The following is a 56,699-nucleotide window of genomic DNA, read 5'->3' on the forward strand; positions in this document are numbered from 1 at the left end:
CTGTTGCTGGACGCCGCCGCCCGAGACATCACCGTGGCCGTGGTGCTGGACCGCGTGCCGCGGGCGGCCGAAGACGAAGTGGCCGGCGACCTGCGGACGATGCTCGAGCGCCAGGGCCTCGGCTCGGCGAGGCTGTTCATCGTCCCGGAGGTGCCCCTGGACCGTGAGGGCATGCTGCCGCCGGCCACGGTGGCGCCCCTGCTGGCCTGGCTGCGCGGGATCGCGGCGGACGCCGCCGGCAGATCCGCAATCGCCCGGCGAACCCTCAACGGCGCCATTAAGGGCCTCGCCGCCAGGTTCACCGCCGCTGCAGACGTCGTCGCGGCGCAGCAGGAAGCGGCCCGGCAGCTGGAGCTGGACGCCACGAACGCCTACCGGGACGCCGCCGGCCGCATCCAGGCCGCCACCCGCGACGGTGCCCTGCTGCGGGGAGAGGTCCTCGCCCGGTGGCAGGACTTCGTCGGCACCGGGGAGTTCTTCCGCGTCATGGAACAGAACATTGGCCGGATGCGGGACCGCGTCGGGGCGTTCTTCCGGGGCGAACCGGCCCCGGCGGTCCGCGTCGAAACAGCCATCGAGACCGGCCTGCAGGCGGTGATCCTCGACGAGGCGGCCAACGCCGCCGAGGAGACGGACCGGCGTTGGCGCTCCGACCCGGCCGGCCGCCGCCTGCTGGGCACCGACGACCTGTCCGGCACCTCGCCGGGCTTCGCGGACGCCGTCGCGGCCGAGATCCGAGCCTGGCAGGGAAGCCTGATGGAGCTGATCCGGACCGAGGGACAAGGCAAACGCACCCAGGCACGCTGGCTGTCCTTCGGAATCAACGGCCTCGGTGCGGCGCTGATGATCGTCGTCTTCTCCATGACCGCCGGGCTCACCGGCCTCGAGATCGGCGTCGCCGGCGGGACGGCCGTGATCGGCCAGCGCGTCCTGGAAGCGGTCTTCGGTGAGGATGCAGTGCGCCGGCTGGCCAGGACCGCCCGCACCGACCTGCAGGAACGCTGCCGGCGCCTCCTCGACGACGAGCGGCAGCGATTCCTGGACCGCCTCGAGGTCGCGGCGGCGGACGCCGTTCCGGCCAAAGATCTGCAGGCGCGGGCCGCCGCCCTGTCAGCGCTGGCGGCCTCATGAACCGCCACGCCTCGGCCCGGGAGGCCTCCCGCCTGGACCGCCGGCTGGAAGCATTGGATGACGCGCGGCAACTGGCGGCCGGGGTGCTGCCTGACGAGACCTTGGACGGGGTCCTGCAGGTCTTGGAGCGTGCCAGCTCGCGGCGTTCCCTCTCCGCCGAACACACCGTGGTGGGCTTCTTCGGGGCCACCGGCAGCGGAAAGTCGTCGCTGTTCAATGCGGTGGCCGGCGCGGCCATCGCGACGGCGGCGGCCCGCCGCCCCACGACGTCGGAGCCGCTCGCCGGGATCTGGGGCGCCGAAGGCAGCGGAGAGCTCCTGGACTGGCTGGACGTGCGCCACCGGCATGTCGCCGCGGCCGTGCCCGGCTTCGCGGACGACTCCACCGGACTGATCCTGTTGGACCTGCCGGATATTGACTCCACCCGCGCCGAAAACCGGGCCATCGCAGAGCGCCTGACCGGCCTGGTGGACGTCCTGGTCTGGGTGCTGGACCCGCAGAAATACGCCGACGCGGCGGTGCATGACGACTTCCTCGCCCCGCTCGCCTCCCATGCCGCCGTGACCCTGGTGGTCCTCAACCAGGTAGACCGGCTGCCGGAACACGACGTGAGGCCGGTCCTGGAATCCCTCCAATCCCTGCTCCACCGTGACGGACTGGGTTCCGTGCAGGTCCTCGGAGCTTCGGCCCTCGTGGGGACCGGGGTGGATAAGGTCCGCGCCGCGATCCGCCAGGTGGCCATGCAGCGGCGCGCGCTGTCCCAGCGGCTGGCGGCCGACGTCGACCACGCGGCCCACCGGTTGGCCGAAGAATCCGGGACGGGTGAGGCCGCCGGCGTCCGGCCCGGCAGCCGGGAACGCCTGTCCCGGGAACTGGCCACGGCCGCCAACGTGCCGCTGGTGGTGGACGCGGTGGCCGCCTCTTACCGGCTGGAGGCGACGCGCCGGACCGGCTGGCCGGTGACCCGTTGGCTCGCCCGGCTCCGGCCGGACCCCCTGCGCAGGCTGAACCTGCGCCGGACCGGGGAACCGCCGCAGCTGAACCGGACCTCGCTGCCCCCCGCCGGTGCGCCGGAGCGGGCGCGGACCGACGCTGCGGTCCGGGACTTCGCCGATGCCGCCTCCGACGGCGCGCCGGGACCGTGGCGGGCGGCCATCCGCGCCGCAGCCCGGGAGGGCCGGGAGCAGCTCCCGGACGCGCTTGACCAGGCGATCGCCGGGACCGAACTGTCCGCGGGGCGGGGCTCCTGGTGGTGGCGGGTCTTCAACGTCCTGCAGTGGCTGGGTTTGGCGGCCGCGGTGGCCGGGCTGGGGTGGCTGGGGGTACTGGCGGCGCTGGGCTACTTCCAGCTGCCGGTTCCGGAGGTTCCCCGCGTCGAAGGCTGGCCGGTGCCCACGGTGCTGGTGGCCGGGGGAGTGCTGCTGGGTGTGGTGTTGGCGCTGGCGGCGCGGACCCTGGCAGGAATCGCCGCCAGGGCGCGGGCCCGGGCCGCGCGGCGCCGGCTGGAAGCCGCGGTCGACGCCGTCGCCCGTGACCTCGTGGTGGCGCCCGTCGAGCTCGAAGCCAGCCGGCTCGCCGCGTTCAACGGCGCCCTGAAGGTGGCGGCGGGCTAGACGCGCCCTCCCTGCAGGTCCGCGGCGGCGTCGCGGACCTTGATCAGGGTGCGCAGGTTGCGCGTGGTGGTGGAGGACTTGTACTTCGGCTTCGAGGAGAGCTTGCTGAACGGGCTGTCCAGGGTGCCGCCGGCCGGGGCAAGCCACGCCACCGCCTCGGGGCCCAGTAGGGTCAGCTCCACGCCGTCCAGTGCGGTTCCGGCGTCGTACAGTTCGGCGAGGGCTCCGGCGTCTGAGGACAGCGTGACGTAGCTGTGCGTGCCGGCGTCGTCCGGCGGATACGGGCACGCGGCCACCAGCTCCGCCAGGCGTTCGGCGGGCAGTACCACCACCCAGGCGTCGTAGCCGAAAGCCTCGCGCAGGCACTCCTCGAACTCGGCCTTCACCCCGGCCGCGGGCAGGTCGCTGGTCAGGACCACGTTCCCGCTGGCCAGCAGTGTCTTCACGGAGCCGAAGGGCCGCTGCTTCAGGGCATCCTTCAGTTCGGCCATTTTGATGGTGATGCCGCCGACGTTGACCCCGCGAAGGAAGACCGCATAGCTGTTCATCCGCACAGCCTAGCGCCGGCCGCCGACGCCGGGGAGGATCAGTCGTTCGTTTTGCGCAGCGCCTCGGTCAGCGTGCGGGCGGCGTTGCAGACCACCTCGGCGTGCAGGCGGCCCGGCTGGCGGGTGAGGCGCTCGATGGGACCGGAGATCGAGACCGCGGCGATGACGCGTCCGGACGGGCCGCGGACGGGGGCCGAGACGGAGGCGACCCCGGGCTCACGTTCGCCGAGGCTCTGGGCCCAGCCCCGGCGTCGTACTCCGGCCAGGACGGTGGGCGTAAAGCGCGCGGCCTGCAGGCCTTCGAGCAGGCGGTCGTGGTCCTCCCAGGCCAGGAGCACCTGGGCGGCCGAGCCTGCCTTCATGGACAGCTGGGTCCCGACCGGGATGGTGTCGCGCAGGCCGATGGGGCGTTCGGCGGAGGCGACGCAGACGCGCCAGTCGCCCTGGCGTCGGAAGATCTGGGCGCTCTCGCCCGTGGCGTCGCGCAACTGCATCAGGACCGGGCCGGCGGAGGCAATCAGCCGGTCCTCGCCGGCGGCGGAGGCCAGCTCCACCAAGCGGCTGCCGAGGACGAAGCGGCCCTGGATGTCGCGGCTGACAAGCCGGTGGTGGACCAGGGCAAGCGCCAGCCGGTGCACCGTGGGGCGGGCCAGGCCGGTGGCCGCGACAAGCTGGGCCAGGGTGGTGGGGCCGGCCTCGAGGGCGTCGAGTACGTGTGCCGCTTTATCGATGACGCCAACGCCACTAGAGTTGTCCATGTAATGATATTGCCGTCTCAATATCTGAGATGCAAATCATTGCGCTGGCTTATTCGGTCAGCGTGCTGATTCAGTGGATAGCATCAACGCCGCCGGGCTGATTCCGGCGGCCCTGGCAGCAGCGAACGCAGTGGAGGGAGCAGGCCGTGGGAAAGACATTGGCCGAGAAAGTCTGGGACGCGCACGTGGTGCGCAAGGGGGACGGCGAAGGCGCCAACGCCCAGCCGGACCTCCTCTTCATCGACCTTCACCTCGTGCACGAGGTGACCTCCCCGCAGGCGTTCGAGGGGCTGCGCCTGGCCGGCCGCCAGCTCCGCCGGCCGGACCTGACGATCGCCACCGAGGATCACAACACCCCAACGCTCGCGATCGACAAGCCTATCGCCGACCTGACCAGCCGCACGCAGATCGAGACCCTGCGGAACAACTGCAAGGAATTCGGGGTGCGCCTGCACTCCCTGGGCGACGCCGAACAGGGCATCGTCCACGTCGTGGGCCCGCAGCTTGGACTGACCCAGCCGGGCATGACGGTGGTCTGCGGCGATTCGCACACCTCCACCCACGGCGCCTTCGGTGCGCTCGCGATGGGCATCGGCACCTCCGAGGTGGAGCACGTCATGGCCACCCAGACGCTCTCGCTCAAGCCGTTCAAGACCATGGCCATCAACGTCGAGGGCACGTTGCGCCCTGGCGTGACGGCCAAGGACATCATCCTGGCGGTCATCGCGAAGATCGGCACCGGCGGCGGCCAGGGCTACGTGCTGGAGTACCGCGGCTCGGCGATCCGGGCGCTGTCCATGGAAGCCCGGATGACGATCTGCAACATGTCGATCGAGGCCGGGGCCCGCGCCGGCATGGTGGCCCCGGACCAGACGACGTACGACTACATGCAGGGCCGTCCGCACGCCCCCGAGGGCGCGGACTGGGACGCCGCGATTGAGTACTGGAACACGCTGCGGACGGACGACGACGCCGTCTTCGACGCCCAGGTGGACCTCGACGCCGACACGCTGGAGCCCTTCGTGACGTGGGGGACCAACCCCGGCCAGGGCGTCTCGCTGTCCGACAAGGTGCCCTCGCCCGCGGATTTCGGCGACGAGAACGCCAAGGCCGCCGCGGAACGCGCCCTGCAGTACATGGGACTCGAGGCCGGCACATTGATGAAGGACATCCGGGTGGACACCGTCTTCCTGGGCTCCTGCACCAACTCCCGGATGGAGGACCTGCGCGCCGCGGCGGACATCATCCGCGGGCGCACCAAGGACCCGAACATCCGCATGCTGGTGGTCCCCGGTTCCGCCCGCGTCCGGCTGGAGGCCGAGGCCGAGGGGCTGGACAAGGTCTTCAAGGATTTCGGCGCCGAGTGGCGGTTCGCCGGCTGCTCGATGTGCCTTGGCATGAACCCCGACCAACTGGAAGTGGGGGAGCGCTGCGCGTCCACCTCGAACCGCAACTTCGAGGGACGACAGGGCAAGGGCGGCCGCACCCACCTGGTCTCGCCCGTTGTGGCAGCGGCGACGGCGGTGCGCGGCACCCTGAGCTCGCCGTCGGATCTTGACCCCGAGCCCGTGTCCGCCGGACACCGCTCCAGCGCAGCCTAAGGAGAGACGATGGAAAAGTTCACCACCCACACCGGCATCGGCGTCCCGCTGCGGCAGAGCAACGTCGACACGGACCAGATCATCCCCGCCGTCTACCTCAAGCGGATCACGCGGACGGGCTTCGAGGACGCCCTGTTCTCCGCCTGGCGCAAGGACCCGTCCTTCATCCTTAACCAGGAACCGTTCTCCGCGGGATCGGTGCTGGTGGCCGGGCCGGACTTCGGGACAGGGTCTTCGCGTGAGCACGCCGTGTGGGCGCTCAAGGACTACGGCTTCAAGGCAGTGCTGTCCTCCCGGTTCGCCGACATCTTCCGCGGCAACTCGGGCAAGCAGGGGCTGCTGGCCGCCGAGCTGTCGCAGGACGACATCGAATTGATCTGGAAGGTGCTGGAGAATGCTCCGGGCACCGAGGTCCGAGTGGACCTGGTGTCCAAGACGGTCGAGTGCGGCAATGTCGTTGCTCCGTTCGAGATCGACGACTACACCCGCTGGCGCCTCTTGGAAGGTCTGGACGACATCGGGCTGACCCTTCAGCACGAGGAAGACATCACCGCCTACGAGGCCACGCGGCCGGCATTCAAGCCCACGACGCTGCCCGCCAAGCTGGGCTGATTCTGTCGCAGGCAGAATGCTGCCGCTTCCACCGCCGCCGGGCTCTTGCCCGGCGGCGGTGTGGTTTAAGGCGGCGGTGTGGTTCAAAGGGCTCGCTGGTGACCTGCTAGGACGGCAACCGGACGCGGCGCCCGGGACGGCGTCTGTTGCGCCGGTGGATTTGAGTTCGGGGTCTTGAGCGAAGGAGGTCGCCTAAGAGAGCCTCCGCACACGACCTCCTGGGCCCGCCGCTGCGGGTTCCCGGCATCGGCGGTGCGACAGAGAGATAGACGTGGCCGCTGGGCGTCGTCAGTTCGAGAGCGTGACGACCGTCGGCCGGTCTGGCGCCGGGTTCTGCCCTGTTGCCGGGCTCTGCTCTACCGACTGGCCGTGAGGTCCAGCCGGGGGTTTCTTTGGTGTGGTTGCAGGCTTCGCAAAGTCCGGCGCCGTTGGCTGCGGTTGTTTCTCCGCCCCGGCGCCAGGGAACGATGTGGTCCAGGTGCCGGATGGGTGCGTCGCAATACGGCGTGCGGCAGGTGTCGTCGCGGGTTTCGATGAACCGGCGCAGACCTGCGGGGAAGAGCCGGGCACGGGAGTCCATGCCGGTCAGTTCGCCGGTGCCGGGTGCGGTGTAGAGCCGGCGGATCCAGACGGACATGTCCACGTCCCCACTTGCCACGCCAGACGATTTCACGGACAGCTTTTCCGGTCGAGACTTTCCGCCTACTCCGGTGGTCTTCCCTCCCGACGCCACGAGCTTCCTGGCCCACCCGGCCGGGACGGTCCCGTAGCCGGCGAGCCTTGCCGGTTCGCTGTCGCCGGCGAGGAGGGTCCGGTCGGTCATGACGAGCTGGACCTCGATGCCGGTGATCCCGCCCGGCGTGCCGGTGACGCGTTCGATCAAAGCATCCGCCATCAACTGGCCTCGGGATCTGGTGTCTCCGGTGGCGCGGGCGGTGTCGGCGTGCCGGGTCAGGGCGGCGTAGGCGGCGACTCCTGCGGCGACGGGGAGCAGTGCGGTGAGGTAGCACATGGTGTCCGGCGCCGGTCGGAGACTGACGGTGCGTTCGGTTTCGGCGTGGGCTGCCCGTTGGGTGACGGATCTCGGGTCGTGCCGGTAGGCGGCGGCCTTGGCGGCGGAGATGATGGCCCGGTCGCCGGCGCCGTCGAAGGTGCCGGTGTCGGCGGCGAGTTCCTCATCCACCGCGGCACGGTCAGCAGAGTCGAGGAAGGCGGTCTCACGGACCAGCAGGGTGGCCCGCCATTCGTTCAGGCGCCCGGTGTCGAGGGCGGCTAAGGTGCGCGGCATCTCGGTCACCAGCGCCCGGGCCAGACCCAGCAGGCGGGAGCCTTTGACAGGGGATTCCCGCCGCGCCAACGCGATCTCCGCCCCCACCCCGGCGCCGAGCTGGTCCGCCGGCAAGCCAAGCGCGGCTTGTTCGCGCCGCCGGACCAGGTCCAGCGCCACCGCCAACCGTGCCTGCCGGGCTGCGATCGCCGACTTCCGGTCCTCCAAGGCGCGGAGCTCATCGATGATCGCCGCCGCGCCTCCAACCGGGATCGCCGCTGCGACTGAATCCTCGAAAAGCTTCCGACTGCCTTCCATGAACTAACTCAATCGGAGGGGTCTGACATTTAAGGATTGGGGCCGTGGGCGCGTAAAGAATGGGGTGCTGTGGTGCCGCAGGCCGGCTCCCCGGGAGCCGTCGGGTCCCCGAGAACGGGTTCGTCACCTATCCCGACGCCTCCACCCTCGCCCGGACAGCAAGGGCCGCGCACAGAATGACCGCCAGGCCGCCCGCGACGGTCAGCCAGCCCACCGGTTCGCCCAGGAGCAGCGCGGCCCAGCCGATGCTCAGCACCGGTTGCACCAGCTGGATCTGGCTGACCTTGGCCATCGGGCCCAGCGCCAGTCCGCGATACCAGGCGAAGAAGCCGAGGAACATGCTGACCACGGCCAGATACCCGAACGCCGCCCACTGGCCGGGATCGGCGTCGATCGGCTGCGCGACAACAGACAGAACAGTGAGCCCCGCCATGACCGGGAAGGCAGCAACCAGCGCCCAGGACACCGTCTGCCACGAGCCCATTTCACGGGCCAGCAGGCCGCCCTCCGCATAGCCGACGGCGGCCGATGCCACGGCGCCCAGCAGCAGCAGATCTGCCCACTGCGGCCCCTCGATCCCGCCGGACTGCAGCAGGCCGAACGCGGCGGCCGCCAGGGCCCCGGCCGCGGTGGCCGCCCAGAATCGGGTCCCCTGCCGGGCACGGGTGCGGATCACGACGACGGCGGCCGTCGCGGCCGGCAGCAGTGCGATCATCACCGCGCCGTGGCTGGCGGCTGCGGTGTGGAGGGCAAAGGACGTCAGGAGCGGGAAGCCGAGAACGATTCCCCCGGCAACGACGGCAAGGCGGAGCCACTGCCGCCGCGAGGGGAGCCGCTGGCCTGTGGCCGCCAGGACCAGCATGGCGAGGACCGCGGCCACCACCGCGCGGCCGGCCCCGATGAACAGCGGGGACATCCCGCCCACCGCCAGCCGGGTCATCGGTACGGTCAGCGAAAATGCCACCACGCCCAGGAGCCCCCATCCGTATCCCGTGGACGGCCCGGCCGATAGCGGAGCGGGAATAATGGCAGTAGCGCTACTATTGACTTTCATGTCTGACAATAGCAGTTCACGGATCGCCGATGGCCTCCGGGCCTGGGTGTCGGCCGCCGCGCCTGGGGCCCGGCTGCCGTCCACGCGGGCGCTCGTGGCCGAATACCAGGCCAGTCCCGTCACGGTGCAGTCTGCGCTCCGGTCCCTGGCCGCACAGGGGCTGATCGAGAGCCGGCCCGGCGTGGGTACCTTCGTCCGTCCCCGCGCCCAGGTCCGACCCTCCGACTACGGATGGCAGTCAGCGGCCCTGGGTCCCGCGCCAGGCGCGCTTCGGCCCAATCCCGCCGCCATGCGCGACGTGCCAAACGATGTCACCGCCTTCAACGCCGGCTATCCGGACCGGGAGTTGCTGCCCGGCCGGATGGTGCGTGCTGCCCTGACCCGCGCCGCCCGGAGCGATGCGGCCGTCGCCCGCCCGCCTATGGCCGGGTTGCCGGAACTCCAGGCATGGTTCGCGCAGGAACTCGGCGCATCATCGCTGCCGGACGTGACGCCGCCCGTCGCGGCCGACGTCGTGATCCTCCCGGGATCCCAGAGCGGACTCAGCTCCCTCTTCCGCGCCTTGGTGGGCGCCGGCCAGCCGCTGCTCATGGAGTCGCCCACCTACTGGGGCGCCATCCTGGCCGCCGCCAGCGCCGGCGTCCGGGTCATCCCGGTGCCGAGCGGGCCGGACGGGCCCGATGTCGAGGAGCTCGCCCGCGCCTTCGAGGAAACCGGCGCCCGCGCCTTTTACGCCCAACCGACGTTCGCCAACCCCACCGGCGCGCACTGGACGCGGAACCTCGGCGACCAGGTGCTGGATGTGGTGCGACGCTACGGGGCCTTCCTGATCGAGGACGACTGGGCCCACGACTTCGGCATCACCGCGGACCCTGCGCCGCTCGCCGCCCGCGACGGATCCGGCCACGTGGTCTACCTCCGGTCCCTGACCAAGAGCCTCTCCCCGGCAGTCCGGGTGGCGGCCGTCGTCGCCCGCGGACCCGCCCGGGAACGGATCGTCGCCGACCGTTTGGCGGAGTCCATGTACGTCAGCGGCCTGCTCCAGGCCGCTGCCGTCGACGTCGTCACCCAGCCCGGATGGCAGGCGCACCTGCGCGGCCTCAAGAGCCTGTTGAAATCCCGCCGCGACCTGCTGCTCGACAGCCTCCGCGAGCACGCACCGGCTGCGCATGTGGCACACGTCCCGGCCGGGGGACTGAACCTCTGGGCCCGGCTCCCGGACGGCACCGCAATGGACCGCCTGGTCCGGGACTGCGAGGCCGGCGGCGTGGTGATCGCCGACGGTGCCGGCTGGTTCCCGGCCGAGGCCTCGGGCCCGTTCCTGCGGCTCAACTATGCCGGCCCGAACCCGGCGGCGTTCCCCCGGGCCGCCCGGGTGCTGGGGGAGGCCTTGGGGCGCAACGGCCGATAGTCAGCCAACTGCCCATCGGGCCGGGACGCGGCGCCGCCGAACCGTGCCGTATTTCAGATCGGTAACGCGACCTCCTACACTTAGCGGGAGCCTTTGTAAGTATTTGGGGGCGAGTAGTCGTGAGGAAACTGGTAAATGAGTAGTGTTCTGACAATCCGCGGAGGCGTCCCGCTGACCGGCCGCGTCACCGTCCGTGGGGCCAAGAATCTTGTCCCCAAGGCGATGGTGGCCGCCCTGCTCGGCAACGAGCCGTCCGTGCTGCGCAACGTCCCTGAGATCAAGGACGTTGAGGTTGTCACCAGCCTGCTCCAGTTGCACGGCGTCACCGTGGACAAGGACCCGGTCACCGGGGACCTGACCCTGGATCCGACCAACGCCAAGACGGCCTCGCACACCGCCATCGACGCCCACGCCGGTGACTCGCGCATCCCGATCCTGCTGTGCGGGCCGCTGATCCACGCGATCGGCGAGGCCTTCATCCCGGACTTGGGCGGCTGCAAGATCGGCGACCGCCCGATCGACTACCACCTGAACGTGCTCCGCCAGTTCGGCGCCGTCGTCGAGAAGCGCCCGGGCGGCATCCACATCTCCGCCCCTAACGGCCTCAAGGGTGCCAAGATCGCCCTGCCCTACCCGTCCGTCGGCGCCACCGAGCAGGTCCTGCTCAGCGCCACCCGGGCCGAGGGCATCACCGAACTCTCCGGCGCGGCCACCGAGCCGGAAATCGTGGACCTGATCGCCGTGCTGCAGAAGATGGGCGCCATCATCAGCGTCCAGACGGACCGCACGATCCGGATCGAGGGTGTCCAAGACCTCGGTGGTTATAACCACCGCGCCCTCTCCGACCGCAACGAATCCGCCTCCTGGGCCTCCGCCGCCCTCGTCACCCGCGGCGACATCTTCGTCGAGGGGGCCACCCAGCGGGACATGATGACCTTCCTCAACACCTACCGCAAGGTGGGCGGCGGCATGGACATTGGCGACGACGGCATCCGTTTCTACCACCCGGGCGGCAAGCTCAGCCCGCTGGTCCTCGAGACCGACGTCCACCCCGGCTTCATGACCGACTGGCAGCAGCCGCTGATCGTCGCGCTCACCCAGGCCGAGGGCGTCTCGATCGTGCACGAAACCGTCTACGAGAACCGCTTCGGCTTCACCGAGGCACTCGTGCGCATGGGCGCCAACATCCAGGTGCACCGCGAATGCCTGGGCAGCGTCCCGTGCCGCTTCGGCCAGCGCAACTTCCTGCACTCCGCCGTCATCTCCGGCCCCACGCAGCTCAAGGGCACCGACATCGACGTTCCCGACCTGCGCGGCGGCTTCAGCCACCTGATCGCGGCACTGGCCGCCACCGGCACCTCCCGCGTCACCGGCATCGACATCATCAACCGCGGCTACGAGCGCTTCACCGAAAAGCTCGCCGGCCTGGGCGCCGATTTCGATATCACCTCGGCCGGGTAGCGGACCCGATGAAAGAAACGGCCACAAGCCAGACCACCTTCGTGATCGTCGCCGGAATCGTCCGGCCCATCATGAACCTGCTGATGCGGAAGAAGTGGGAAGGCCTGGAGAAGCTGCCCGCCGGCGGCTTCATCGCAGCGCCCAATCACTGCACAGAGATCGATCCGCTGGTGATCGGGCACATGCTCTACAACCAGAAGCGCATGCCGCACTTCCTGGCCAAGGGCAGCCTGTTCAAGGTTCCGGTGGTGGGCGCGGTGCTCCGCAACACCAAGCAGATTCCGGTGGAACGCTCGACGGCGGGCGCCAACCAGTCCCTCCAGGTGGCCCGGGAAGTGGTCAACGAGGGCGGCGCCATCATCATCTACCCCGAGGGCACGCTCACCCGTGACCCGGAGCTTTGGCCGATGAAGGGGCACACCGGGGCCGCCCGGATGGCCCTCGAGTCCGGCATCCCCGTGGTCCCCATGGCCCACTGGGGCGCCCACGAGGTGTTTCCCCGCTACGCCAAGCGGTTTCACGTCTTCCCGCGCAAGACCTCCCGTGTCCTGGTCGGCGATCCCGTGGACCTCAGCGCGTTCGAGGGCCGGCCGCTGGACCGCGCCACGCTGACCGAGGCCACCGAGGTCATCATGGACGCCATCACGGAACTGCTGGCCACCCTGCGCGGCGGCCAGCCGCCGCTGGTCCGCTGGGACCCCTCGGCGCACAACCAGAGCACCCACGGCCGGTTCGTCGAACGCGGCGGAACCGGCCCCTCCACCACGGCTACCGACGGCGGCGCCCCTGGAACTGCTAACGACGGCGGCACCGCGTGACGGCGGAGCACGCGCGCAGCTGGGAGGGTTCGGCCCGGCGGGTCGCCGTCCTCGGCGCCGGCTCCTGGGGGACCACCTTCGCCAAGGTCGTCGCTGACGCGGCCACGGCCTCCGGCGTGGACCGCACCATCCGGATCTGGGGCCGCCGGGCCGACGTCGTCAACCAGATCAACGCCGAACACCGCAACGAGCAGTACCTCAAGGGCATCCTGCTGCCGGACAGCATCACCGCCTCCACCGACGTCGCCGAGGTCCTGGACGGCGCCGACTTGGTGATCCTCGCCGTTCCGGCGCAGACCCTGCGGCCGCAGCTTCGCGACTGGAAGAACCTGATCGCGCCCGATGCGCTCGTGGTATCCCTGATGAAGGGACTGGAACTGCACACCGATTCCCGGATGAGTGAGGTCATCCGCGAGGAACTCGACCTGCCGGCCGGCCGCGTCGCCGTCGTCTCCGGACCCAACCTGGCGATGGAAATCGCCCGGGAGGAACCCACCGCGTCCGTCGTCGCCTGCACCGAATCCGCCCCGGCCGGGTGGATGGCCCGCAGCTGCACCGCACCCTACTTCCGGCCCTACACCACCTCAGACGTGGTCGGCGTCGAAATCGGCGGCATCGTCAAGAACATCATCGCCCTGGCCGTCGGCATCTGCGAGGGCAAGCAGATGGGCGACAACACCAAGGCCTCCGTCATTACCCGCGGCCTCGCCGAAACCTCCCGCCTGACCCTGGCCCTGGGCGGTGAGGCCCGCACCATGGCCGGGCTCGCCGGGCTGGGCGACCTGGTGGCCACCTGCTCCTCGGCACTGTCCCGCAACCACACCGCCGGCAGGCTGCTCGGCACCGGACTCACCCTGGACCAGGTCACCGCCGAGATGACCCAGACCGCGGAGGGCATCAAGTCCGCCCAGGCCGTCCACGAGCTTGCCGGAAAACTGGGCGTCGAGATGCCCATCACAGCCGCCGTCGTCGCCGTGCTGGCCGGAAAACTCCACGTAGACCAACTGGGGCAGCTGCTGCTGTCCCGGGACCTGAAACCCGAAGGCGATTACTGACAGTGCCGGAAAACACCCCGACCCCTGAAGCCCTGACCTCAGATGCCCAGACCTCGGACGCCCTGACCGGCTCCGCGCGGCCCCGCGTGGCCGTGCTCTTCGGCGGCCGCTCCAGCGAACACGCCGTCAGCTGCGTCACCGCCGCCGGCGTCCTGGGCGCGATCGACAAGGCCAAGTACGAGGTCATCCCGATCGGCATCGCCAAGACGGGCCAGTGGGTCCTGGCCTCCGGGGACACCCGGGACTGGTCCCTCTCCGCGTCCTCCCTCCCGGAGGTGGCGCCCTCGGAGCAGACCGTGACGCTGGCCGAGATCGGCGGCGAGCACCAGCTGATCGTGGCCGCCCCGAACCAGGTTCCGCAGGAACTCGGCTCCGTGGACGTGGTCTTCCCGTTGCTGCACGGCCCGTTCGGCGAGGACGGCACCATCCAGGGGCTGCTGGAGCTCTCGGACACCCGTTACGTGGGCGCCGGGGTCCTGGCCTCGGCCGTCGGCATGGACAAGCACTACATGAAGGTGGTCTTCGAGTCCGCCGGCCTGCGCGTGGGGCCCTACATCACCGTCACGGACCGGCAGTGGCTGACCGACCCGGAGAGCGTCCGCAAGCGCGTCGACGCCCTCGGCTTCCCGGTCTTCGTCAAGCCCGCCCGCGCGGGCTCGTCGATGGGAATCTCCAAGGTCGACTCACTGGACGGCCTGGACGCCGCGATCGAAACCGCCCGCGGGCACGACCCCAAGCTGGTGATCGAGGCCGGCATCGTGGGCCGCGAGATTGAGTGCGCCGTGCTCGAAGGTCGCGGAACGGACGCCCCGCGCACCTCCATGCCGGGCGAGATCTCGGTGGCCGGCGGCGGCCATGACTTCTACGACTTCAACGCCAAGTACGTCGAGGACGACGCGGCCTCGCTGAGTTGCCCGGCGGACCTGCCGGAAGAGGACATCGCCCGGGTCCGCGAGCTCGCCGCCGTGGCCTTCGACGCCGTCGGCGCCGAGGGCCTGAGCCGGGTGGATTTCTTTTACACCCCCGAGGGCGAACTGATCATCAACGAGATCAACACCATGCCCGGCTTCACGCCCAAGAGCATGTACCCGCAGATGTGGAAGGCCTCCGGGCTGGATTACGCGGAACTGATCGACGAGCTCATCTACCTGGCCCTGCACCGCAAGACCGGCCTGCGCTAGCGGCCCCGTAAAGCCTGCCCGCCGCTACTTGCCGGTGGGCAGGTTCTGCAGGTCCTGCTGGCCGACGCAGTTGCGGGTGGACCTCACCTTGCCGGCGGCGTTCGCCAGCTCCGCGAGGACCGTGGCGGAGCTGATCTTGTTGGGGTCCATCAGGATTTCCGTCGCGGGTTCGCGGCCGAACGTGGTCAAAGTCCACACCGGATCGCCCTCCTTGATGACCCAGTCCACGCCGTTGACGGTCACGCAGCGGTCCGTGGTGGGGCCGGGGACGTTCACGCCGCAGCGCAGCACCAGCAGGGACGGGTCCCCCCACGCGGCGGTGCCCTGGCTGTTGGTCTTGCGGAGCTTTGCGTCGCCGATCGAATCCGGCAACGCCACCATCATGGGCGCGCACGCCGGGTTGGCCGCATCCTTGGCGGGGGCGACGTCGACGGCGGGGGAGCAGGCGCTCAAAGCCAGCCCGGCAGCGGCGACGGTGGCCAGGAAGCGGAGGGGGCGACGGGATCCGGACTGGCGGTGCTGCTGCATCCATCCAGCCTATCCCGGCCGGAGCGGGCGCCCGGACCGTCACTGTCGGACCCGGACGGTAGCGTAGGAACGTGCCTGACATCGTGAACACCACCCCGCTGACCGTGGCCGACCTCTCCGAGTCCCAGCTGCTGCAACGGATCTTTCCTCGCCTGAACGCCGGCGACGGCAACGTCCTGCTGCTGGGCCCCGGGGACGACGCCGCGATCGTCGCCGCCCCGGACGGCCGCACCGTGATCAGCATCGACACCCAGGTGGCGGACCAGGACTTCCGGCTGCAGTGGAACAACGGGTACCGGACCACCGGCTACGACGTCGGCTGGAAGGCCGCCGCGCAGAACCTCAGCGACATCAACGCCATGGGTGCCCGGGCCACCTCCCTGGTGGTCAGCCTGACCATGCCCCCGGAAACCACCGTGGGCTGGGTGGAGGACTTCGCGGACGGCATCAGCGCCGGCATCAGCGGACTCGGCGCCGGCGGCTGCGCGGTCGCCGGCGGTGACCTCGGCCGCGGACGCGAACTCTCCGTCTCCGTCGCCATCCTCGGCAGCCTCGACGGCCGCGCCCCCGTGCTGCGCTCCGGCGCCCGGCCCGGGGACACGCTCGCCCTCGCCGGCACCGTCGGGCACGCCGCCGCCGGCCTCGCCCTGCTCGAATCGGAGGTCCCGGTGGATCGCCTGACCCGGGAACAGCGCGCTCTGCTGGACACCCAGTGCCGGCCGCGGCCCCCGCTCGCCGCCGGGCCCTCCGCCCGCGACGCCGGGGCGACCGCGCTGATGGATATTTCCGACGGCCTGGTCCGCGACGGCGGCAGGCTGGCAGACGCCAGCGGCGCCGTCCTCGACCTGGACCCCGCCGCGCTGAAACAACTGGCCGCCCCGCTGCAGGACGCCGCCGCCCTCCTGGGGACGGACCCGCTGGACTGGGTCCTGGGCGGCGGGGAGGACCACGGGCTGCTGGCGGCCTTTCCCGCCGACGTTCAGCTGCCTCCCGGTTTCACTGCGATAGGCTCGGTAAAGGCCCGGGCAACGAATGACGGCCCGGCCGTGACCATAGCGGGCAAGCCCGCTGACACTGTGGGATGGGATCACTTTGCAGACTAAGATTGCCGCCAACGCGCAAGCGATGAAGCGGTGGTTGGGCAAGGCAGAAACGACGCTCGGAAACCACAGCGACCGCCTGAACGCCATCAACATCTTCCCGGTGGCCGACGGCGATACCGGCACCAACCTCTACCTCACCGTCCGGGCCGCCGCCCGCGTGCTGCAGGACGTCGCCACGGACACCTCCGCCCTTCCGCAGCTGCCCGCCGGCGGCCAGCCGTTCGCCGTACCTGCCCCGGATCCGGCCCAGCACGACGTTGGGGCGCTCCTGGCCCGCGCCGGCCAGGCCGCCATCGAGCAGGCCCGCGGCAACTCCGGGACCCTGTTTGCCGTCTTCCTCTGCGCCGTCGCCGAGCCGCTGGCCGGCCATCCCCGGATGAGCTCCCCGCTGCTGGCTGCCGCCCTGAACCGCGCCCAGCTCCGGGCCTGGTCCGCGCTGAGCGACCCCGTCCCCGGAACCATGCTCTCGGTCATGGAGGCCGCCGCCCGCGCCGTGGCCGCCGTCGACGCCGAACACGGCGGGGACGACAGCAACCACACCCTGGGCCTGGCCCTGGACGCCGCCGTCGAGGCCGCGCTGGGCGCCGTCGTCCACACCGAGGATCAACTCGAGGCACTGCACGCCGCCAAGGTGGTGGACGCCGGCGGCGTCGGCATGCTGCTGATCCTCGACTGCCTCCGCTCGGCCGTGCTGGGGGAGGAGCTCCAGGAGGCCCTGGTGGACGGACTGCACGGTTACGACGTGCAGGATCCGCACATTCACGCCGACATGCCGCGGGACGAGGGCGTGGAGGTAATGTGCACCATCTCGCTCTCCCCGCTGGACGCCGCCACCATGCGGCAGCGGCTGGACGAGATCGGCGAGTCGGTGATCATGAGCCAGGTAGGCAAGGACGCCGACGCCGAGGGCGCCTACCGCTGGCGCGTCCACGTGCACGTTCCCGACGCGGCTCCCGCCGTAGCGCTCATCCGTTCCCTCGGCGAGCCCACCGAGACCAGCATCAGCGACCTCGCCGTCCCGCGGGACCCCGCGGAGGCGGCCGTCCCCGGCGCCGCCGGCAGCACGGACCCCGACGGACATGTCCGCTGAGCTGAACCTCGCCCTGGACCGCCGGATCGGGAAGCGGTCCGCCGCCGTCATCGAGAAGCACCTCGGCATCACCACCGTTGGCGGCCTGCTGAACTACTTCCCGCGCCGCTACGTCACCCGCGGCGAGCTGACCCCCATCAGCGAGGTGCCGCTCGATGAGGAAGTCACGCTCATCGCCCGGGTGCTCTCCAACAGCACCCGGCAGATGCGCGCCCGCCGCGGCTCCATAACCGACGTCGTGATCTCCGACGACGCGGGCTCGGGGAGTGCGAACGGTGCCGCACCGCGGGCAGGGACGGCGCAGGCGGGCACGCTCAAGGTCAGCTTCTTCAACGGCTTCCGCGCCCGGGCGGAACTGCAGCCGGGTGTCCGGGCGCTCTTCTCCGGCAAGATCACCCGCTACGGCGGGAGCCTGGGCCTGACCAACCCCGACTTTCAGCTCCTGGACGAGGACCCGGACGTGCCGGGCATGGACCCGGAGAAGCTCGCCGCCATGCCCATCCCGGTGTACCCGGCCACGGCAAAGCTGACCAGCTGGTCCATCCAGAAGGTCATCGCCACGCTGCTGGAGACCGCGGACCTGGCCGAGCTGCCGGACCCTGTGCCCGCCGAGATCTCCGCCCGGGAAAAGTTCCTGCCGGTCGCCGAGGCCTACCGGCTGATCCACGCCCCGGAGGTCCACGCCGACTGGCGCCGCGCCCGGGACCGCTTCCGCTACCAGGAGGCCCTGGTCCTGCAGTCCGCCCTCGCCCGGCGCCGCTCCCAGCTGGCCGCCGAGGAAGCCACCGCCCGCCGCCCCGTGGCAGAGGGGCTGCTGACCGCTTTCGACCGGCAGTTGCCGTTCACCCTGACCGCCGGCCAGGCCGCCGTCGGGAAGACCCTCGCCGCGGAACTGGCCGGGGACTCACCGATGAACCGGCTGCTGCAGGGCGAGGTGGGCTCCGGCAAGACGATCGTGGCCCTGCGCGCCATGCTGCAGGTGGTCGACGCCGGCGGCCAGGCCGCGTTGCTGGCCCCCACCGAGGTTCTAGCCGCCCAGCACTTCGAGTCGATCCGGCGGACCCTGGGCCCGCTCTCACGCGACGGGCTGCTCGGAGGGTTCGGCCCCGACTCGGTGCAGGTGACGCTGCTGACCGGCTCCATGCCCACCGCCGCCCGCCGGCAGGCGATGCTGGACGCCGCTTCCGGCACCGCCGGCATCGTGATCGGCACCCACGCGCTGCTGAGCGAGAACGTCTCCTTCTACGACCTCGGCCTGATCGTGGTGGACGAACAGCACCGCTTCGGCGTCGAACAACGCGACGTGCTCCGCTCCAAGGCCAGCAAACCCCCGCACCTGCTGGTCATGACTGCCACACCCATCCCGCGCACCGTCGCCATGACCGTCTTCGGCGACCTGGAGACCTCCGTGCTGGACGAGCTGCCGGCGGGCCGCGCCCCGATCTCCACCCACGTGGTGGGACTGGCCGAACACCCGGCCTGGGCTCAGCGGATCTGGTCCCGGTCCCGCGAGGAGATCGACGCCGGGCACCAGGTCTACGTCGTGTGCCCCAAGATCGGCGATGACGACGACGGCGACTTCAGCCCCGGCGAGGCCGAACCCAGCGACGCGGACCTGGCCGGCGGCGGCGCCCGGGAACTCGCGTCCGTCACCGGCGTCGTCGAACTGCTGCAGGATGAACCGGCCCTCGCCGGGGTGCCGGTGGTGCCGCTGCATGGGCGGCAGGACCCGGCGCTGAAGTCGGACACCATGGCCGCGTTCACCGCCAACCGGACCAAGCTGCTGGTCTCCACCACCGTGATCGAGGTGGGCGTGGACGTGCACAACGCCACCCTCATGGTGATCCTGGACGCGGACCGCTTCGGCATCTCCCAGCTGCACCAGCTCCGCGGCCGGGTGGGCCGCGGCGGACTGCCCGGGACCTGCCTGCTGGTGACCACCCTGGAGCCGGGACACCCCAGCAGGCGGCGCCTTGAGGCCGTGGCGTCCACCACCGACGGGTTCGAACTCTCCCAGGAGGACCTCAAGCTCCGCCGCGAGGGCGACATCCTGGGCGCCTCCCAGTCCGGCGGCCGGTCCACCCTGAAGCTGCTGCGCGTCCTCGAGCACGAGGACGTCATCGCCCGGGCCCGGCAGGACGCGCAGGCGATCATCGGCGGGGACCCGGGACTGGCCCGCCACGCGGCGCTGGCCGCCGCCATCGACGATTATTTGAACCCCGAGAAGGAGGCGTTCCTTGAACGCGGTTAGCACTCAGGACCACCGCCCGTGAGCCGGATCATCGCCGGCGCGGCCGGCGGAACCACCCTGGCCGGGGTCCCGGGCTCCCTGACCCGGCCCACCACGGACCGGGTCAAGGAGGCACTGTTCTCCCGGCTGGACGCGTTCGAAGTGATCTCGGACGCCCGCGTACTGGACCTCTACGCCGGCTCGGGCTCCCTCGGGGTCGAGAGCGCCAGCCGCGGGGCCGCCGGCGTGGACCTGGTGGAGTTCGCGGCCAAGGCCTCCGAGGTCTGCCAGCGCAACGCGGACCTGATCAACACCGCGCTGCGGCGCAAGGTGGTCTCGGTGCACCGCTCCAAGGTCGAATCGTTCCTGGAACGGGCGGGGGAGGGAACCCGCTGGGACCTGGTGTTCCTGGACCCGCCCTACCCGCTCGAGGAGGACGCCCTGGCCGCCGTGCTGGCCAAGCTCCTGCCGCTCCTGGCCGAGGGCGCCGTCGTCGTGGTCGAACGCTCCGCCCGCACGCCGGAACCGTCCTGGCCCGAGGGGCTGGAACGGTTCGCGGAGAAGAAATATGGCGAGACCAGGCTCTGGTTCGCCGAGCCCGGCGTGCCGGCGGAGGAGACCGCCGGCGACGCCGGGGAGTAGCCCCTACTTCAGGATGGTGCCGGAGACGTCCGGCTCCGAGGGAACGATCTTGTACTTGGCCATCAGCGCACCAAGCTTGGTCAGCGTCGGCTCGTCCACGGCGCCGTCGAACTTCTCCAGGCGCAGGGTCTTGGCGACGTTTTCCGGCATCTTCATGAACGCCGGCAGCAGCGCCCGGACCTTGTCGGGGTTGCTCTGGGCCATGCTGAGCGTCTCCGTCATGGCGGCCTTGAAGTCCTTGACCACCTCGGGGTTCTGCTGGGCGTAGTTGCCGCTGGTGAACGTCACCATGGTGGGGAGCCCGGGCAGCGCGGCCTGGTTGTTGTAGGTGACCAGCTTGTTGCCGTCCGCCAGCAGCTTGGACAGGAACGGCTCCGGGACCCAGACGGCGTCCACGTTGCCCTGCGCCAGCTGAGCGCCCATGTCCTGGAAGGGCAGTTCGAGGAACTGCACCGCGTTCGGATCGCCGCCCTGCTGGGAGACGACCTCCTTGATGGTCAGGTCGCCCTGGGCGTTGATGGTGTTGACGGCGACCTTTTTCCCGGCGAGGTCCTTGGCGGAGGTGATGCCGGAATTGGCCTTCGCGACCACGCCGTTGATGTCCTCGCCGGTGGCCAGGGAGTTGGAGTACCCGGTGACGATCTTCATGTCCAGGCCCTTGTTCTTGGCCAGGAGCACGGACAGCGGGTTGCCGACGGAGAAGTTCATGGTGCCGGTGGAGACGGCGGGAAGCATCGCCGCGCCGCCCTGCCCGCTCTGCAGCTCGACCTTGAGCTTGTGCTTGGCGAAGATGCCCTCGTCGATGCCCATCTGCACGGCAGCGGACGGCGCGATCGAAATCACGCCGACGCTGATGCTGCGGAGACCGTCCGCCCCTGCGGCAGGCGCCGCGGATCCGGTGCCGGACGGGGATCCTCCGCCGCAGGCCGTCAGGAGCACCGCGGCGGCAACGCCGACGGCGGCAAAGGTCAGTCTCTTCATAACAGTCCACTTCCTTGGGGTAAGTTATCCGGCCTTCGGAGCCCGCACGGCCGCTAACCGCCTTTCCGGCGGGCCCCGGATTACATAAATGACAACCCACATAATTGATAAAGTCAATCATTATTTTTCCAACGATCTCTGTGCGCGCCGCCGGAGGACCGCGGCAGGGGCCGCGGGTAATGTTGCTGCTGTCATGCGCCCCGCGCACCCGCCAAGAACTGCGAGGATTTGTGGCCGCACCACTCACGCCGGACCCGGACCAGGGGGAAGGCTCCGCCGCCGTTCCGGACCGCCTGCTGGCCAGCGAGCTGGCCGGCGAGATCGAGTTTCTGGCCGCCCGCGCCCGCTCGGTGGGCATCGGCCACGCCAACGCGCTGCTGGCGCCACTGGAGCTGAAGGTGCGTTCCTACTCCGTGCTGGCCCTGGCCTGCAGCGGCACCGACCCCTCGCAGCGGGAGCTCTCCGGCTTCCTGCGCCTGGACCCCAGCCAGATCGTCTCGCTGGTGGATGCGCTGGAGGCCCGCGGCTTGGTGGAACGCGCCGCCGACCCGCGGGACCGGCGGTCCAAGGTCATCCGGGCCACCGCCGCCGGCCGGGACCTGTACGGCCGGGCCGCGGGGGCGGTGCGGGACGCCGAGAACACGTCCCTGGCCGCACTCAGCGGCGCCGAGCGGGACCAGCTGAGGGAGCTGTTGCGGAAGATCGCCTTCGGCTGAGCAGCCGGGTTCTGCGGTCCCAGGCCCCTTACGCTTCCGCGATCGCGTCCAGCTCGACGCCGGTGAGCACCTTCGCCGGGTGCGGCCCGCGGGCGGTGAGCGCGGCCGTCCACTGCACCGGCCAGGGGCCCTGCGTGCCGGCAAGGATGATGTTGCCGGGGTAGCGGCCGCAGAACAGGCCGGACTCGGCGAACGCGGCGACGTCCGCCATGGCCCGGCGGAGCGCGGCCACCTGGCTGTGGACCAGGGTCAGGCCCGGCTCGTCGCCGACGTTGACCACCAGCACCCCGCGCGGCGTGAGGCGGGCGGCCGCCTCCCGGTAGAACTCCGTGCAGGCGATGTGGGCGGGTGCCTCGGGGCCGGAGAAGATGTCCAGGATGACGACGTCGAAGCGCAGCTCCGGCGGCAGGGTCGCCAGGGCCTCCCGGGCGTCGCCGATGACCGTGTGCAGTTCCGTGCCCTCCGGCATGGGCAGCCGCTCCAGCACGAAGTCCAGCAGTTCGCGTTCGAGTTCCACCGCGTACTGCACCGACCCGGGCCGGGTCGCCTGGATGTACCGGGCCAGGGTGAGGGCGCCGGCGCCCAGGTGCAGCGCCGTGACGGGTTCGCCCCATGGCGCGGCGAGGTCGACGATGTGCCCGATCCGCCGCAGGTACTCGTAGAAGATGTCGTCCGGTTCGGCCAGGTTGACGTGCGACTGTTCGGCGCCGCCGATGCTGAGGATGTAGCCGCCGTCGGTGAACTCGTCCCGTTCGATCGCGGCATGCTGGCCGGTGGTGCGCAGGAACCGCGAGCCTGCCGGGGACGGGGAGCTCACAGCCGGCCCCGGAGGGTCGCCAGGCGCTCCGCGGCCTCGGCGAGCACCGACGTCCGCTTGCAGAACGCGAAGCGGAGCAGGCTGCGGGTCCGTTCGGCGCCCTCGGCGTGGCAGAACACCGGGACCGGGATCGCGGCGACGCCCACCAGCTCCGGAAGCCGCCGGGCCAGGTCCAGGGCGTCCGTGATGCCCAGCGGCGCGGTGTCCACGTTGACGAAGTACGTGCCCTGCGGGGTGAAGACGTCGAAGCCGGCGGCCCGCAGCCCCTCGCTGAGGATGTCCCGCTTCAGCCGCAGGGTGTCCGCGATGCCCGCGTAGAACTCGTCCGGCAGGCCGAGCCCCAGGGCGATCGCACTCTGGAACGGGGTGCCGGAACTGTAGCTGAGGAACTGCTTGACCGTGCGCACGGCCGAGATCAGATGCTCCGGGCCGGAGATCCAGCCGATCTTCCAGCCGGTAAAGGAGAAGGTCTTGCCGGCGGAGGAAATGGTCAGGGTGCGGTCCGCGGCGCCGGGCAGCCCGGCCACGGGAAGGTGGGCGGGGCCGAAGGTGAGGTGTTCGTAGACCTCGTCGGTGACGATCACGGCGTCGTGCCGGCGGGCGAGGGCGACGACGCGCTCCAGCACCTCGCGGGGGAAGACCGCCCCGGTGGGGTTGTGCGGGTTATTCACCAGCACTACCTTGGTCCGGTCGCTGAAGGCCGCCTCCAGGGCGTCCAGGTCCGGCATGAAATCCGGGGCCAGCAGCGGCGCGGTGACATGCGTGGCGCCGGCAAGGCCGATGATCGCGCCGTAGGAGTCGTAGAACGGTTCGAAGGTGAGGACCTCATCGCCCGGGCCCACCAGGGCCAGGAGCGCGGCGGCGATGGCCTCCGTGGCGCCGGTAGTGACGATCACCTCGGTCTGCGGGTCCGGGGTCAGGCCGTAAAAGCGTTCCTGGTGCAGCGAGATGGCCTCGCGCAGCTCGATGATCCCCTTGCCCGGTGCGTACTGGTTGGCTCCGGCGGCGATGGCGGCCTGCGCGGCGTCCTTGATCTCGGCCGGGCCGTCCTCGTCCGGGAAGCCCTGGCCCAGGTTGATGGCGCCGGTGGAGAGCGCCAGGGTGGTCATTTCCTCGAAGATGGTGACGCCCAGGGTCCCGTCGGCGCCGAGCAGGTTCGCTCCGGTGGCCGTCCGCTGCCAGGGTTCCGAATTCGGGCCCCGCGTCACGGCGTGCCCGCCGTCGTGTCCGGTGACTGGTTGGCCGCCGTGCCGGAGGGGGTGCCGGTCCGGCCCGTGAACTTGTCCATGGTGGTGTAGATACCGAAGATCCTGCCGCCCACGAAGTCCCAGGCGCGCACCGGCAGCAGCCCGCGCAGCACCTTGCCCAGCTGCGCCGTCGCCGGGGCGATCAGCTGCGGCCGGCCCTCCTGCATGGCATTCCAGGCGCGGTTGATGGCATCCTCGGGGGTCATCAGGGGCGTGAACAGCGGTCCGCGGGCGCCGGCGAACATGCCGGTGGAGATGTAGCTGGGGCAGAAGGTGGTGACCTTGAGGTGGTCGAAGCCCTGCTGCTCGAGTTCGAGCCGCAGCGAGTCGCTCCAGCCGATCACCGCCCACTTGGAGGCCGCGTAGACACTCATCCGCGGGTTGGAGACGGTGCCGGCCGCGGAGGCGATGTTCAGGATGCGGCGCGGACGGCCGGCGTCGGACATCATCGCCGGCAGGAAGGCGTGGGCGACGTACATCGGGGCGAGGGCGTTGATGTCCATGGTCAGGGCGATGTCACGGGCCGGGTCGTGCTCCCAGAACAGGGCGCCGCGGACAATTCCGGCGTTGTTGACCAGCAGGGTCAGGGGGCCCTCCGCGGCAGCCTCGGCGGCGGCGTCGGCGATTGCCTCCCGGCTGGCCAGGTCCACCTGGCGGACGACGGCGCGCGCACCCAGAGCGGTGACCTCTGCTGCGGTCGAGGCCAGGCCCGCGGCGTCGACGTCCCAGAGGACGACGACGGCGGCACCCTCCCGGGCAGCGCGCAGGGCGTACAGCCGGCCCATGCCCATTGCGGCACCGGTCACCAGGACCGTCCCTCCCGAAACGCTGAACGGCGCGGACACAGGCGCGGCAGAAGAACTCTTCGATGCTGACATGCCGCCATGCTATCCCGGCCCGCAAGCCCCATGCGGTAGGTTCGGAGGATGAGACGCGCGGTGTGCCCAGGCTCCTTCGACCCCATCCACAACGGCCACCTGGAGGTCATTGCACGGGCCGCGAGCCTGTTCGATGAGGTCATCGTCGCGGTCTCCACCAACTACGCCAAGAAGTACCGCTTCACCCTCGAGGAACGGATCGGCATGGCCCGGGAGACGCTGGCCTCGCTGCGCGGAATCGTGGTCGAGCCCGTGGGGGAGGGGCTGCTGGCCGAGTACTGCCGCCGGCGGGGTGCCTCCGCGATCGTCAAGGGGCTGCGCTCCTCCTCCGACTTTGACTACGAGCTGCCCATGGCCACCATGAACCGCCAGCTCACCGGCGTCGAGACGGTCTTCCTTCCCGCCGAGGGGCACTACCTGCACCTGTCCTCCACCCTGATCAAGGAAGTCCACACCCTTGGCGGCGACGTCTCGGAGTTCGTGCCGAAGTCGGTTCTGCGGCGCTTGGGGTCCGGCGGGGCGGTTTGAGTCCGCTCGAAGAATCAGGCTAAGATAGTACGTCGGTCATATGTTCTACAGGAGTTCTCATTAAGCGAGATGCAAGTTCGCCCCTGGCGTTCGACGTCAAGGACCTCGGACGCAGTCCGGGAAGCATGCGGACACTGAAAGAACATGTACCCGCGCCGGGTGATCTCGGCGTGGCGCTCATTGGTGTGCAGGAAGGCTCGGATGTCGAGCTGGATCTGCGCCTGGAGGCCGTACACGAAGGAATTCTGGTATCGGGCACCGCGTTCGTCGAAGTAACCGGCGAATGCGGTCGATGCCTGGATCCCCTTGCGTATGACCAAGAGGTCAATGTGCAAGAACTTTTCTTCTACGAGGATGCTGAGTTCTCGGACGGAGAAGACGAAGAAGAGCAACGTCGAGTCGAGCACGATCTAATCGATCTTGAACCGGTGTTGCGGGACGCAGTTGTCACCATGCTGCCGTTCCAGCCGGTGTGCCGGGAAGACTGCCAGGGCCTCTGCTCCGAATGCGGAGTTCGCCTGGAAGACGAGCCGGGGCACCACCACGAGGTCCTGGATCCTCGCTGGGCTGCCCTAGCCGACCTGGCTAAGCCTGACCGGCAAAACTGATTTGTAAGTGTTGGACTAGAGAGAAATGAGTTAGCCGTGGCTGTTCCCAAGCGGAAAATGTCTCGCTCGAATACCCGCGCCCGCCGCTCCCAGTGGAAGGCAACCGCCCCCCACCTGGTGAAGACCGTGGAAAACGGCCAGGTTGTTTACAGCCTGCCTCACCAGGCAAAGGTCGTTACCGACTCGGCTGGCACCGCGCTGTTCCTTGAGTACAAGGGCCGCAAGGTCGCAGACGTCTAATCCGCCAACAGGCTGACTAAGATGTCTTCAACTGAAGAGCTTCTGAAGCGTCTCGGTGTCTCTATTGACGCCGGGACGCTTCGTCTTGCTCTGACCCATCGTTCCTACGCCTACGAAAACGGCGGCATCCCCACCAACGAGCGGCTCGAATTCCTGGGCGACTCGATCCTGGGGTTCTCGGTCACGGACGCGCTCTACCGTGACAACCCGGACCTTCCCGAGGGTGAACTGGCCAAGCGCCGCTCCGCCGTCGTCAGCACCCGGGCGCTGGCCGGCATCGGCCGCAGCATCAGCCTGGGTGACTACATCTACCTGGGCCAGGGCGAGAAGCTCACCCAGGGCAAGAACAAGGCCTCCATCCTCGCGGACACCATGGAGGCCCTGATCGGCGCCACCTACCTCTCCAACGACCTGGAGACGGCCCGGCAGCTGGTCATGCGCCTGGTGGGTCCGCTGCTGAAGGACGCCGCCGCCCTGGGCGCGGGCACCGACTGGAAGACCAGCATCCAGGAGCTCGCCGCCAGCCGGCAGCTCGGCACCATCAACTACGCGGTGGAGGGGTCCGGACCGGACCACGCCCGGACCTTCGAGGCCGTGCTGCGCATCGGCGGCACCGACTACGGCACCGGCACCGGTAACTCCAAGAAGGAAGCGGAACAGGAAGCCGCCGCCGACGCGTGGCGCCGGCTGTCCGCCCCCGCGGAGTCCGACGGCGACGCCGCCGAGGGCGCGGGCCGCCGGGATTCCGCCGCCGCCCCGGCCGGGAGCTAGGAACGCACTTGCCCGAGTTGCCCGAGGTTGAGGTGGTCCGGCGCGGCCTGGTGAGCTGGGTCCGCGGCCGGACCATCACCGGCGTCGAGGTGCTGGACCCGCGGTCCGTCCGCCGGCACGCCCTCGGCCCCGCTGACTTCATCGGCAACCTGCAGGGCGCCCGCGTCCTCGACGTGGTCCGCCGCGGCAAATTCCTCTGGCTGCCGCTCGCGGACGCCTCCGCTGAGGCGTCCGGCGGCGCCTCAACGGCCGGTGGCGCCGATGCCTCCGGCGGCGCCGCGAACGTCGCCCTGATGGCGCACCTGGGCATGTCCGGGCAGCTCCTGATGCAGGACGCCGAGGTTCCGGACGAGAAGCACCTGAAGATCCGGCTGCGGCTCAGCCCGGCCGCGGGTATGCCGGAGCAGCTCAGATTCGTGGACCAGCGAATCTTCGGCGGACTGTTCCTGACCTCGCTGATACCCACCGCTGATGGCGGCCCGGGCGGCCTGGCCGAGACTCCGCTGCCGCTGATCGCCGAGGAAGCCTCGCACATCGCCCGCGATCCGCTGGACCCGCATTTTTCCTTCGACCTGTTCTACCGCCGCCTCCGGGCGCGCCGGACCGGGCTGAAACGCGCCCTGCTGGACCAGGGCCTGGTCTCCGGCATCGGGAACATCTACGCGGATGAGGCACTGTGGCTGGCCAAGCTGCACTACGCCCGCGCCACGGACCGGATGCGCCGCGCCGACGCCGAACGCGTCCTCGACGCGGCCCGGCAGGTCATGACCGACGCCCTGGCCGCCGGAGGCACCAGCTTCGATTCGCTCTATGTGAACGTCAACGGTTCCTCCGGCTACTTCGAACGGTCCCTGAACGCCTACGGCCGGGAGGGCCAGGAGTGCCGGCGCTGCGCCGCGAACGGGATCGTCAGCCTGATCAAGCGCGAGCAGTTTATGAACCGCTCGGCGCACACCTGTCCGGTGTGCCAGCCGCGTCCGCGGAACGGCCGCTGGTAGCACCGTAGTGCGCCGCCAGCCGGGCCAGCCCCTCGTCCAGGCTGACCGCGGGGGTCCAGTCCAGGAGCTCGCGGGTCCGGCGCTGGTCGAACCAGTGCGCCGTGGACAGCTGCTCGGCCAGGAACCGGGTCATCGGCGGCTCCTCCACCCGGCCGGACCGGAGCCAGGCCTTCTCCACCAGCGACCCCACGGCCCGGGCTACACGTCCCGGCACGGACCACGCCGGCGCTGGCACGCCGCCCGCGGCACAGATTCCGGCCAGCAGCTCACCCACTGGCCGCGGCTCGCCGTTGCTGACCACCAGCGCCAGCCCGTGGACCCGGTCCATGCGGTGCAGCGCTGCCACAATGGCGGCCGCCGCGTTGTCGATGTACGTCGTGTCGATCAGGGCGCCGCCGGCATCCAGCAGCGGCAGCCTGCCCTGTGCAGCGCGTTCCAGGACCCGCTCCACCAACTGGGTGTCGCCGGGTCCCCAGACGATGTGCGGCCGCACGGCGGTGACCCGGAAACCGGGTGCGTCCGCGGCGAGGGCCAGCAGTTCGGCGGCTGCCTTCGTGCGGGAGTAGTCCCCGTGCGCCCGGGCCGGGTCCGCCGGTTCGGCGTCGAGCCCCGCGATCGCCTGCCCGGAATTGGCTACCGACGGGGAGGAGACGAACACCAGGTCCCGCACGCCGGCGTCACGAGCGGCGGCCAGCAGCCGGGCGGTGCCGGCGATGTTGACCTCGTCGAAGTCCTCGGGACGGCCGGTGAAGGAGACCTTCGCGGCGAGGTGGATGACGCCGTCCATGCCTGCGACGGCACTGCGCACGGCGGCGTCGTCCGTGACGGAACCGTGCAGGTCCGCGGCTCCCGGAACCCCGGAGGGCCGGCGCTGGAAGGTGGTGACCTCGTGGCCCTGCTCCACCAGCAGCCGGGCAACGGCGCCGCCGAGCAGCCCGCTGGCGCCGGTGACCAGTACCCTCACGGCGTGCCGGGCCGGCCGCCGGCCAGCACGGAGCCGGCCCAGCGGGCTAGCCGTGTCCGGTCGATCTTGGCGTTGTGGCGGATGTCGGTGGGCTGGGCCGGGACGGTCAGGACGGCGGAGACCTCGACGCCGGCCTGCCGGGCGGCGGCGCGGACCCGGCCGGCGAGCCCGGGCTCGGCCGGTTCCGCCTTGCGGACGGCCGGAACGGTCTCGACGACTGCGGCGACCGCCTGGGTGCCGGCCGGCCCGACGCCGACGACGGCGGCGAGTCCGACCCCGGACAATGCCTCGATGGCCTGTTCGGCTCCGACGGGCGTGACGACGCCGCCCGGGGCGGTGACCACGTGCGCCATCCGGCCCTCCACCCAGAGCCGTCCGGCGGCGTCGAGGTGCCCGACGTCGCCGGTGCGGTGCCAGCCCGCCGTCCGGGCGCTCTCGCGCTGGGTCAGCCACAGCCGGTCGTAGGAGTCCTTGACGTGCGCGGCGCGGACCAGGATTTCCCCGGTCACTCCCGCGTCCGTGACCGGCCGGTTGCCCGGCGCGGTGCCGTCCGCGACGAGCGGGGCCACCGCCAGTTCGGCCCCGTGCACCGCCCGGCCCACGCAGATGCCGTTTCCGGCGCCGGGCACCGTCCCGGCGGCGGCGTCGGCCGCGGCCTCCCGGATCTGCGCCAGGTTGATGTCTGTCACGGGAAGGGCCTCGGTCATCCCGTAGGGGGTGTGGAGCTCGGCTGCGGGGACCAGGTCCTGAAGGTCCTCGAGCAGGCTTCGCGGTACCGGGGCCCCGGCGGAGAGCAGCAGCTCCACGGCGTCGAGGGCCTGCCGGCCCTCCGGGGTGAGGGTGTCCCGGGTGGCCAGGACGTTGCGCAGCGCGGCGGGCGAGGCGAAGACCACCGTGGCGCCGATCGCGGCGGCCGCGGCGGCCAGGGCCCGGGCCGTCAGGGTGCGTGGCCGGGTCACGTCCATGTCCGGGGTGACGGACACGGCGCCGAGGGCGGGGCCCAGCAGGGCGAACGGCGCGAAGCCGGCCACCAGGCGTGTGCCGGGGCGGAGGTCCAGGGTGGCGGCGAGGGTGTCCCGCATGGCGGCGAGTTGCCGGTGCGTGTACTGGACGCCCTTGGCCGGGCCGGTGGAGCCGGAGGTGAACAGCACGGCCGCAGGGGAGTCGGCCGCCGGGACGGGCGGCAGGTCGGCGTCGGCCGCCGCGCCGGTGTCACCGAGGCGTTCGAGGGAGGTTTCGACGCCGAGGATCCGGCGGCGGGCCGCCGGGAGCTCGCGAACGCTGAAGCGCCGGGCCTCCCAGCCGAGGGCGGCGGCCGCGGCGAGGGCCTTGTCGATGCCGATCAGCACATCCGGGGTGGCTCCCCGCACGGCGCGGCTCAGGCCGCGGAGCCCGAGCCCGGCGTCGGCGACGACCACGACCGCGCCCACGCGGAGGCAGGCGTAGAGGACGACGGTGAGGTCGACGCCGGGCGGAACCATCAGGCTGACCCGGGTCCCGGCGGCGACGCCGGCGCCGCTGAGGCCTCGGGCCAGGTCGGTGACCCGCCGGTCCAGTTCGCGCCAGCTGAGTGAGCGGGACACGCCCCCGTGGGGCGCCATCTCGGCCACGGCCGTCTGGTCAGCGTCGGGGCCCGAGGCAAGGACGGTCAGCGGCGCCCAGAGCGGCCCGGTCCCGGTGGCCTCTGCGGCGGCCTCTGCGGCGGCCGGTGAGGCGGTTTCTGCCGCGATTGCGTCGGAAACGCGTTCGGCGAGCCAGGTGAAGATGGGGTCCGCGATGTTGCGGTCCTCGGCCACCAGGTGGCCGGCACCCTCGAAGCGGTGCACCTGGGCGTGGGGCAGCCGGCCGACCAGGTCCTTGAGGTACCGGTCGGAGAAGATCGGGTCCCGGGGTCCCCACAGCATCAGCGCCGGGACACTGAGTCCGCGCACCCCCTCGGCGACGGCGGTCAGGGCCGGGTAGCTGGGGTGGGAGGCGTCGGCCGGGATATCGGCCACGAAGTTGCCCACCCCGGCGCGGCGGCGGGCGTTGCGGTACGGGGCCATGAACGCCGCGCGCACCGCGGGGTCCAGCGCCGGGTGCGCCAGGGCGTGGGTCACGCGCAGGAAGGCGTCCGACGTCGTCGTGCCCCAGCGGTGCACGGCCGGATGCAGCGCGAGCCGCAGCGCCGCGGGGATGGGCACCCCGGCGGGCTGGTGGACGGCCGTGTTGGTGAGGACGACGCCGGCGAGCCGGTCCTGGTGGGCCAGTGCCCAGCCGAGGCTGATGACTCCGCCCCAGTCGTGGCCGACCGTGACGACCGGCCCCGTCAGGCCGAGTTCGTCGGTGAGGTTGCCGAGGTCATCGATCCGGTCCTGCAGCCGGCGGAAGGTGCCGGTCCGTTCGGAGAAGCCCATGTCCAGCTGGTCCACGGCCACCACCCGCCAGGGGTGGGCGGGGTCGGTTCCGGCGGCCAGCAGGGTCCGCCAGAGGTAGGACCAGGTGGGGTTGCCGTGGACGCAGAGCAGGGTGCCGGCGGGGGTGAGGCCGCGCTCAGCCAGCTGGGCCGCGTTGTCCAGGATGTGCCAGCGGCGCCTTGTGCCGGCTCTGTCCGGGCCGGACACGTCCAGGCCGGAGGTGGAGGGCACGTCGACCTCGCGGGACCAGGCGGGATCGACGCCGGGCCAGGTGGCGGCTACCAAGCGATTTCCACCATCGCGGTGTTCAGGCCGGAACCGACGCCCATGCACAGCACGCGGTCACCGCTCGTGAGGGTCTGCGCCTCGGCGGCCAGGGTCATCGGCAGGGACGCAGGGCCCACGTTGCCCCAGTGCGGGAAGGTGATGGGCACCTTGTCCGGGTCCAGGTCGATCGCGTCGATGATGGCCTGGGTGTAGGCGTTGCTGACCTGGTGGGTGACGTACCGGTCCATCGAGGCCCAGTCCCACTCCGGTTGGGCTTCGCGCCAGGCGTCCACCACCAGCTGCAGGCCGCCGTCGAGCAGTCCCTTGGTGTCCGTGGCCATGCCGTCGATGCCGCCGACGCAGAGTTCGTGGTGTTCGGTGCCGGCGCGGACCACGCCGCCCACGACCCGGTGCGCGCCCGGGTGCTGGTCCGCGGGACCCAGGACGGCGGCCGCGGCGCCGGAGCCGAGGGTGAGGGTGGCGAACTCGCGGTTGAAGTCCTCGCGGGTGGTCTCGGGACGCTGCAGCCGGGCCAGGGTGGCCTCCTGCGTGGCCTGGGCGTCTTCGCCGTTGACGATCACGGCGTACTTGATCTGGCCGGAGTCGATCATGGTGGCGGCCAGGGTCATGCCGTTGACGAAGCCCAGGCAGGCGTTGGCCAAGTCGAAGTTCATGGCGGAGGAGGGCAGTCCCAGCCCGTGGTGGATCTTGACCGCGACAGACGGTTCGAGGTTCCGGCGGGTGACCGAGGTGTTGATCAGGAGCCCGACGTCGGAGGCCGCGATTCCGGACTCGGCGAGGGCCTTGGCGCCGGCTTCCACGGCGGCGTCGTCGAACGCCGTCCCCGGGGCCCACCAGCGCCGGTGCGTGATCCCGGCGACCCGCTCCAGCAGGCGCGGCGGGAACTTCAACCGGCGCAGCGTCCCGGCCAGGGCCTGGTCGAAGTCGCGGGAACTCACGATCGTGGGCGCCTCGACGCTGCTCACCGAAAGCAACGCGGTGTTGGTGTGCCGGAAGGTGGCATTGCCTATCAAATCAAGCCTCTGTTCGTATCTGTCCTGCGCTCCTGCGGCTCACTGCGCCGTCAAGCACAAGCCCAAGTGCTTAACTATGCCCGCTGCACATCCATTCCTGCATATGCAGTCCACGGCATCGACGGCGGGGACGGAGGGGCCCAGCGCGCCGCCGGAACCGCGATGGCGCGGATTCTGACGGTGCCCCGCAGTAGATTGTATGTAGCCGGTAGCGGCTGCCACCGCTTCATTTACCTCACCCACAGCAGGAGACCGGAACCACCGTGCACCTCAAAAGCCTGACCGTCCGCGGATTCAAGTCATTCGCGTCCGCGACGACCTTTGAGTTCGAACCCGGCGTCACCGCCGTGGTGGGTCCCAACGGTTCCGGCAAGTCCAACGTGGTGGACGCCCTGTCCTGGGTGATGGGCGAACAGGGCGCCAAGACCCTGCGCGGCGGCAAGATGGAGGACGTCATCTTCGCCGGCACCTCCGGCCGGCCCCCGCTGGGCCGGGCGCACGTGTCCCTGACCATCGACAACAGCGACGGCGCCCTCCCGATCGAGTACAGCGAAGTCACCATCGCGCGCACGCTGTTCCGCACCGGCGGGTCCGAGTACGCCATCAACGGTGCCCCCTGCCGGCTGCTGGACATCCAGGAACTGCTCTCCGACTCCGGCCTCGGCCGGGAAATGCACGTGATCGTCGGACAGGGCCAGCTGGACAAGGTCCTGCACGCCACCCCCGAGGACCGGCGCGGTTTCATTGAGGAGGCCGCCGGCATCCTCAAGCACCGGCGCCGGAAGGAAAAGACGGTCCGGAAGCTGGAGGCCATGCAGGCCAACCTGGCCCGGCTCGGGGACCTGACGGCCGAGATTCGGCGGCAGTTGACGCCGCTGGGCAAGCAGGCCGCCGTCGCACGCCGCGCGCAGACCGTCCAGTTCGAGGTCCGCGACGCGCGGTCGCGGCTCCTCGCCGACGACCTGGTCCAGCTGCAGTCCACGCTTGCCCGGGACGTCGCGGACGAATCGGCGCTCAAGGCCCGGCGCTCCGTCGTCGAACGGGACCTGGACCTGGGCCGGCGCCGCCAGGCGGAACTGGAGCAGCAGGCCGCCGAGGCTACGCCTGCCCTCAACGCCGCCCGTGACAACTGGTATCGGCTCTCCTCCGGGCGGGAACGGCTCCGCTCCCTCGGATCGCTGGCCGAGGAACGCCGGCGCCTGCTCGGCGCCGCGGACCCGGGACCCGCGACGGGCCGGGACCCCGACCACCTGGACCAGCAGGCCGCCCGTGTCCGGACCGAGCAGGCCGGGCTGGAAGAGCAGATCCGGCTGCGGCGGGACGCGCTCGCGGACGCCACCGCCGCCAAGCAGGAGGCCGAGGCCGCGTCCGCCGCCGAATCCAAACGCCTCGACGCCCTGTTGCGGGCCGCCGCGGACCGGCGCGAGGGCCTGGCCCGGCTGGCCGGGCAGGTCGGCGCGGCCCGTTCCCGGGTCGAATCCGCGCAGGCCGAGGTGGGCAGGCTGCGCGAATCACTGACCGCCGGCGAGGAACGTCGGCGCCAGGCCCAGACTGAATTCACCGCCCTGGAGTCCCAGGTGGCGGGAGTCGAAGACGGGGAAGAGAGCCTCGACGCCGAGTACGAGGCTGCCAGCGAGGCACTCGACGCCGTCACCGCCGAGATCGACGCGCTGAAGGCCGCCGAACGCGATGCCGACAGGGAACGCGGTGCACTCGCGGCCCGGCACGAGGCCCTGCAGCTCGGCCTGAACCGCAAGGATGGCTCCGGCCACGTCGCCTCCTCCGGCCTCGCCGGGATTCTCGGCCCGCTCGCGTCGATGCTGGCCGTCGAAGCCGGCTACGAGGCCCCCATCGCGGCGGCGCTGGGCCACTGCTCCGACGCTGTCGTGGTGGCCGACCGGGCCGCGGCCACCGCCGCGCTCTGCCTGCTCCGGGAAGAGGACGCCGGCCGTGCGTCGCTGCTGCTCGCCGCGGCCGGTGCCGGGAGCCGGGACGACGTGCCCTGGACAGCGGCGCTGCCGGCCGGGGCACGCCCGGCGGCCGGACTGGTTGCTCCGGCGGCCGACGCGGCGGACGCCGTGCCCGTGCGTGGGCTGCTGGACCGGCTGCTGGCCGGCACCGCGGTCGTCGAGGACGACGACGCCGCCGCGTCCCTGCTGGCCGACCACCCGGAGCTGACCGCCGTCACCCGGGCGGGGGATGTCTTCACCGCGCTTGCCGTCCGCGGCGGCTCGGCTTCGGCCCCGTCGCTGCTGGAGGTACAGGCCGCCGTCGACGACGCCGCCGCCCGGCTGGCCGCCGTGACCGCGGAGCTGGAACGCACCCGCTTCGCCTTGGCGGCCGCGGAGCCCCGGCGGGCGGAGGCGCAGGAGCGCGCGGACGCGGCCCTGGACAAACTCCACGAGTCCGATGCCCGGCTCGCCGCCGTGGCCGAACGCCTGGGGCACCTGAATTCCGTGCTCCGCAGCGCCGTGGGGGAGAGCGAACGCCTGGCCGCCTCCCTGGCCCGCGCCGAGGCCGCCGTCGCGGTCGAGCAGGGTGCCCTGGAAACGGTGGCCGCCCGGCTGGCCGCCGCGCAGGAGGCCCCCGCGGAGGAGGAACCTTCCCAGGACCAACGGGACGCCCTCGCCCAGGCCGCGGCCGCGGCCCGCGCGGCCGAGATGGAGGCCCGGCTGGGCCTTCGCAGCGCCGAGGAACAGCTCACTGCCATCAGCAACCGTGCCTCCTCGCTGGAACGGGCCGCCGCCACGGAGCGGCAGGCCCGCGCCGAGGCAGCCGAACGCGCCCGCCGCCGCGCCCTGCAGGCCCGCCGCGCCGCCGCCGTCTCGGCAGCCGTCGCCCACGTGGCCCGCTTCCTGGACGTGTCGGTCGAGCTGGCCCGCGTGGACCGGGACCTTGCCGAGGAGCGCCGTACCCGGCTGGACCAGGAACTGGCGGAGGTTCGGACCGGCAACGACGCCCTGGCCCGCGAACTGGCGGAACTGACCGACTCCGTACACCGGGACGAGCTGGCGCGGGCCCAGCAGCGACTCAAGATCGAGGCACTCGAGCTGCGCAGTGTCGAGGAACTCGGGCTCAGCCCGGACCAGCTGGTCGGGAGCTTCGGCCCGGAGCAGCCGGTGCCGGTGCCGGCGGAGGAGACCGGGGACAAGTGGGCGGCCCTGCGTGCGCCCGTGGACGAGGACGGCCGCGCCATCCTTGAGGGCAAGCCCTTCGTGCGGGAGGAGCAGGAGAAACGGCTGCGGAAGGCCGAGCGGGACCTCGCCGCCCTGGGGCGGGTGAACCCGCTGGCCCTGGAGGAATTCGCCGCGCTGGAGGAACGCCACCAGTTCCTCAGCACCCAGCTTGAGGATCTCAAGGCCAGCCGCAAGGACCTGCTGGACATCATCAAGGACGTCGACGACCGGGTCCAGAAGGTCTTCGCTGAGGCCTTCGAGGACACCGCCCGGCAGTTCGTCCGGGTCTTCGCCCGGCTCTTCCCGGGCGGTGAGGGACGGCTGGTGCTGACCGACCCCGGCGACATGCTGACCACCGGCATCGAGGTGGAGGCCCGCCCCGCGGGGAAGAAGATTAAGCGCCTCTCGCTGCTCTCCGGCGGCGAGCGGTCCCTGACGGCCGTGGCGCTGCTCGTGGCCATCTTCAAGGCCCGGCCCTCGCCGTTCTACGTCATGGACGAGGTGGAGGCGGCCCTTGACGACACCAACCTGGGCCGGCTCATCACGATCTTTGAGGAGCTCCGCGAATCGAGCCAGCTGATCGTGATCACCCACCAGAAGCGCACCATGGAGGTCGCCGACGCCCTCTACGGCGTCACCATGCGCGGCGACGGCGTCTCCACCGTAATCAGCCAGCGGCTCGGCGCCGAGGTCTGAGCCGGGGTCGATTGGGCCGCTGACCGGCGGCTTTAGCGGTTATGAGAAGCTAGGGGAGTGAACGACATCCTCCCTATCATCCTGCCCATTATCGTTGCCCTGGTGGTCATCGGTGCCCTCATTCCGGTGCTCGTGCGGACCCGGAGGAACATCACCAACTACCCCACGCAGCGTGACGCCAACGACCCCGTCCAGGGCACCGGCGGCGGGACCCTGCTGGAGGACCGGACCGGCGCCCCCGCCCGGGACACCGAAGGCCTCGAGGACCTCGGAACCGTGGAGGTGCCGGACGACGCCGCCGGCCTGGAGACCGTCCCGGTCGAGACGCCGCTGCCGGTCGCCGGCCGGCTGACCCGGCTGCGCGAACGCCTCGCCAAGTCCAACAACGTCCTCGGCAAGGGCTTGCTGGCCCTCCTGTCCTCCGACAAGATCGACGAGAACGTCTGGGACGAGGTCGAGGAGACCCTGCTGCTCGCGGACCTGGGCACCGAGCCGACCATGCAGTTGGTGGACGCCCTCCGCGCCCGCGTCAAGGTCCTGGGCACCCGTTCCCCGGAAGAGGTCAAGGCGCTGCTGCGCGAGGAACTGCTCAAGCTCATCGACCCGAGCATGGACCGCAGCCTGAACGTCCAGCGCCACGCGGACAAGCCGGCCGTGATGATGGTCGTCGGCGTCAACGGCGTCGGCAAGACCACCACCGTCGGCAAGCTGGCCCGCGTCCTGGTCGCCGAAGACAAGGACGTCCTGCTCGGCGCGGCGGACACCTTCCGCGCTGCCGCCGCCGAACAGCTGGCCACGTGGGGCCAGCGGGTCGGCGTCCCCACGGTCAAGTCCGACATCGACGGCGCGGACCCCGCCTCCGTCGCCTACGAGGCCGTCAAGGCCGGCATCGACCAGGAAGTCGATGTCGTCATGATCGACACCGCAGGCCGCCTGCAGAACAAGGTCGGCCTGATGGACGAACTCGGCAAGGTCAAACGCGTCATTGAGAAGCTCGCCGAGGTCGACGAGGTGCTGCTGGTCCTGGACGCCACCACCGGCCAGAACGGACTGAACCAGGCCCGGGTCTTCGCCGAGGTCGTCAACATCACCGGCATCGTGCTCACCAAGCTGGACGGCACCGCCAAGGGCGGCATCGTCGTCGCGATCCAGAAGACCCTGGGCGTCCCGGTCAAGCTCGTGGGCCTGGGCGAAGGCGCGGACGACCTGGCCCCGTTCGACGCCGACAGCTTCGTGGACGCGATCCTGAACTAGCGCGATCCTGAGCTGGACCGGTCGCCCTAAGCGGCCGCCGGGGCTGCCGGCCGGAACGTCTCCCGCGCCAGCAGCCATCCGGCGGCCGCGGCCAGCAGCACCCCGCCGGTGACGCCGAAGGCCCAGCCGTAACCCAGCCGGTCCGCCAGCAGGCCGGCGATCACCGGCCCCACGATCGCGCCGCTGTCCTGCGTCATCTGGAACACCGCCAGCACCTTGCCGCCGGAGCGTTCGTTGCCAATCACGTCCGCGATCGCCGCCTGCTGCGCCGGGCCCAGCAGGCCGGAGCCGATGCCGGCGACCGTGGAGGCCAGGAGGAACAGCGGCAGATCGTGCGTCAGGCCGATCGAGGCGGTGGCCAGGCCGGTGACCACCAGGCCCGCCAGCATCATCGGCTTCCGGCCGGCGGAATCCGCGAGCCGTCCCGAGAAGGTCAGCGCCACGGCGTTACCCGCGGCGAACACCGCCAGCGCCCAGCCCGCGGAGGACGCCCCGGCACCGAGGGCCGCGACGGCGAACAGCGGCACCGTCGCCATCCGCACCCCGAACGTTGCCCAGCCGTTCGCGAAGCTGGAGGCCAGCCCGGCCCGGTAGGCGCTGTCCCTCACCGCGTCGCGCAGCAGCATGGCCGGGGCGGCCGTGCCGACCTCCCGGGACCCGGAGGGGACGTGCGTGAGCTGGGTCTGGACGACGGCGGCAGCCAGCACCAGCGCGGCGGCGTAGGCCAGGAACGGCACCCGCAGGCCGAATCCCGCCAGCAGGCCGCCGACGATCGGGCCGCAGACGTTGCCGATCAGGAAGGCCGAGGCGTACGCGCCGGAAACCCGGCCGCGGCTCTCGGGCGGGGCCAGCCGGACCACCAGGGCCATGGACGCCACCGTGAACATCACCGAGCCGGCGCCGCCGAGGCCGCGGAACACCAGCAGCTGCCAGTAATCCTGGGCGAAGGCACACGCCGCCGTCGACGCCGCCACGATCAGCAGCCCGGCGACGTACACCGGCCGCTCGCCCAGCCGCACGATCAGCGCGCCGCCGGCCGGGGCGAACACCAGCCGCATGAAGGCAAAGATGCTCACGATCACCGCTGCCGCCGTCGCCCCGACGTCGAACGTCGTCGCGAACTGGGGGAGCACCGGCGCCACCAGCCCGAAGCCCAGCGCGATCAGGAAGGCCGCGGCCAGCATCACCTTGATGTCGCGGGGGAGCCGCAGTCCGCGGGAGGGGCGCAGGGCGGAGAGAAGGCTGGAATCCCTGGCGGGACGGGCTGTTTTGCTCATGGTGCTGCTTTCGATGCCTGGATGAGGCCGGTGGGGGGATGGGTCCGCGTGAAACACAACCGTAACAAGCGCGAGACGCACCATTTACTTCCGGGAGGTTCTTGTAACAGCCCGGCAATCTAAATCCCGAGCCGGTGAAACACTACGCCAGCAGACTCTTTGTAGAACGCAAAATGCGTTGAACTTGCGGACTGGATCCGCACCTAAGAGCAAGAGAGGACGCAGACCATGGAACTCACCGCGGGTCTCGTTTGGCTCCTGGTCGCAGCAGCGCTCGTGCTGTTCATGACCCCGGGCCTGGCATTTTTCTACGGCGGCATGACGCGCGCCAAGTCAGCCTTGAACATGATGATGATGAGCTTCGTCGCCATCGGCACGGTCGGCATTGTCTGGGTTCTGTGGGGCGCCTCCATGGCCACCAGCAACGAAGACAACTTCTTCCAGATCTTCGCCAACCCCTTCAGCCACTTCGGGCTGCACAACTTCACCGACCCGGCGGACCTGCTGAAGGTCGGATACGCCGCAACCTTCGCGATCATCACCGTGGCCCTGATCTCCGGTGCCGTGGCCGACCGCGCCAAGTTCTCCGCCTGGGTCATCTTCACCCCGATCTGGGCAACCCTGGTCTACGCCCCCATGGCCTTCATGGTCTGGGGCGGCGGCCTCTTCTCCAAGGACGGCTGGTTCGGCCAGACGTTCGCCCCCGTGATCGACTTCGCCGGCGGCACCGTGGTCCACATCAACGCCGGTATCGCCGGCCTGATCCTGGTCCTGGTCATCGGCAACCGTAAAGGCTTCGGCAAGGACCCGAACCACCGCCCGCACAACATCCCGTTCGTCATGCTCGGTGCCGCCATCCTCTGGTTCGGCTGGTTCGGCTTCAACGCCGGCGCCGCTGCCACGGTCGAGCAGGCCGGCCTGATCTGGGTCAACACCCTCGCCGCCCCCGCCGCCGCCATGCTCGGCTGGCTCGCCGTGGAGCGGTTCCGTGACGGCCACCCGACCTCCCTCGGTGCGGCATCCGGTGTGGTCGCCGGCCTCGTCGCCATCACCCCGGCCTGCGCCAACGTCTCCCCGCTGGGCGCCATCATCCTGGGTGTCGTCGCCGGTGTCGCCTCCGCCCTGGCCGTCGGCCTGAAGTTCAAGTTCGGCTACGACGACTCGCTCGACGTCGTCGGCGTCCACCTGGTCTCCGGCGTCGTCGGCACCGTGGCCATCGGCTTCCTGGCCACCCCGTCCCAGGGCACCGCCGGCCTCTTCTACGGCGGCGGCAGCACCCAGCTCGTCGCCCAGGCCCTGGCCGCCCTGTTCTCGATCATCTTCACCGCCGTGATGACCTTCATCATCGCCTTCCCGATCCACAAGCTGATGGGCTTCCGGGTCTCCCAGGAGCAGGAAGTCGTGGGCGTGGACCTCAGCCTGCACGCCGAGACCGCCTACGAGTTCGGCCTCAGCGGCCGGGGCGGCAGCTTCCAGCCGCTGCACGAAATCATCACCGGCAAGTCGCTCGGCGGCGAGGCCGTCCAGCTCCCGGCCGAGGACATCGCCGGCGTCCCGCAGCACGGCAAGCAGACCGCAGCAGGCAAAGAAAGCGTGGAAGCATGAAACTGATCACCGCCATCGTCCGACCGGAAAAACTCGACGCCATCCGTGAAGGCCTGGAAGCCTACGGGGTGCAGGGCCTGACGGTCAGCGCGGCCAGCGGCTACGGCCGGCAGCGCGGCTACACCGAGGTCTACCGCGGCGCCGAGTACAATGTGGACCTGCTGCCGAAGATCCGGGTGGAGGTACTGGCCACCGACGAGCAGGCCGATGACATCCTCGACGTCATCATCGCCAGCTCCAACACCGGCCGGGCCGGCGACGGCAAGGTCTGGACCATGGACGTCTTCGAGGCGGTCCGGGTCCGCACCGGCGAACGCGGCGCGGCCGCCATCTAGCTGCAATCCCTCCAGCCGCGGACCGACTCAGCGGAACGCGAATGAGGGTTGCGAACAACGGGCCGGGCACCTGAACAGGTGCCCGGCCCGCTTTTGTGTTCAGCCGGGTGACCTAGGTAGGCCAGCCCTCGGGGCCCGGGGTGCCGGCCGGGTATTCCTCCAGCGGCACGCTGTCCCTGGCCCAGGCCTTGATGACCGGCGCCACGATCCGCCAGCAGTCCTCGGCGGTGTCGGCCCGGACCGAGAGCAGCGGGTCGCCGCTGAGGACACCCTCGAGGACTTCGCCGTAGGGGAGCAGGTCCGAGGCGCTCAACTCCGCCTTCAGGGTGGCCCGGTCCAGGCTGAGCACGTTCCCGGGGCCGTTGACGTCGACGTCGAACTGCAGGGTGTCGGGGCCGAAGCCGATCCGCAACTGGTTGGGGGAGTCGACGCCGGTGAACCCCTTGGGCAGGTGTGGCACCGGGCGGAACGTCACGATGGCCTCCTTGCGCATGGAACCGAGTGCCTTCCCGGACCGGAGCATGAACGGCACGCCCTGCCAGCGCCAGTTGTCGATGTCCACCCGGACCTCGGCGAGGGTCTCGGTGTTCCGGGACGGGTCGACGCCCTTTTCCTTCGCGTAGTCGGGAACCCTTCGGCCATCGATCGAGCCGGCCGAGTAACGGGCCCGGCGGGTGTTCTTTGCGTAGGGGGCCTTGATGCTGCTGGCCCGCAGGAGGGTGGCGACGGCGTCCCGCAGGTCCCGTTCGTCCACTGAGGCCGGCGGCTCGATCGCCATCAGGGCCATGATCTGCAGCAGGTGGCTCTGGATCATGTCCCGCAGCGCGCCCGCCCCGTCGTAGTACCGGGCCCGGCCCTCGAGCGCGAGGTCCTCGTCGAAGATGATTTCCACCTTCTCGATGTGCTCCCGGTTCCAGACCGGCTCCAGGAAGGTGTTCGCGAAGCGGAGGCCCAGGATGTTCAGGACCGTGGCCTTGCCCAGGAAGTGGTCCACCCGGTGAATGTGGTCCTCGGGCACCAGGGCGGCGAGGGTCTTGTTCAGGTGCCGGGCCGATTCCTCGCTGGAGCCGAAGGGCTTCTCCATCACCAGCCGGGTGCCGGCGGGGACTTCCTCCGGGGTCAGTGCCTCGCAGGCCAGCTGGCTGATTTTCGGCGGCAGCGCGAAGTACACCGCCACCGGGCCCTCCAGCCCGGCCAGCAGGGACGCCAGTTCGCCGCCCGAGGTGACGTCCAGGCGGTGGTAGCTGGTGGAGGTGCGGATCCGCTTGAGTTCGCGTTTGCCGTCCGTGTTGGCCTGCGAGTTTGCGTCCGCGAAGGCGGTGTCCAGCCGCTCCAGCCACTGCTCCTGGCTCCAGTCGTCGGAGCCGGCGCCCACCAGGGTCAGGCCGGCGGCATGGCCGCGGGCCACCAGCCGGGCCAGGCCCGGGAGCAGCAGCCGGCCGGTCAGGTCGCCGGACGCGCCGAGGATGAGCAGGGTCTTTACCGTCGGTTCACTGGTCACCTACGCCAGCATGCCACCTCCGAGCCGGGTCTTGGTACCCTAGATAGTCGAGTCCCGTTGTCGGGCCGGTTCGTTCCGGCGAGACAGTTCCGACACTGGCGCGCCGTTCCGGCCGCCAGCTGCAGATCCACTGAAAGAAGTGCACGGCGCGTGTTCAATTCACTCTCTGACCGGTTGACAGCAACCTTCAAGAACCTTCGCGGCAAGGGCCGCCTGACCGAGGCCGACGTCGACGCCACGGTCCGGGAGATCCGCCGTGCCCTGCTTGACGCCGACGTCGCCGTGCCGGTGGTCCGCGAATTCACCTCCCGCGTGCGCGAGCGTGCCCTCGGCGCCGAGGTCTCCGGCGCGCTGAACCCCAGCCAGCAGATCGTGAAGATCGTCAACGAGGAACTCGTCGAGATCCTCGGCGGCGAGACCCGCCGGATCCGGCTGGCCAAGACCGGCCCCACCATCATCATGCTCGCCGGCCTCCAGGGCGCCGGTAAGACCACCCTCGCCGGCAAGCTCTCCAAGCACCTGAAGTCCCAGGGCCACAGCCCCATGCTGGTGGCCTGTGACCTGCAGCGCCCCAACGCCGTTACCCAGCTGCAGGTCGTCGGCCAGCGCGCCGGCGTACCGGTGTTCGCCCCGCACCCCGGCGCCACCTCCACCGAGCTGGACCACCCGGCCGGCGACCCGGTCGCCGTCGCCCGCGCCGGCGTCGAGGAAGCCAAGCGCACCCTGCACGACGTCGTGATCGTGGACACCGCCGGCCGCCTCGGCGTCGACGCGGACATGATGGAGCAGGCGCGCCAGATCCGCCGGGCCATCGTCCCCAACGAAGTCCTGTTCGTCATCGACTCGATGATCGGCCAGGACGCGGTCAACACCGCCATGGCGTTCGACGAGGGCGTCAACTTCACCGGCATCGTGCTCTCCAAGCTCGACGGCGATGCCCGCGGCGGTGCCGCGCTCTCCGTCGCGTCGGTCACCGGCAAGCCGGTCATGTTCGCCTCCACCGGCGAAGGCCTGGACGACTTCGAGCTCTTCCACCCGGACCGCATGGCCTCCCGCATCCTCGACATGGGCGACGTGCTCACCCTGATCGAGCAGGCCGAGAAGTCCTGGGATAAGGACGAAGCGGCCCGGATGGCAAAGAAGTTCGCCGACCAGGAAGACTTCACCCTCGAGGACTTCCTCGCCCAGATGCAGCAGATCCGCAACATGGGCTCGATGAAGAAAATGCTCATGATGATGCCCGGCGCGCAGAACATCCGGCAGCAGCTCGAGCAGTTCGACGAGCGCGAAATCGACCGGGTCGAGGCGATCGTCCGGTCCATGACCCCGCACGAGCGGGTCGCGCCGAAGATCATCAACGGTTCCCGCCGCGCCCGCATCGCCCGCGGCTCGGGCGTGCACGTCTCCGAGGTCAACGGCCTGCTGGAACGCTTCGCCCAGGCGCAGAAGATGATGAAGAAGATGGCTGCCGGCGGCGGCATTCCGGGGATGCCCGGGATGCCGGGCATGGGCGGCGGGGCCCGCAAGGGCAACAAGCCCGCGCCCAAGAAGAAGGCCCGCTCCGGCAACCCGGCCAAGGCCGCGCAGGAGCTCAAGGACGCTGAGGCACGGCGCGCAGCCGGCGCCAAGGCCGTCCCCACCGGCGCCTCCTTCGGCCAGCAGGGCGACTTCGATCCGTCCCAGCTGAACCTGCCCAAGGGCTTCGACAAGTTCCTCGGCGGCAACAAGTAGCGACACGCTGCGGCTGGCCACGGCGTATGTCGCGGCCCCGTTGACGGACCCGTGGAATAGGCTTGGAGCATGTTCAAGGAGCGCGTAGTTTTCGTCCACGGGGCCGGCAGTTTCGGTGCCGCGGCGTGGCCGAAACAGCACGGCATGGCGCTGGCCTATGACGCGCTCTTCCTCCGCCGGCACGGCTTCGACCCGGTGGCCGAGCCGCTGGAAACCGACTTCGCGGCCGACGCCGGGATCGTCCTCGGCGCCCTGGCCGACGACGGCCGCGGGGCCGCCGGAGGCCACGTCGTCGCTCACTCCCAGGGCGCCATCGCCGCGATGATGGCCGCCGTCGAACGGCCCGACCTGGTCCAGTCCCTCACGCTGGTGGAACCGGCTTGCCTGTCCCTGACGGCGGAACTGCCGGCCACCGCCGCGCACCGGACCCTGATGGAACCGCTCTTCGACGTCCGGCACAGCCTGAGCGACGAGGACTTCCACCGCGAATTCGTCCGCCGGGTGTTCGCCGCCCACGCCCCGCTTCACGGCGCCGCCGGGGAAGTCGCGGTGGACAACGCCCGGGAGGCGCGGCGGCTCCGGCTGCAGGCGCCGGCTTGGGAGGCGCCCCTGCACATCGTCCCCGGCGTCCCCACGCTGGTCCTCACCGGCGGCTGGGAACCGTTGTACGAGGAGATCGCCGGCTACCTCGTGGAGACCGGCGCCCGGCACCGCACCGCCTCGGGCGGGCACCGGCCGCAGGACTCGCCGGAAGGGGACCGGGCGATCCGCTCCTTTATCGCCGACGTCGTCCGCAGCCGGCACGCCCGCGCCTCCTAACCCGCCCCTCGTTACTCCGGGCCTCCTAGCCCCAGCCTGCTAGTCCCGGGCGGCCCCCATCCCAGGATCCGGCAGGTAGACCTTGCCGCCGGAGGCGAGGAACTCCTCGCTCTTCTCCCGCATGCCCGCGTCGGCCCGGGTCGCCTGCGCCTCGGCGGAACCAAACTCATTCCGGATGTCCTGGCTGATTCGCATCGAGCAGAACTTGGGCCCGCACATGGAACAGAAGTGCGCCGTCTTGGCCGGCTCGGCGGGCAGCGTCTCGTCGTGGAAGGCCTCGGCGGTGACCGGGTCCAGGGACAGTGCGAACTGGTCCCGCCAGCGGAACTCGAAGCGGGCCTTGGACAGGGCGTCGTCCCGCTCCCGCGCGCCGGGGTGGCCCTTCGCAAGGTCAGCGGCGTGGGCGGCGATCTTGTAGGTGATCACGCCGGTCTTCACGTCGTCCCTGTTCGGCAGGCCCAGGTGTTCCTTGGGCGTGACGTAGCAGAGCATGGCCGTCCCGTACCGGGCGATCTCGGTTGCGCCGATGGCGGAGGTGATGTGGTCGTAGCCGGGGGCGACGTCGGTCACGAGCGGACCCAGGGTGTAGAACGGCGCCCCCTTGCACAGCTCCTGCTGGCGTTCCACGTTTGCCCGGACCAGGTGGAACGGGACATGGCCCGGGCCCTCCACCATCACCTGCACGTCGAATTCCCAGGCCCGCTGCGTGAGCTCGGCGAGGGTGTCCAGTTCGGCGAACTGCGCGGCGTCGTTGGCATCCGCCGTCGACCCCGGCCGCAGCCCGTCGCCGAGGGAGAACGCTACGTCGTACTTCGCGAAGATTTCGCAGAGCTCGTCGAAGTGGGTGTACAGGAAGTTCTCCCGGTGGTGCGCCAGGCACCAGCCGGCCATGATGGAGCCGCCGCGGGACACGATCCCGGTGACCCGGTTGGCCGTCAGCGGCACGTACCGCAGCAGCACGCCGGCGTGAATGGTCATGTAGTCCACGCCCTGTTCGCACTGCTCGATCACGGTATCCCGGAAGATTTCCCAGGTCAGTGCGTTCGCCTCGCCGTTGACTTTCTCCAGGGCCTGGTAGATCGGGACGGTGCCGATGGGCACGGGGGAGTTGCGGATGATCCACTCGCGGGTGGTGTGGATGTCATCGCCGGTGGAGAGATCCATGACGGTGTCGGCGCCCCACTGGGTGGCCCATTGGAGCTTGTCCACCTCCTCCTCGATGGAGCTGGTGACCGCCGAGTTGCCGATATTGGCGTTGATCTTCACCAGGAAGGCCTTCCCGATGATCATCGGTTCGGACTCCGGGTGGTTGATATTCGCCGGAATGATGGCCCGGCCTGCGGCGAGTTCGCTGCGGACCAGTTCGACGTCGCAGTTCTCGCGCAGCGCCACGAAGCGCATCTCGGGGGTCACCACGCCCTGCCGCGCGTAATGCATCTGGGTGACGGTCCGGCCGGGGAGGGCCCGGCGCGGTGCCGGGGGAGCGCCGCGCCACTCCGCCGAGGCGGCCCCGCGGCGGACCGCGGACTTGCCGTCGTCGAGAAGGCTGCGCTCCCGGCCGGAGTAGGGCTCGGTGTCCCCGCGGCCGGCAATCCAGTCGGCCCGGAGCGGCGGCAGGCCCGCCACCGGGTCGCTGCCCGGCCCCGCCGTGCGGTAGGCCCGGAACGGAGGATTCGGGGTGCCGCCGGGGGACGGTTCCAGGGCGATGTCGGTCACCGGGACCCGCAGGCCGTCGCCTTCGATGTAGGCCAGCATGTGCGATGCGAGGGCAGGGCTGTGCTGGGAATTTGTGGTGCTCAAGGGTTACTCACTTCCTTCGCCGGCATTACCCGGACAGGTTCAACGGTCGCAGGCTGCCTCAGCCCGATCTCAGCCCCTGCAAGGGCTCCCGTGTGGTCGTAGACGAAGCTATCACAGGGCCCCGGACGGGGCTCCAAGGTTTCCGCCGCGCGCGATTAGGCTGGGACCCATGAGCGGCATCATCGAATTCACCGGGTCCGTCCTCACCGCCGTGGACCGGGAGCGGCGCGGCCTGTGGTCCGTGGACGGGGTGCTGACCTTCGACCGTCCGGAGGCGGCGCCGGACCAAGTCATCGACGGGTGGGTAATCCCGGGACTGGTCGACGCTCACTGCCACATCGGGCTCGGGCCCGGCGGTGACGTGGACGCCGCCGTCGCCGAAACGCAGGCGCGCACGGACCGTGACGCCGGGACCCTGCTGGTCCGCGACGCCGGGGCGGTGCATGACACCCGCTGGATCCAGCAGCGGCGGGACCTGCCCCGGATCATCCGCGCCGGCCGGCACATCGCCCGGAGCCGTCGCTACCTGCGCGGCCTCGCCGTCGAGGTGGACCCCGGTGACCTGGTCGAGCAGGTCCGGAAGCAGGCGCGGGCGGGCGACGGCTGGGTCAAACTCGTGGGGGACTGGATCGACCGCGACGCCGGGGACCTCGCCGCAAGCTTTCCCGCCCGCACCGTCAGGGACGCCGTCAGCGCCGCCCACGACGAGGGCGCCCGGGTCACCGCGCACTGCTTCGCCGAGGACACCCTCGATGACATGCTCGACGCCGGGATCGACTGCATCGAGCACGCAACCGGGCTGCTGCCCCGCCATCTTCCGCGTTTCGTCGACCACGGCGTGCCGATCGTCCCTACCTTGATCAACATCGCCACCTTCCCGGACATCGCCGCGCAGGCCGAACCTAAGTTCCCGCGCTACGCCGCCCACATGCGCGCGCTCTGGGAACGCCGGGCCGAGCGGGTCCTCGAGGCCCACGAGGCCGGGGTGGCCATCTACGCGGGCACCGACGCCGGGAGCGTCATTGCCCACGGGCGGATCGTCGACGAGTTGGAGGCACTGCATGCCGCCGGACTGAGCGCGGCCACCGCCCTCAGCGCCGGCGCCTGGTCCTCCCGGGCCTGGCTGTACGCCGCCGGAATCGCCGAGGGTGCGCCCGCCGACGTCCTGGTCTGCGCCGCTGACCCGCGGCGGGATCTCTCCACGTTGCGGAATCTGCGCGCCGTCATCCTCCGCGGGGACGTCATCGGCGCGGCATCCGCGGAATAAATTGAAGCTTCAAGTAATTTTATCTGGTGAGAGCCGCCGAACGACGGCTGAACCCCACAGCACCGGAGTGATGCAATGACCACCAACGCCGCCACCCAGGACCTCTTGCCGGCCGACCTCTCGATGGGCACCGTGATGCTCAAGGTCGGCGACCTGGCGATGATGACCGACTATTACCAGCGCGCCCTCGGCCTGGAGGTGGTGGCCGAGCAGGGCGGCGGCCTCTACCTCGGACGCGGCCAGACGCCGCTGGTGCACCTCGCGCCGGCCCCGGGACTGAACCTCCCCTCCCGGGGCGAGGCCGGGCTCTTCCACACCGCCCTCCTGTTCGAGGACCAGGCGGCGCTGGCCGCCACCGTCGCGACCGCCGCCCAGTACGATCCCCGATTCTTCACCGGCAGCGCGGACCACCTGGTCAGCGAGGCCTTCTACTTCAACGACCCCGAGGGCAACGGCATCGAGTTGTACTGGGACCGTCCGCGCGAGGAATGGTCCTGGGATGGCGCGAATGTTGTCATGGACAGCCTGGCACTGCCGCCGCAGCGTTACCTGGAGCAGCACCTCACCGAGGCGTCGCTCGCCGGCCAGCACGAAACCGGCGCCGGCGTCGGGCACGTCCACCTCCAGGTCGGCGACGTGAAGGCGGCCCACGACTTCTACGTCGGGACCCTGGGCTTCGAAAAGACCGCAGGCTGGCAAGGCCAGGCGCTTTTCGTCTCGGCGGGCGGCTACCACCACCACATGGCCATGAACATCTGGAACAGCCGCGGCGCCGGCCCCCGGCGCGACACGCTGGGCCTGGGCGAGGTGCTGATCGAGGTGCCCTCCGGGGACGACGTCGGCGCCCTCGCGGACAGGCTCAAGGTCGCCGGCGTTGCGTCCCACCACACCGGGGCCGAGCTCCGGTTTGACGACCCCTGGCGCAACCGGATCCGGGTCGCCGTCCGCTGACCGGCCATCGGGCCGTCAGCCGATAGGCTGGGTCGACGCCACACGCCGCGGCCCCCGGGCCGCCCGAAATCCAAGGATGAGCCCCGTGGGATTTACCGAAGTCTTCGTCGCCACCCATGACGCCGCGCTCAAGCGGGCCGCCGCACTCGCCGGGGGCGCCCCCGCCGGCCCGGACGCCGTTCGGATCGAGGACATCAGCGACTACGAGATCGAACGGCTGGGGGACCTCGCCGGCACCGCCGTCCACGCCGCCGGTGCCGACTACGAACTCGCGATGGTCGACGTCTCCAGCGACGCCCTACTCGGCGTGCCCGCCGCCATGGTCCGGACCCTCGCCGAGCTGCTCAGCTACGAGACCGACGAGGGCGAAAGTGTCCTGGCCGATGTCGCCGGGCAGTGGGCGGCCGAGGAGGACATGCCCTTCGGTGCCGCCGAGGCCCTCGGCCACGCCCGGCGGATCGCGGAGCTCGCCTCCGCCGTCGACCCCGCTGCCCGCACCGAACTGTACGTCTGGACCGCCTGAGCCGGACTGCGGCGCCACCCGCGGCGGCCCGCCGCGGGTGTCAAGTCGAAATCGGCGCGGTGATCTGGCACAATGATCAGGTACTTGATCTGCGTGGCCCCTCTCTCCGCGTCTGGATCTTGTCCTTTTAGAACCCCCTAGTATGGCCCGCCCCACGGGTGCAGAACGCCGGGTTCGACCCCGTTTCAGAAACAGGAGTGACCACAAAAGTGGCCGTTAAGATTCGCCTTAAGCGCTTCGGCAAGATGCGCGCCCCGTACTACCGCATCGTCGTCATGGACTCACGCTCCAAGCGTGACGGCCGTGCCATCGAGGAGATCGGCAAGTACCACCCGACCGAAGAGCCCTCGTACATCGAGGTCGACTCGGACCGCGCCCAGTACTGGCTCGGCGTCGGCGCTCAGCCGTCCGAGCAGGTTGCCGCGATCCTGAAGATCACCGGTGACTGGCAGAAGTTCAAGGGTCTGCCCGGCCAGGAAGGCACCTTGAAGACCAAGGCTGCCAAGGAAGGCTTCGTAGCCCCGGAGAAGGGTTCCGTCATCATTCCGGAAGCCATCACCAAGAAGGCCAAGAAGGACGACGCAGCCGAGGCCCCGGCCGACGCCGAAGCAGAGACCACCGAGGCTGAGTAACTTGCTGGCAGACGCGCTCGAACACCTGGTCCGCGGGATTGTAGACAGCCCCGAGGACGTCAAGGTCAGTGCCAAGAACAACCGCCGGGGGGACACCCTTGAGGTGCGCGTTCACCAGGACGACCTTGGCCGGGTGATTGGCCGCCAGGGCCGGACCGCACGCGCACTGCGCACCGTGGTTGCGGCACTGGCAGACGGTGAGCCGGTGCGGGTCGACGTCGTCGACACCGACCGCCGCCGGTAGCGCAGCCAGCACACGCTTGATCTCTGTCCGGCCCCTCCACCAGCATTGGTGGAGGGGCCGGACTGTTTTGCGCACACTGCGCCCCCACAACGACCCATCCTTCCCATCCCCGAACAAGAGGACAGCATGCAGCTTCAGGTGGCACGAATCGGCAAACCCCACGGCATCCGCGGCGAGGTCACCGTCCAGGTGCTGACCGACGCCCCCGGTGACCGGTTCGTCCCGGGCACCCAGTTCGTCGTGGAGCCCGCGTCCGCCGGCCCGCTCACGGTCGAGAGCGCGCGCTGGAACAAGGACATCCTGCTGCTGGCATTCGAGGAGGTGGAGACCCGCAACGATGCGGAGGCCCTGCGCGGCGCCAAGCTCTTCATCGAAACCGAAGAACTCGACGAGGACGACGACGAGGGCTGGTACGAGCACGAACTCGTCGGCCTGGACGTCCGGGTGGGCAACGAGGTGGTGGGCACGGTCTCCGCGCTGCACACCATGCCCGTCCAGGACCTGCTGGTGGTCAAGGACCGCGCCGGCAAGGAAATCCTGATCCCGTTCGTGGAGCAGATCGTCCCCGAGGTCAACGTCGCCGAAAAGTACGTCCTCGTCACCCCGCCGGCGGGCCTGTTCGAGGTCAACACGGACACCGCCGCGACCCCCGACGACGGCGACTCCGCCGACAGTGCCGCCGAGGACGCAGACGGGGACCGCGCCTAAGATGCGGATCGACGTCGTCAGTATCTTCCCCGAGTACCTCGCCCCGCTGGAGCTGTCCCTGATCGGGAAGGCCCGGCAGGACGGACTGCTGAAGCTCACCGTCCACGACCTTCGGGACTTCACCACCGACCGGCACCGCACCGTCGATGACACCCCGTACGGCGGCGGCGCCGGCATGGTCATGAAGCCGGAACCGTGGGCCCAGGCGCTCGGTGCCGTCGCGGGCACTGCGGCGGCAGGGGAGGGTGAGCTCCGGAAACCTGTGCTGATTGTCCCCTCGCCCGCGGGGGAGCGCTTCACCCAGGCCATCGCGCACGAGCTCGCCGAGGAGGAGCAGCTGGTCTTCGCCTGCGGCCGGTACGAGGGCATCGACGAACGCGTCCTCGAATGGGCGGCGGACCACTTCACCGTCCGCCCCATGAGCCTGGGCGACTACGTGCTCAACGGCGGCGAGGTGGCGGTCCTGGCGATGGTCGAGGCAATCGGGCGGCTGCTGCCCGGCGTCGTTGGCAACCCCGAATCCCTCGTGGAGGAATCGCACTCCGACGGGCTGCTGGAGTACCCGGTCTACACCAAGCCCTCCAGCTGGCGCGGCCGGGACGTCCCCGCCGTGCTGCTCAGCGGCAACCACGGCAAGATCGCCCAGTGGCGCCGGCACGAACAGTACCGACGGACCGCGGAGCGCCGCCCCGACCTGCTCGAGGCGTTCGACGCCGGGACGTTGCCCCGCGCGGACCGCACCGCGTTCGCGGACCTCGGGTACGACATCGAAGACGGCCGGCTCCGCCGTCGCGCCGACGCCTGAGCACGGCCTGACACGGGACTTTCCCGCCGCCGTCGTGCGTCCGGGGGAGTCCGCGGATTCAGCAAAAGCCGCCATTCTGTGGCAAAATAAGTCCTTGTGCCTGCTGGGTGCGAACCTGCCACAGGGGGAGCGTCACCAACAGCGCGGCACCCCGGCCCGGTCAATTCCTGACTGGACCGGAACGACATATTTTCGGCGGTGATTTCCGGGCGCGACTGCGGCCGGGCTTGGCTGCCGTGACCCAACGTGAATGACCTGTGGCGTTCACCAGGAGTGGATCAATGCATATCCTCGATTCCGTCGACGCAGCCTCGCTGCGCAACGATGTTCCCGAGTTCCGCGCGGGTGACACCATCAAGGTGCACGTGAACATCATCGAAGGCAAGAACTCCCGTGTCCAGGTTTTCCAGGGCTTCGTCCTGGGCCGCCAGGGTGACGGCGTCCGCGAGACCTTCACCGTCCGCAAGGTTTCCTTCGGTGTCGGCGTGGAGCGTACCTTCCCGGTGCACTCCCCGATCATCGACAAGATCGAGCTCGTCTCCAAGGGTGACGTGCGCCGCGCCAAGCTTTACTACATGCGTGCACTGCGCGGTAAGGCTGCGAAGATCAAGGAAAAGCGCGACTTCCAGACCGCCAAGTAAGTCCCCGGACTTACTCCGCGGATCCACGGCCGGCCCGGGTCACCCCGAGCCAGCGCCACTGCGCCGATCAAGCACTTCACGCGTCAGGGGATGTGGACCATGGAACAGCCAGAACGCCGGCCCAGGAAACTGGGCTGGCGTTTTGTGCTTCTGGGCCTGGTGCTGGCCGTCGCCATCAGCGGCCTGGTCCGTTCCCTGTGGCTGGACGTGTACTTCATCCCGTCCGCCTCGATGGAGCCGCTGCTGCGCGACGGGGACCGGATCCTGGTCTCCCGCACCGACTTCGCCGCCGACCCGATCCGCCGAGGCGACGTGGTGGTCTTCGACGGCCGCGGGTCCTTCGCGCCGCTGAACAGCGGGGCGGGCCCGGCAGCGGAGCTGCTGGCCGGGGCGGGGTACTGGCTGGGCATCACCGGCAGTGACACCACCTACGTCAAACGGGTCATCGGGTTGCCGGGGGACAGGGTGGTCTGTTGCGACGGGTCCGGCAAGCTCACAGTCAACGGCCAGCAACTTAGTGAACCGTATATATATCCCGGCGATGAGCCCAGCACCCTGAAGTTCGACGCGATCGTCCCGGCGGGGCGGCTCTGGCTGATGGGGGACCACCGGTCCAAGTCGGCCGATTCCAGGGGGCTGCTGGGGGCTCCCGGCGGCGGCATGGTGCCGCTGGACCGGGTGATCGGCCGGCCGGTGATGATCATCTGGCCGCTTGATAGATTTGCTGCACTACCGCGGCCCGACGCGGCCGCCACGACGACACAGAACGGACAGTAGATGCCCGAGACCGGACCCCGGACCCCTGAGCCCCACGGCCAGGCCGAACCCCGGGTGACGTCCGCGCCCATTCCCGACGGCGAACACCCGACGACGCGGCTCCCGGTCGTGCCGAAGACGTCTGCCGACGAGACGCCCGTCGACGGGACGTCGGCGGAGGCTCTCCGGCGTGAAGCGCCGCGTGTCCCGGAACGGGCGGCCGGTGTCGCGCAGGACGGTCCCTCCCATGCGGGCCCGACGTCTGCCCGGGCGCGCCGGGCGTTGGCCCGCGAGGGCCGCAACCCCGTGCTGGTTTGGCTCCGGGAGATCGCCACCGTGGTGGTCATCGCCGTCGTGCTTTCCTTCTTGATCAAGACCTTCCTGTTCCGGGCCTTCTACATCCCGTCCGAGTCGATGATGAACACGCTGGACGTCAATGACCGGATCTTCGTGAACCTGTTGGTGCCCCAGCCGATCGCCCTGCAGCGCGGCGACGTGATCGTCTTCCGCGACACGAAGAACTGGCTGGCCCCCGCGGCGCCGAAGCCGGTGGGTCCCATGACCGGGGTGCAGAACGCGCTGACGTTCGTGGGGCTGTTGCCGGACAATTCGGAGCAGCACCTGGTCAAGCGCGTCATTGGGCTGCCGGGCGACCACGTCATCTGCTGCGACGGCAGCGGCCGCCTGACCGTCAACGGCAAGGCCCTGGACGAGAAATACATCAACAGTTCAGAGGTCCCGCAGGTGCGGACGTTCGACGTCGTGGTTCCCGCCGGCAAGGTCTGGGTGATGGGCGACAACCGCAACCACTCGGCCGACTCCCGCGCCCACATGGAAACCGACGGCGGCTTCATCGACATGGCGGACATCGAGGGCCAGGCCGCCGTGATCGCCTGGCCGCTGAACCGCGTCAAGGCACTGGACAACTACCCGGACGTCTTCACCGGCGTTCCCGCCCCGTCCGGCACCCCCAGCAGCGCCCCGGCAGGAAAGTAAGGCAAGAGCAGTGTCCGTCGCACCAACCCTGGACTACGAACGCCGCTTCGAGGCCTCGGGCGCACGGTTGCTTGCCGGCATCGACGAGGTCGGCCGCGGGGCGCTGGCCGGCCCGGTCAGCGTGGGGATCGCCGTCATCGACCTGCAGCGGCAGAAACTGCTCGCCGATGTGCGGGACAGCAAGCTGCTGAAGGTTTCCGAACGCGAACGCCTGGAGCCGCTGGTCCGCGCCTGGAGCGTCGCGTCCGCCGTCGGGCACGCCTCTGCCGCGGAGATCGACGCTCTGGGGATCATCGCCGCGCTGAGGCTCGCCGGCAACCGGGCCTGGGCCGCCGTGATCGCCGCCGGCGTGACGCCCGAGGTGGTGCTGCTCGACGGCAGCCACAACTGGCTGACGACCCCGGCGCAGGCCTCCCTCTTTGATGAGGGGCCGGCGGAGCCCGGCTGCGACGCCCCGGTCCACACCCTGGTCAAGGCGGACATGCAGTGCCTCTCCGTCGCCGCGGCGTCCGTGCTGGCCAAGGTCGAACGCGACCGGCAGATGGCCGCCCTGCACGAGGAATTTCCGGCCTTTGGCTGGAACGAGAACAAGGGCTACGGCACCGCCGCCCACAAGGACGCCCTCCGCACCGCCGGGCCCAGCCCCTACCACCGGGTGAGCTGGCAGCTGCTGGGCGACTGAGGCCCGGCCTCTTGGCTGTGGCGCCCGTCCGTGGCGCGCGGCCTGCGCCCGATGGTGCAAGATGGAACCATGAGTGCCGAAGACCTGGAAAACTATGAAACCGACATGGAGCTGCAGCTCTACCGCGAATACCGCGACGTCGTCGGGCTCTTCAGCTACGTCGTCGAGACCGAACGGCGCTTCTACCTGGCCAACCACGTCGACCTGCAGGCCCGCAGCGCCGACGGCGAGGTCTACTTCGACCTGACCCTGCAGGACGCCTGGGTCTGGGACGTCTACCGCTCCGCCCGCTTCGTCAAAAGCGTCAGGGTCATCACCTTCAAGGACGTCAACGTCGAGGAACTCCCGCGCAACGAGGAACTCGCCCTGCCCAAGGTCGAGGACCTGGGTAACTAGTCAGCCCGTTTTACCCGGCCTCGCCCCTCTTGCTGGTCCCCTGACCGGAGTTACCCACATAGTGTGACCTGCGGGTATTGCAGTCTCTGAACGCCGTCCACGCTGGAGGGATGAGAGCCAAAGACGTATTGGGCCGCCGCGGCGAGGATCTGGCGGCCGGTTTCCTGGAGGACCAGGGGATCAGGGTGGTGGACCGGAACTGGCGTTGTCCCGCTGGCGAGATCGACATCGTCGCGCTCGACGGCGACGCCCTGGTCATCGCCGAGGTCAAGACCCGCCGCTCGCTGGCGTTCGGGCACCCGTTCGAGGCTGTCGGTGCCGAGAAGCTTGCCCGGTTGCACCGGCTCGGGTCCGCCTGGTGCCGGGAGCATGAGCTGCGGATGCCGCTACGCCGGGTGGATGTCATCGCCGTGCTCGACGACGGCACCGGCGAGGCCGCCATCGAACACCTCAAGGGGGTGGGGTAGATGGCGCTCGGCCGGACCTATGCCGTGGCCCTGGTGGGCCTCAACGGGTACATCGTCGAGGTCGAGGCGGACATCGGGCAGACGCTGCCTGCATTTGTGATCCTCGGGCTGCCCGACGCGTCGCTGAACGAGGCCAGGGAGCGGATCCGCTCCGCCGCGCAGAACTCCGGCATCCCCCTGAGCCGCCGCAAGATCACCGCCAACCTCATCCCCGCGTCGCTGCCCAAACGAGGCTCCGGGTTCGACCTGGCCATTGCCATGGCCGCGTTGCTGGCGGCCAACGATATCCGGTCCACGGGACGTCACGTCTTCCTCGCCGAATTGGGCCTGGACGGCCGGCTCCGCCCCGTCCGCGGGATCCTCCCGGCCGTCATGGCCGCCGTCCGCGCCGGCTACCCGGACGTGGTCGTGGCCCTAGCCAACGCAGCCGAGGCCGAACTGGTCCCCGGCGCCAGAGTCCGCGCCTACACCACCCTGGCCAGGCTGGCCTTCGACTTCGGCGCGGACCCGCAGGACCTGGCCCTGGACGCCGACCCGGGGGAAGAACCCGACGACGGCGACGGACACGTGG

54 protein-coding genes and 1 riboswitch (2 of these 55 only partly in view) are annotated in these 56,699 nt (G+C 70.4%); of the genes, 39 read left to right on the forward strand and 15 right to left on the reverse strand.

The window, feature by feature from the left end; translation table 11 throughout:
* Both QWJ39_RS09215 and QWJ39_RS09220 read left to right on the forward strand, forming a co-directional pair.
* Nucleotides 1-1,131, forward strand: the 3' portion of a protein-coding gene (locus tag QWJ39_RS09215; protein ID WP_290257872.1) for a dynamin family protein. The gene continues 642 nt to the left of window position 1, outside the view; 1,131 of the gene's 1,773 nt are visible here — the last part of the coding sequence; its start codon lies off the left edge, out of view; the stop codon is at nt 1,129-1,131.
* On the forward strand, nt 1,128-2,744 hold the full coding sequence (locus QWJ39_RS09220) for a GTPase (RefSeq protein WP_290257493.1): 1,617 nt from the start codon (nt 1,128-1,130) through the stop codon (nt 2,742-2,744). Before QWJ39_RS09215 ends, QWJ39_RS09220 begins: the two co-directional genes overlap by 4 nt.
* On the opposite strand, the gene QWJ39_RS09225 is transcribed toward QWJ39_RS09220, so the two are convergent.
* Nucleotides 2,741-3,292: a DUF1697 domain-containing protein gene (locus tag QWJ39_RS09225; RefSeq protein WP_290257494.1), complete on the reverse strand. Its 552-nt coding sequence runs from the start codon at nt 3,290-3,292 to the stop codon at nt 2,741-2,743. The two genes, QWJ39_RS09220 and QWJ39_RS09225, sit on opposite strands and share 4 nt — an antisense overlap.
* A gap of 38 nt (nt 3,293-3,330) precedes the next feature.
* Entirely contained in the window at nt 3,331-4,050 is a 720-nt protein-coding gene (locus tag QWJ39_RS09230) for an IclR family transcriptional regulator (protein ID WP_290257495.1), read from the reverse strand.
* 146 nt (nt 4,051-4,196) lie between these two features.
* Between QWJ39_RS09230 and leuC the strand changes: the two genes are divergently transcribed.
* Nucleotides 4,197-5,651: a 3-isopropylmalate dehydratase large subunit gene (gene leuC / locus QWJ39_RS09235; protein ID WP_290257496.1), complete on the forward strand. Its 1,455-nt coding sequence runs from the start codon at nt 4,197-4,199 to the stop codon at nt 5,649-5,651.
* 9 nt (nt 5,652-5,660) lie between these two features.
* Nucleotides 5,661-6,263: a 3-isopropylmalate dehydratase small subunit gene (leuD, locus tag QWJ39_RS09240; protein ID WP_290257497.1), complete on the forward strand. Its 603-nt coding sequence runs from the start codon at nt 5,661-5,663 to the stop codon at nt 6,261-6,263.
* Between the two features lie 106 nt (nt 6,264-6,369).
* Here leuD and QWJ39_RS09245 read toward each other — a convergent pair whose 3' ends face one another.
* Nucleotides 6,370-7,848, reverse strand: coding sequence for an HNH endonuclease signature motif containing protein (locus QWJ39_RS09245; protein ID WP_290257498.1), 1,479 nt, complete (start codon nt 7,846-7,848; stop codon nt 6,370-6,372).
* Nucleotides 7,849-7,975: 127 nt separating this feature from the next.
* A complete protein-coding gene (locus QWJ39_RS09250) occupies nt 7,976-8,902 on the reverse strand; it encodes a DMT family transporter (protein WP_290257499.1) in 927 nt (308 codons plus the stop codon).
* Here QWJ39_RS09250 and QWJ39_RS09255 point away from each other — a divergent pair.
* The 5 genes from QWJ39_RS09255 (at nt 8,901) to QWJ39_RS09275 (ending at nt 14,828) form a co-directional block, all read left to right on the forward strand.
* The gene (locus QWJ39_RS09255; RefSeq protein WP_290257500.1) at nt 8,901-10,313 is read left to right on the forward strand and encodes a PLP-dependent aminotransferase family protein; all 1,413 of its coding nucleotides are present in this window, start codon (nt 8,901-8,903) and stop codon (nt 10,311-10,313) included. The two genes, QWJ39_RS09250 and QWJ39_RS09255, sit on opposite strands and share 2 nt — an antisense overlap.
* Nucleotides 10,314-10,448: 135 nt before the next feature.
* The gene (gene murA, locus QWJ39_RS09260; protein WP_290257501.1) at nt 10,449-11,774 is read left to right on the forward strand and encodes a UDP-N-acetylglucosamine 1-carboxyvinyltransferase; all 1,326 of its coding nucleotides are present in this window, start codon (nt 10,449-10,451) and stop codon (nt 11,772-11,774) included.
* Nucleotides 11,775-11,782: 8 nt separating this feature from the next.
* Complete coding sequence (locus QWJ39_RS09265) at nt 11,783-12,592, forward strand: lysophospholipid acyltransferase family protein (RefSeq protein WP_290257502.1); 810 nt, start codon at nt 11,783-11,785, stop codon at nt 12,590-12,592.
* Nucleotides 12,589-13,647 carry an NAD(P)H-dependent glycerol-3-phosphate dehydrogenase gene (locus QWJ39_RS09270; protein ID WP_290257504.1) on the forward strand — a complete coding sequence of 353 codons (1,059 nt, stop codon included), beginning with the start codon at nt 12,589-12,591 and terminating at the stop codon, nt 13,645-13,647. The genes QWJ39_RS09265 and QWJ39_RS09270 overlap by 4 nt, the downstream gene beginning before the upstream one ends.
* 32 nt (nt 13,648-13,679) lie before the next feature.
* Complete coding sequence (locus QWJ39_RS09275) at nt 13,680-14,828, forward strand: D-alanine--D-alanine ligase family protein (protein WP_290257873.1); 1,149 nt, start codon at nt 13,680-13,682, stop codon at nt 14,826-14,828.
* A gap of 24 nt (nt 14,829-14,852) precedes the next feature.
* Here the strand turns inward: QWJ39_RS09275 and QWJ39_RS09280 are convergent, their stop codons facing one another.
* Nucleotides 14,853-15,356 carry a DUF3515 domain-containing protein gene (locus QWJ39_RS09280; RefSeq protein WP_290257506.1) on the reverse strand — a complete coding sequence of 168 codons (504 nt, stop codon included), beginning with the start codon at nt 15,354-15,356 and terminating at the stop codon, nt 14,853-14,855.
* Between the two features lie 71 nt (nt 15,357-15,427).
* Between QWJ39_RS09280 and QWJ39_RS09285 the strand changes: the two genes are divergently transcribed.
* The 4 genes from QWJ39_RS09285 to rsmD are packed head-to-tail and all read left to right on the forward strand — an operon-like array spanning nt 15,428 to nt 20,421.
* Nucleotides 15,428-16,459: a thiamine-phosphate kinase gene (locus QWJ39_RS09285; protein ID WP_290257507.1), complete on the forward strand. Its 1,032-nt coding sequence runs from the start codon at nt 15,428-15,430 to the stop codon at nt 16,457-16,459.
* Nucleotides 16,460-16,481: 22 nt separating this feature from the next.
* Nucleotides 16,482-17,549, forward strand: a complete 1,068-nt coding sequence (locus tag QWJ39_RS09290; protein WP_290257874.1) for a DAK2 domain-containing protein — start codon at nt 16,482-16,484, stop codon at nt 17,547-17,549.
* Nucleotides 17,539-19,800 (forward strand): ATP-dependent DNA helicase RecG, encoded by a 2,262-nt coding sequence (locus tag QWJ39_RS09295; RefSeq protein ID WP_290257508.1) that lies wholly within the window; start codon nt 17,539-17,541, stop codon nt 19,798-19,800. Before QWJ39_RS09290 ends, QWJ39_RS09295 begins: the two co-directional genes overlap by 11 nt.
* An 18-nt stretch (nt 19,801-19,818) precedes the next feature.
* Nucleotides 19,819-20,421 (forward strand): 16S rRNA (guanine(966)-N(2))-methyltransferase RsmD, encoded by a 603-nt coding sequence (gene rsmD, locus QWJ39_RS09300; protein WP_290257509.1) that lies wholly within the window; start codon nt 19,819-19,821, stop codon nt 20,419-20,421.
* A 3-nt stretch (nt 20,422-20,424) separates the two neighbouring features.
* On the opposite strand, the gene QWJ39_RS09305 is transcribed toward rsmD, so the two are convergent.
* Nucleotides 20,425-21,402, reverse strand: a complete 978-nt coding sequence (locus tag QWJ39_RS09305; RefSeq protein ID WP_290257510.1) for an ABC transporter substrate-binding protein — start codon at nt 21,400-21,402, stop codon at nt 20,425-20,427.
* A gap of 230 nt (nt 21,403-21,632) precedes the next feature.
* Here QWJ39_RS09305 and QWJ39_RS09310 point away from each other — a divergent pair, with 230 nt between their 5' ends.
* Nucleotides 21,633-22,118: a MarR family winged helix-turn-helix transcriptional regulator gene (locus tag QWJ39_RS09310; RefSeq protein ID WP_290257511.1), complete on the forward strand. Its 486-nt coding sequence runs from the start codon at nt 21,633-21,635 to the stop codon at nt 22,116-22,118.
* 28 nt (nt 22,119-22,146) lie between these two features.
* Here the strand turns inward: QWJ39_RS09310 and QWJ39_RS09315 are convergent, their stop codons facing one another.
* The 3 genes from QWJ39_RS09315 to QWJ39_RS09325 form a co-directional block, all read right to left on the reverse strand.
* On the reverse strand, nt 22,147-22,935 hold the full coding sequence (locus QWJ39_RS09315; RefSeq protein ID WP_290257512.1) for a fused MFS/spermidine synthase: 789 nt from the start codon (nt 22,933-22,935) through the stop codon (nt 22,147-22,149).
* Nucleotides 22,932-24,044, reverse strand: coding sequence for an aminotransferase class I/II-fold pyridoxal phosphate-dependent enzyme (locus tag QWJ39_RS09320; RefSeq protein ID WP_290257875.1), 1,113 nt, complete (start codon nt 24,042-24,044; stop codon nt 22,932-22,934). The genes QWJ39_RS09315 and QWJ39_RS09320 overlap by 4 nt, the downstream gene beginning before the upstream one ends.
* Nucleotides 24,045-24,139: 95 nt before the next feature.
* A complete protein-coding gene (locus tag QWJ39_RS09325) occupies nt 24,140-25,060 on the reverse strand; it encodes an SDR family NAD(P)-dependent oxidoreductase (protein WP_290257513.1) in 921 nt (306 codons plus the stop codon).
* 48 nt (nt 25,061-25,108) lie between these two features.
* Between QWJ39_RS09325 and coaD the strand changes: the two genes are divergently transcribed.
* The 5 genes from coaD to mutM all read left to right on the forward strand — a co-directional run bounded on the left by coaD (nt 25,109) and on the right by mutM (nt 28,205).
* Entirely contained in the window at nt 25,109-25,588 is a 480-nt protein-coding gene (gene coaD, locus QWJ39_RS09330) for a pantetheine-phosphate adenylyltransferase (protein WP_290257515.1), read from the forward strand.
* An 83-nt stretch (nt 25,589-25,671) separates the two neighbouring features.
* On the forward strand, nt 25,672-26,196 hold the full coding sequence (locus QWJ39_RS09335) for a DUF177 domain-containing protein (RefSeq protein ID WP_290257876.1): 525 nt from the start codon (nt 25,672-25,674) through the stop codon (nt 26,194-26,196).
* Nucleotides 26,197-26,232: 36 nt separating this feature from the next.
* On the forward strand, nt 26,233-26,436 hold the full coding sequence (gene rpmF / locus QWJ39_RS09340; RefSeq protein ID WP_056738282.1) for a 50S ribosomal protein L32: 204 nt from the start codon (nt 26,233-26,235) through the stop codon (nt 26,434-26,436).
* A gap of 21 nt (nt 26,437-26,457) precedes the next feature.
* A complete protein-coding gene (gene rnc, locus QWJ39_RS09345) occupies nt 26,458-27,207 on the forward strand; it encodes a ribonuclease III (RefSeq protein ID WP_290257517.1) in 750 nt (249 codons plus the stop codon).
* 8 nt (nt 27,208-27,215) lie between these two features.
* Nucleotides 27,216-28,205, forward strand: coding sequence for a bifunctional DNA-formamidopyrimidine glycosylase/DNA-(apurinic or apyrimidinic site) lyase (gene mutM / locus QWJ39_RS09350; protein WP_290257518.1), 990 nt, complete (start codon nt 27,216-27,218; stop codon nt 28,203-28,205).
* Here mutM and QWJ39_RS09355 read toward each other — a convergent pair.
* Genes QWJ39_RS09355 through QWJ39_RS09365 form a run of 3 tightly spaced genes read right to left on the reverse strand, consistent with a single transcriptional unit; the run spans nt 28,141 to nt 32,866 of the window.
* Nucleotides 28,141-29,169 (reverse strand): NAD-dependent epimerase/dehydratase family protein, encoded by a 1,029-nt coding sequence (locus tag QWJ39_RS09355; protein ID WP_290257519.1) that lies wholly within the window; start codon nt 29,167-29,169, stop codon nt 28,141-28,143. The two genes, mutM and QWJ39_RS09355, sit on opposite strands and share 65 nt — an antisense overlap.
* A complete protein-coding gene (locus QWJ39_RS09360; RefSeq protein ID WP_290257520.1) occupies nt 29,166-31,850 on the reverse strand; it encodes an alpha/beta fold hydrolase in 2,685 nt (894 codons plus the stop codon). The genes QWJ39_RS09355 and QWJ39_RS09360 overlap by 4 nt, the downstream gene beginning before the upstream one ends.
* Complete coding sequence (locus QWJ39_RS09365; RefSeq protein ID WP_290257521.1) at nt 31,844-32,866, reverse strand: 3-oxoacyl-ACP synthase III; 1,023 nt, start codon at nt 32,864-32,866, stop codon at nt 31,844-31,846. Before QWJ39_RS09365 ends, QWJ39_RS09360 begins: the two co-directional genes overlap by 7 nt.
* 263 nt (nt 32,867-33,129) lie before the next feature.
* On the opposite strand from QWJ39_RS09365, the gene smc reads away from it, so the two are divergent.
* Nucleotides 33,130-36,738 (forward strand): chromosome segregation protein SMC, encoded by a 3,609-nt coding sequence (gene smc / locus QWJ39_RS09370; RefSeq protein ID WP_290257523.1) that lies wholly within the window; start codon nt 33,130-33,132, stop codon nt 36,736-36,738.
* Nucleotides 36,739-36,795: 57 nt separating this feature from the next.
* Nucleotides 36,796-37,992 carry a signal recognition particle-docking protein FtsY gene (ftsY, locus tag QWJ39_RS09375; protein ID WP_290257525.1) on the forward strand — a complete coding sequence of 399 codons (1,197 nt, stop codon included), beginning with the start codon at nt 36,796-36,798 and terminating at the stop codon, nt 37,990-37,992.
* A 26-nt stretch (nt 37,993-38,018) separates the two neighbouring features.
* Here ftsY and QWJ39_RS09380 read toward each other — a convergent pair whose 3' ends face one another.
* Entirely contained in the window at nt 38,019-39,269 is a 1,251-nt protein-coding gene (locus tag QWJ39_RS09380) for an MFS transporter (protein WP_290257527.1), read from the reverse strand.
* 228 nt (nt 39,270-39,497) lie between these two features.
* On the opposite strand from QWJ39_RS09380, the gene QWJ39_RS09385 reads away from it, so the two are divergent.
* Together QWJ39_RS09385 and QWJ39_RS09390 are read left to right on the forward strand one after the other, a co-directional pair.
* Complete coding sequence (locus QWJ39_RS09385) at nt 39,498-40,874, forward strand: ammonium transporter (protein WP_290257528.1); 1,377 nt, start codon at nt 39,498-39,500, stop codon at nt 40,872-40,874.
* Nucleotides 40,871-41,209 (forward strand): P-II family nitrogen regulator, encoded by a 339-nt coding sequence (locus QWJ39_RS09390; RefSeq protein WP_136322366.1) that lies wholly within the window; start codon nt 40,871-40,873, stop codon nt 41,207-41,209. The genes QWJ39_RS09385 and QWJ39_RS09390 overlap by 4 nt, the downstream gene beginning before the upstream one ends.
* A gap of 112 nt (nt 41,210-41,321) precedes the next feature.
* Here QWJ39_RS09390 and QWJ39_RS09395 read toward each other — a convergent pair whose 3' ends face one another.
* On the reverse strand, nt 41,322-42,710 hold the full coding sequence (locus QWJ39_RS09395; protein ID WP_290257532.1) for a glucose-6-phosphate dehydrogenase: 1,389 nt from the start codon (nt 42,708-42,710) through the stop codon (nt 41,322-41,324).
* Nucleotides 42,711-42,860: 150 nt separating this feature from the next.
* Here QWJ39_RS09395 and ffh point away from each other — a divergent pair, with 150 nt between their 5' ends.
* Nucleotides 42,861-44,441 carry a signal recognition particle protein gene (ffh, locus tag QWJ39_RS09400; RefSeq protein ID WP_290257533.1) on the forward strand — a complete coding sequence of 527 codons (1,581 nt, stop codon included), beginning with the start codon at nt 42,861-42,863 and terminating at the stop codon, nt 44,439-44,441.
* 69 nt (nt 44,442-44,510) lie between these two features.
* Complete coding sequence (locus QWJ39_RS09405) at nt 44,511-45,260, forward strand: alpha/beta fold hydrolase (protein ID WP_290257534.1); 750 nt, start codon at nt 44,511-44,513, stop codon at nt 45,258-45,260.
* A gap of 39 nt (nt 45,261-45,299) precedes the next feature.
* Here QWJ39_RS09405 and thiC read toward each other — a convergent pair whose 3' ends face one another.
* A complete protein-coding gene (thiC, locus tag QWJ39_RS09410) occupies nt 45,300-47,015 on the reverse strand; it encodes a phosphomethylpyrimidine synthase ThiC (RefSeq protein ID WP_290257877.1) in 1,716 nt (571 codons plus the stop codon).
* Between the two features lie 39 nt (nt 47,016-47,054).
* A riboswitch (TPP riboswitch) is annotated at nt 47,055-47,162 on the reverse strand.
* A gap of 67 nt (nt 47,163-47,229) precedes the next feature.
* On the opposite strand from thiC, the gene QWJ39_RS09415 reads away from it, so the two are divergent.
* From QWJ39_RS09415 to QWJ39_RS09480, 14 genes are all read left to right on the forward strand, one after another.
* The gene (locus QWJ39_RS09415; protein ID WP_290257535.1) at nt 47,230-48,327 is read left to right on the forward strand and encodes an amidohydrolase family protein; all 1,098 of its coding nucleotides are present in this window, start codon (nt 47,230-47,232) and stop codon (nt 48,325-48,327) included.
* 75 nt (nt 48,328-48,402) lie between these two features.
* Nucleotides 48,403-49,278 carry a VOC family protein gene (locus QWJ39_RS09420; RefSeq protein ID WP_290257536.1) on the forward strand — a complete coding sequence of 292 codons (876 nt, stop codon included), beginning with the start codon at nt 48,403-48,405 and terminating at the stop codon, nt 49,276-49,278.
* 85 nt (nt 49,279-49,363) lie between these two features.
* Complete coding sequence (locus QWJ39_RS09425; protein WP_290257537.1) at nt 49,364-49,801, forward strand: hypothetical protein; 438 nt, start codon at nt 49,364-49,366, stop codon at nt 49,799-49,801.
* A gap of 209 nt (nt 49,802-50,010) precedes the next feature.
* A complete protein-coding gene (gene rpsP / locus QWJ39_RS09430; RefSeq protein WP_290257538.1) occupies nt 50,011-50,433 on the forward strand; it encodes a 30S ribosomal protein S16 in 423 nt (140 codons plus the stop codon).
* Between the two features lies 1 nt (nt 50,434).
* A complete protein-coding gene (locus QWJ39_RS09435; RefSeq protein ID WP_290257539.1) occupies nt 50,435-50,677 on the forward strand; it encodes an RNA-binding protein in 243 nt (80 codons plus the stop codon).
* A 126-nt stretch (nt 50,678-50,803) separates the two neighbouring features.
* Nucleotides 50,804-51,385: a ribosome maturation factor RimM gene (gene rimM, locus QWJ39_RS09440; protein WP_290257540.1), complete on the forward strand. Its 582-nt coding sequence runs from the start codon at nt 50,804-50,806 to the stop codon at nt 51,383-51,385.
* Nucleotide 51,386: 1 nt separating this feature from the next.
* Nucleotides 51,387-52,190, forward strand: coding sequence for a tRNA (guanosine(37)-N1)-methyltransferase TrmD (trmD, locus tag QWJ39_RS09445; RefSeq protein WP_290257541.1), 804 nt, complete (start codon nt 51,387-51,389; stop codon nt 52,188-52,190).
* Nucleotides 52,191-52,471: 281 nt separating this feature from the next.
* Complete coding sequence (gene rplS / locus QWJ39_RS09450) at nt 52,472-52,831, forward strand: 50S ribosomal protein L19 (RefSeq protein ID WP_056738299.1); 360 nt, start codon at nt 52,472-52,474, stop codon at nt 52,829-52,831.
* Nucleotides 52,832-52,930: 99 nt separating this feature from the next.
* Nucleotides 52,931-53,608 (forward strand): signal peptidase I, encoded by a 678-nt coding sequence (lepB, locus tag QWJ39_RS09455; RefSeq protein ID WP_290257543.1) that lies wholly within the window; start codon nt 52,931-52,933, stop codon nt 53,606-53,608.
* Nucleotides 53,609-54,583: a signal peptidase I gene (lepB, locus tag QWJ39_RS09460; protein ID WP_290257545.1), complete on the forward strand. Its 975-nt coding sequence runs from the start codon at nt 53,609-53,611 to the stop codon at nt 54,581-54,583.
* Nucleotides 54,584-54,593: 10 nt separating this feature from the next.
* Nucleotides 54,594-55,265 (forward strand): ribonuclease HII, encoded by a 672-nt coding sequence (locus QWJ39_RS09465; protein WP_290257547.1) that lies wholly within the window; start codon nt 54,594-54,596, stop codon nt 55,263-55,265.
* A 69-nt stretch (nt 55,266-55,334) separates the two neighbouring features.
* Nucleotides 55,335-55,661, forward strand: coding sequence for a DUF2469 domain-containing protein (locus tag QWJ39_RS09470; protein WP_290257548.1), 327 nt, complete (start codon nt 55,335-55,337; stop codon nt 55,659-55,661).
* Nucleotides 55,662-55,771: 110 nt separating this feature from the next.
* Entirely contained in the window at nt 55,772-56,128 is a 357-nt protein-coding gene (locus tag QWJ39_RS09475) for a YraN family protein (RefSeq protein WP_290257549.1), read from the forward strand.
* Nucleotides 56,129-56,699: the 5' end (the start) of a YifB family Mg chelatase-like AAA ATPase gene (locus tag QWJ39_RS09480; RefSeq protein ID WP_290257550.1), read on the forward strand. It continues 974 nt past the right edge of the window; 571 of the gene's 1,545 nt are visible here — the first part of the coding sequence; its start codon is at nt 56,129-56,131; the stop codon falls past the right edge of the window.

Origin of the sequence: Arthrobacter sp. YD4 (assembly GCF_030410515.1) — a bacterium.
In the GTDB taxonomy this organism is placed as follows: Bacteria; Actinomycetota; Actinomycetes; order Actinomycetales; family Micrococcaceae; genus Arthrobacter.

Bases quoted from the DNA above. Each gene is read 5' to 3' on its own strand.
- QWJ39_RS09220 (WP_290257493.1), top strand. From the start codon at position 1,128: ATGAACCGCCACGCCTCGGCCCGGGAGGCCTCCCGCCTGGACCGCCGG.
- QWJ39_RS09225 (WP_290257494.1), bottom strand. From the start codon at position 3,292: ATGAACAGCTATGCGGTCTTCCTTCGCGGGGTCAACGTCGGCGGCATC.
- QWJ39_RS09230 (WP_290257495.1), bottom strand. From the start codon at position 4,050: ATGGACAACTCTAGTGGCGTTGGCGTCATCGATAAAGCGGCACACGTA.
- leuD (WP_290257497.1), top strand. From the start codon at position 5,661: ATGGAAAAGTTCACCACCCACACCGGCATCGGCGTCCCGCTGCGGCAG.
- QWJ39_RS09245 (WP_290257498.1), bottom strand. From the start codon at position 7,848: ATGGAAGGCAGTCGGAAGCTTTTCGAGGATTCAGTCGCAGCGGCGATC.
- QWJ39_RS09255 (WP_290257500.1), top strand. From the start codon at position 8,901: ATGTCTGACAATAGCAGTTCACGGATCGCCGATGGCCTCCGGGCCTGG.
- QWJ39_RS09250 (WP_290257499.1), bottom strand. From the start codon at position 8,902: ATGAAAGTCAATAGTAGCGCTACTGCCATTATTCCCGCTCCGCTATCG.
- murA (WP_290257501.1), top strand. From the start codon at position 10,449: ATGAGTAGTGTTCTGACAATCCGCGGAGGCGTCCCGCTGACCGGCCGC.
- QWJ39_RS09265 (WP_290257502.1), top strand. From the start codon at position 11,783: ATGAAAGAAACGGCCACAAGCCAGACCACCTTCGTGATCGTCGCCGGA.
- QWJ39_RS09280 (WP_290257506.1), bottom strand. From the start codon at position 15,356: ATGCAGCAGCACCGCCAGTCCGGATCCCGTCGCCCCCTCCGCTTCCTG.
- QWJ39_RS09290 (WP_290257874.1), top strand. From the start codon at position 16,482: ATGAAGCGGTGGTTGGGCAAGGCAGAAACGACGCTCGGAAACCACAGC.
- QWJ39_RS09295 (WP_290257508.1), top strand. From the start codon at position 17,539: ATGTCCGCTGAGCTGAACCTCGCCCTGGACCGCCGGATCGGGAAGCGG.
- QWJ39_RS09305 (WP_290257510.1), bottom strand. From the start codon at position 21,402: ATGAAGAGACTGACCTTTGCCGCCGTCGGCGTTGCCGCCGCGGTGCTC.
- QWJ39_RS09320 (WP_290257875.1), bottom strand. From the start codon at position 24,044: ATGACCACCCTGGCGCTCTCCACCGGCGCCATCAACCTGGGCCAGGGC.
- QWJ39_RS09325 (WP_290257513.1), bottom strand. From the start codon at position 25,060: ATGTCAGCATCGAAGAGTTCTTCTGCCGCGCCTGTGTCCGCGCCGTTC.
- coaD (WP_290257515.1), top strand. From the start codon at position 25,109: ATGAGACGCGCGGTGTGCCCAGGCTCCTTCGACCCCATCCACAACGGC.
- rnc (WP_290257517.1), top strand. From the start codon at position 26,458: ATGTCTTCAACTGAAGAGCTTCTGAAGCGTCTCGGTGTCTCTATTGAC.
- QWJ39_RS09380 (WP_290257527.1), bottom strand. From the start codon at position 39,269: ATGAGCAAAACAGCCCGTCCCGCCAGGGATTCCAGCCTTCTCTCCGCC.
- QWJ39_RS09385 (WP_290257528.1), top strand. From the start codon at position 39,498: ATGGAACTCACCGCGGGTCTCGTTTGGCTCCTGGTCGCAGCAGCGCTC.
- QWJ39_RS09390 (WP_136322366.1), top strand. From the start codon at position 40,871: ATGAAACTGATCACCGCCATCGTCCGACCGGAAAAACTCGACGCCATC.
- QWJ39_RS09405 (WP_290257534.1), top strand. From the start codon at position 44,511: ATGTTCAAGGAGCGCGTAGTTTTCGTCCACGGGGCCGGCAGTTTCGGT.
- thiC (WP_290257877.1), bottom strand. From the start codon at position 47,015: ATGCTGGCCTACATCGAAGGCGACGGCCTGCGGGTCCCGGTGACCGAC.
- QWJ39_RS09415 (WP_290257535.1), top strand. From the start codon at position 47,230: ATGAGCGGCATCATCGAATTCACCGGGTCCGTCCTCACCGCCGTGGAC.
- QWJ39_RS09420 (WP_290257536.1), top strand. From the start codon at position 48,403: ATGACCACCAACGCCGCCACCCAGGACCTCTTGCCGGCCGACCTCTCG.
- rimM (WP_290257540.1), top strand. From the start codon at position 50,804: ATGCAGCTTCAGGTGGCACGAATCGGCAAACCCCACGGCATCCGCGGC.
- trmD (WP_290257541.1), top strand. From the start codon at position 51,387: ATGCGGATCGACGTCGTCAGTATCTTCCCCGAGTACCTCGCCCCGCTG.
- rplS (WP_056738299.1), top strand. From the start codon at position 52,472: ATGCATATCCTCGATTCCGTCGACGCAGCCTCGCTGCGCAACGATGTT.
- lepB (WP_290257543.1), top strand. From the start codon at position 52,931: ATGGAACAGCCAGAACGCCGGCCCAGGAAACTGGGCTGGCGTTTTGTG.
- lepB (WP_290257545.1), top strand. From the start codon at position 53,609: ATGCCCGAGACCGGACCCCGGACCCCTGAGCCCCACGGCCAGGCCGAA.
- QWJ39_RS09470 (WP_290257548.1), top strand. From the start codon at position 55,335: ATGAGTGCCGAAGACCTGGAAAACTATGAAACCGACATGGAGCTGCAG.
- QWJ39_RS09475 (WP_290257549.1), top strand. From the start codon at position 55,772: ATGAGAGCCAAAGACGTATTGGGCCGCCGCGGCGAGGATCTGGCGGCC.